A 50,272-nucleotide genomic window follows, 5' to 3' on the forward strand; every position below is an offset into this window, starting at 1 on the left:
TCATTTAGTTTGTGCATTGAATATGTATTTACACTAATCAAAAATATAACCTCGATAAATAAAATAATAAATTGAGTTATTAAAAATTTATAATTAATTTCTTCTTTTTTAAAATAAATAACACCTAATACACAAATAGTTGCTATCATAAATCCAGAAGTTATGATAGGTAAGTTTTTAATTGCAAACTGAGAATAGTTTTGAGATAGATCACTTTTATTGATTAGTTCTAGTCCGCTAAATGTTCAGTTTAACATTGAGTTTAAAGAGTTATTATGTATAGAAATTGTTATTACATAAATAAAATGAGGTATGAAAACAGCTAGGGCAGATAAAATTATTCAAAGTGAGATGTTTTTTTTACTATTTAAAGATAAACTGCTTAATATTGTTGAAAATTTTTCTTGACCAAAAACTTTTTTAATATGGCTAGTATTAAGTTTTTTCTTTTCTAATGAATTACTAAAGAAAGAAAAGTATATTATTGTTATCGTTACCTTAACTAAACAAAGTCACCATGTCATTGTATCAGTTGCTCAACCATATATAGTCTTTTCATTATAATTATTCTTTAATTTTTCTATAACATTTTCTAAAACAGGGTTTGCATTATCTATATTTGAATTTGAAACATAACTATACATTTGAAAAAATTTTGAGTAGTTGTATTCACTTACTGATGTTATTAAAAAACTCATTATAATTAATGAACCTAAACCAACTATAACTGTATGTTTCATTTTATTCAGCTTAGTTTTATTCAATAATTTATCTAAGAATAAAATAAAAATAATTGAAATAATATAAATTGAAGTACCAAATCAAGCACTTATCATGATTAAGTTATAAGTTGGTAAAGAGAGATTAATAAAGTAATTTTGAAGAGTTTCATAATTATTTTTATAAATATCAAATGAGTTATTTAAATACAAAATAATTATAAATAGTACTTGTGGAATTACTAATAAAGTAAAAACAAATGCCATTTTTAAAATGGAGCTTCTTTTTACTTTATTACTTGTATCGAATGTATTTATCATACTAAACCTTCTTTAAAATAAAATATCTTCATAAATTAGAATAGTCTTTCTTAAATTCTATTTTATATTTTACTCTCTTTAAATTAAAAATGCCCTCTAGCTTTTGTTTTTGTTCAAAACCAAATTCACATAATATTATTAAATCTTTATTTAAATTAAAGAGTTTTTCTAGGTTATTATAAAGAACTTTATAAAAAAATAAACCATTATCTTTTGCAAAAAGAGCCGTTTTAGGCTCGTTTTTTTTGACTAAAATATCTAAATTTTTATCTCTTTTATCGATATATGGTGGGTTGATTATTATAAAATCAGGTTTCAAATTTTTTTCAAATATAAAGTTTATAAAATTAGACTTGTAAACTTTGGCTTTAGCATTTAAAAGTTTTATATTTTTCTTTGTAACATTTAGAGCTTTTTTGCTAATATCAGACATAAATAAATTAATATTATTGTTTTCTAAATAAATACTTAGTCCTATGCAACCTGTTCCACAACATATGTCGAAAACATTTTTATTTTGAAGGTTATATTGTAATACTTCTTCAACTAAAAGTTCTGTCTCTGGTCTTGGTATTAAAGTATTTTTATTAACAATAAAATTGTTTTTATAAAAAAACTTTCTATTAGTAATATATTCTAATAATTGTCCTTTTTTTAATTTCTTAAATATTTTTCTTATTTCTTTTATCTCATTTTTTGTAACGATATCGTCATCAAAAAAAACATCTTTATACAAAACATGTTTAATAATATTTTTTATTTGTTTTTTATCAAAATCTTTTGAATAAAATTCAACAACTTCCTTAATTATCTTCATTGATTTGTTCAGCTATTAATTCTTTCTGATGATTTTTTATTAAACCGTCAATAATTTCTTCTAAATTACCTTCCATAACCTGATCTAACTTACTTAATGTTAAATTAATTCGATGGTCTGTTATTCTGTTCTGCGGATAATTATAAGTTCTTATTTTTTCACTTCTTGCTCCTGTACCTACTGCACTTTTTCTTTGACTTGCTTCTTGTTCTTGTTTTTTTTGAAGCTCATACTCATAAATTCTAGCCCTTAACATTGTCATAGCTTTGTCTTTATTATCGTGTTGACTTCTTCCATCTTGAGATGAGGCAACTATTCCGGTCGGAATATGTGTAACTCTTACAGCAGAATCAGTTGTATTAACATGTTGACCACCAGCTCCAGAAGACCTATAAGTATCAATTCTAAGATCTGATAGTTTAATATCTACTTCCAAATCTGAAACTTCTGGTAAGACAGCAACAGTAGCTGTAGAAGTTTGAATTCTTCCTTTGGACTCTGTTTTTGGAACTCTTTGTACTCTATGGCTTCCAGATTCAAACTTCATTTTTGAGTATACATTATCACCTTTCACCATAAATGAAATTTGGCTAAATCCTCCTGCTGTTGATTCGCTCTCTTCTAAAACTTCAACTTTTCAATTGTTTTTTTCGGCATATCTTGTATATAGTCTAAATAAATCTCCTGCAAAAATGTTAGCTTCATCACCACCTGCTGCACCTCTAATTTCAAATACAACATTTTTATCATCATTAGGGTCTTTTGGTAAAAGTAACAATTCTATGTTTTTTTCTAAGGTTTCAATTTTTTCTTCTAAGTCTTGTAACTCACTTTTAGCAAGTTGTTTAAGTTCAGCATCTTTTTCATTTTTTAACATATAGTTTGCTTCATCTAAGTCGCTTTTTATTTTTTTATATTCTAAATATTCATTATATATGCTTTCTAAACTAGATCTTTCTTTATTTAATTCTGTTAGTAACTTAATGTCTGATAAATTTGCTTCATCTTGTAACTTAGAATCAATCATATTTACTCTTTTTTCAATAACATTAAGTGCTTCTAATGTCTTTGCGTTCATATTATCTCCTACCTTGGTTCCTCAAAACAATGTCTACATCTTGATTCATATTTTTCGTTTGCTGCAATAAATATTAAGGGACTATCAAGAGAAGCTGGTTTACCATCAATTATTCTTTGAGTTCTTGTTCCATTACCACCACATTTATGACAAATAGATGTTAATTTATCAATATACTCAGCATTAACAAGTAGTTTGTCAACGTTTTTAAATGGTCTATTTCTAAAATCTTTATCTAAACCACTTGCAATAACTATAATTCCTTTATTTGCAAAATTATCTAATACATTAACGATGTTTTCATCAAGAAATTGTACTTCATCAATTCCAATTACATCAATATTTTTATTTTTATTTTTTTCATTAAAAACTTTTATTAGTTCTTCACTATTTTGAATTGGAATTGCGTCAATGTTCATTCTAGAATGTGAATAAATTTCTTTTTGACCATACCTATCATCTATTGCTGGTTTAAAAACAATAATATTTTGATTTGCATATTGATATCTTCTTAATCTTTTTATAAACTCTTCTGTTTTGCCTGCAAACATACAACCTGTAATTAATTCAATTCATCCTTTTTTGTTTTTTAAATTTAATATATTACTCATCTACTTTATCCTCTTTAAATAATTTATCCAACTCTTTGTTTAAAAGTTTTAACTCTTTTCAACTTTGCAATGTTAAACCTGAAGCAAGGATATGTCCACCCCCACCAAATTTTTCTGCTACTTTATTTACATTGTGTTTTCTACTTCTTAATGAGACCTTAATTTTTTTTGATGAGTTAGACTCGTAAGCTATGTATCAAACTTCTATTTCTTTAATATTAAGAAAAATAGATAAAGAAGATTTTACTTCAAACTCTGTTAAATTTTTATTTTTGAAGTCTTTCTTTTTTATTTTCAAATATGCAACTTTTTCATTTTTTAACTGTTTTATTTTGCTAAAACATTTACTATTTCATCTAGCTTGGTGTATACTTTTTAAATACAAACTTTCATAAACAGTTGTTATTTCTGTAAATACTTCTGATAAAATCATAGCCGCTTTAAAACTTTTTGAATTTGTATTTTTATACAAGAATCTTGCAGAGTCGGTTATTAAACCATAGAACAAATATCTTGCAGCTTTTTTATCTATTATTAAGCTATTATCATATGCTCATAATGTAATAACTTGAGTACAAGCTATTGCGTTATCTTCAACAAGCTTAAACTGAGTGAAATTATCAACTTCTATATGGTGATCTATTTTATATATTGTTTTTATATGTTCTAACCTATCAAAATCTATTCTATCATAATTAGCAACATCAACAGTAATAAATAAGCATTTTTCAAGAATTTCCTCATTCAATATTGCTTCGTCTTTTTCTCTACAATCGCTTTCCATATCTCATCCAACAATATAAACATTTTTCGATGGAAAATTGGTTTTGATGATTGATTTCAAACCATATGCTGAACCATGTGTATCTCAATCTGGACTTTTATGTTTTGCAATCACAATATGATCAAAATCTTTTATAAATTGTATTAGATCTTTCATTATACCTTTCTATATAACTTTAAATATTGCATCTTCAGTTACATAAACACTTATTTTTTGTTTAGCTTTATAATTTAAATCTGAATAAAAGTAAAGTTTGACTTGTTTATCGTCTGAAACAAAATATTTAACTTTTTCATCAGAGAATAATTTGTTATCTTTAATATATCCTTTTATTTCAAAAAGATTGTTTTTAGTTTCTTTTTTACTACTGCTTAATTTTAAGGGGTCTAGAATTATATATCCTTTAGCATTAAATGATAAGGAGTTACTTTTAATTTTATTATTTAATATGATAACTTTATCTTTTACTCTTTCATATTGTATTTTATTATTATTGTAGAAAATTTCAGAAGCATGGCTGTTTCAATTATTTTTTATAAAATCAGAAAAAGATAGTTTTAATATTTTAGATTTATTTATAAGATAGAATTCTTTATTTAAACACGCAACATTTTGAATTTGGGTATCTAAAAATATAAACTTATAATTATTATCTAATTTATATAAATTATTTAAAACATGAAATAATTCTCTGGTTTCATTTAAAGATAACTTTTCCAGTACTTTATAAAATATTAAGTTATATTTTTTTAGAAAGATTGATTTTAAAATTAAATATCAAATATTTATTACACCATTCCACTTAATAGAAAATAAATCTAGTTTTAAATCTAGTTTTTCACATAAATCGTTTATGTAATTTTTAGATTGTTCTGACATTGTATTAATTTTTGATTTCAAAGCTTTTAATTCTGTTTTAAATAAACTTGTTTTTTTATAACTTATATCTTTTTTTAAGATTTGTTTGTGGAACCCATGGATTACTTCCACAATTTTTCCTCTTAGTGTTGTAGATTCATCAGTTAAACCATCAAAAAACATTTTTTCTTGTTTAATAACAAACTCTGATCTTTGGTCATTGGAAGCCTGCCTTCAACCAAAATAAACGTCAAGATTTTTTAACTTTTTATTTATTTTATTCAACTTAATCATTTCAAAGTTGATTTGTTTTTTCAGACTTAATATTATATTTTTATTTTTTAAGATTTTATTCCTAATGTGACTAATCTTAACATCAATAATTTTTAATTGTTTTCTAACTACATAATTAACTTGATTAAAGTTTAAATGCTTTGCAAGTTTTTTAGTTGATTTATCTTTTGATTTTTTAGCTATATACTCACATTTACAAAGAGATGTTAACTCCATAAAATTATAAACTTTATCTCATAAACTTTGTAAAAAAGTCTCTAACAACTCGTAATTTAGTGTTTTATCGATTAAAAAATAATAATCTTTAACTATAATCTTAATGTGTTCTTCGAGAGTTTCATTTTTTTCTTCCAAGTTTTTATTATTAAAATTGATTTGCTGATTTAGGAAGTCTTGTAACCATTGTTCTTCAATCTCAATAGAACTATTAATAAATGTGAGAATCATTTTTTCAACTTTTTTTCTCATATTCAAATCTTCAGTTATATTGTATGATGTTGAATAAGATAAATAATCATATTTATCATTTAAATAATTAATTTTAGCATTGTTATAAAACTCTTTATTAAGTAATAAATATGTTGATAACCAAAATTTTTCTGGTCATTTTCTAAGGTTTTTGCTCATAGAAATTACATCTACATGCTGTTTAGTTCAATCTTTATTAACTTTATCATAACCATCTATTTTGAAATAACCTGATTTAACTAAATATTTTCCAGTTAATATAGTTTTAAAACTTTTCAAATCTTCTGAGTTATTTGAAATAACACTAGTAAATATGTCTTCTGTCTCAAAAGTAACTTCATTTGGAACTACTTTTTTATTAATGAACGTTGCTTTTTTAAGTTTTAAACTCATTTCTACCACCTAAACCTAATTATATTATGCTTTTTAAAATAGTACTATTTAAATAAAATAAAAAAGTACAACACTAATGTAATCATACTTTTTTAATTATATACTATTTTTTTTCTTTTGCTTTTTTAGCATTTTCAGCTTTTTGACTTTCAGAAGCTTTTTTCATTTCTGCTTGAACTGCGTCTTTTTTAGCAAACTTTTCTTTAAACTTCTCTACACGTCCTTCAGCATTTGCAAAATTTTGCTTTCCAGTATAGAAAGGGTGACAATTTGAACAAGTATCTACTCTTACTTCTGATCCTTTTGTTGAACCAGATAGAAATTCGTTACTACATGATGTACAAATAAATTTTGCTTCTTGATAATTTGGATGTATTCCTTGCTTTGGCATTCTTTCACCGTCCTTTAAAATATAGATACAAAATTAATAATATCATATATTTTAAATAAAGATATCATCAATTATTATTTTTTAATAATATTAATTACTTAGCTTTACCTTGACAACCGAACCACTTAGTTAACTCTAAGAAAGTCTCTTTAATTGCTTTTGAACCAGGAGCTAATAATTTTCTTGGGTCAAAACCTTTTCCATGATCATCTAAATCTTTTTTATCTTCTATATATTTTCTTGTTGCATCTCTGAATGATAATTGTAATTCAGTATTAACATTAATTTTTGAAATACCTAATTTTATTGCTTTTTCTACTTGATCTTGAGGTATCCCTGAACCACCATGTAAAACCATTGGTAGTTTACAAGCATTTTGTAATGCTTCTAAAGTTTCAAAAGATAAAGATTTTCATCATTCAGGATATTTACCATGTATATTACCTATACCAGCAGCTAACATTGAAATACCAAGTTTTGACATTTCTTCAGCTTGTAATGGATCCCCTAATTCACCTTCACCAACAACACCATCTTCTTCACCACCAATTGAACCGATTTCTGCTTCAACTGAAACTTCATGATCATTTGCAAAAATCATCAATTCTTTTACTTTGGCAATGTTTTCTTCATATGGTAAATGTGAACCATCAAACATTACTGAAGAGTAACCTGCTTCTATACATTTTTTAGCCATTTCAACAGATTGTCCATGATCTAAATGTAAAGCAACAGGAACTGTTATATTTAATTCTTCTAAAAGACCATTAACCATTCCAACAATAGTTTTTAGACCTCCCATATATTTAATTGCTCCTTCAGAAGTTGCAATTATTATAGGTGTTTTAGAATCTTGAGCTGCCTCCAATAAAGATTTAGTTCATTCTAAATTATTTATGTTAAAGTGACCAATAGCATATTTATTTTCATGTGCATCTTTAACCATTTTAGTAGCATTTACTAATCTACTATTATATAATTTTGCCATTATTATTTTTCCTCCACAAAAAGATTATACAACTTTAATTACATTACTTTACTTTATTGTACATTTTTAATAATTGATTTTATAAATCCTTTGAATAAAGGATTTGGTTTATTAGGTCTACTTGTAAATTCTGGATGGTATTGACAAGCTATAAAAAATTTATTTTTTGGAATTTCTATAATTTCGACTAAATTTTTTTCAACATAAATACCAGAAAATACCATACCATTTGATTCAAACTTTTCTTTATATTTATTATTGAACTCATATCTATGTCTGTGCCTTTCAATTACTTCATTAGAATTATATAATTCTTTAGCAAGTGTATTATCTAATAAGGTTGTTTTATAAGCTCCTAGTCTTAATGTGCCACCAATATCTTTAGTATTTTTACCTTCTAATATATCTATTATAGGGTTATTAGTATTTGGATTAATTTCAGTAGAACTTGCATCTTTCAAATTCAAGACATTTCTTGCAAATTCTACACAAGCAACTTGCATTCCTAAACAAATACCCAGATATGGTATATTGTTAACTCTTGCATACTTTGCGGCACAAATTTTACCCTCTATTCCTTCTTCACCAAAACCACCTGGCACTAATATACCTTTAGAATCTTTTAAAATTTCTTCATAATTGCTTTCACTTATTCTTCTTGAATTAACTCATTTTAATTTAATTTTATGTTTTAAATCATAACCTGCAATTTTTAAAGACTCTATAACTGATAAATAAGCATCACTTAACTCAACATATTTTCCTACTATAGTTATTTCAACTTCTTCTGTTGAAGCATTTATATTATCTACAAAAGAGTTCCATTGAGACATATCAGTATCTTTTAAACTTAAGTTTAGTTGTTTAGCAACAATTTTATGCATATTTGATTTTTGAACTATTAAAGGTACTTTATATATTGAATCACTATCGCTACATTCAATTACATTTTCCTTAGGTACGTTACAAAAAGAAGAAATTTTGTCTTTCAGCTTATCTTCAAAACTAAATTCACTTCTTGCTACAATGATGTCTGGTTGTAACCCTAAACTTAACATTTCTTTAACTGAATGTTGTATAGGTTTTGTTTTAAACTCATTAGATACTTTCAAATAAGGTAATAATGCAATATGTATAAATAAAACATTTTCCTTAGACTTTTCCATTCTTATTTGTCTGATTGCTTCAAGAAAGGGTTGTGACTCAATATCACCAACAGTTCCTCCGATTTCACTTATTATTACATCATAGTCATTATTTTTTTCAACTTCATAAATTTTACTTTTTATTAAATTAGTAATATGGGGGATTACTTGAACTGTTTTGCCTTTATAACCACCTTGTCTTTCAATATCCAAAGCATCGGCATATATTCTACCAGCTGAATATGAAGAGCTTTTTGTTAAATTTACATCTATAAATCTTTCATAATGTCCTAAATCAAGATCTGTTTCTCCTCCATCATTAGTTACAAAAACTTCACCATGTTCAATTGGATTCATTGTTCCAGGATCTATATTAAGGTATGGGTCAAACTTTTGCATAAATATCTTTAAACCGCTATTTTTTAATAAAACACCTAATGAGCTTCCTGTTATACCTTTACCTAAACCTGAAACTACACCCCCAGTTATAAAAATGTGCTTACTCATATAAAAAATCTCCTTATAAACTAAAATTTGTAAATCCAATCAAACAATAAAAAAGATAATTAATCGCCATCACCATAATCATCTTCTTCAAAATCTTCGTCAAAATCATCAAAATCTTCATCATCATTTAAATCTAATGAAATATCATCATCGGTATCAATTTCGCTATCTAATCTAAGCTTAGCTTTTTTAACGCTTTCTCCTGTATCGGTATCAAAATCATATAATTCAGAAGTTTGGAAAGGATCTAAATCATCAAACTCTTCAGTTGTCTCAAACTTATCAACGTATTCATATTGTTTCTTTACATCTTCAAACTTTAAATAATCTCTCAATCCTCATTTTCCATCAGCTGTTAAGGCAAATCTATTATCTAAAACTAAATCACTATATAATTCAGCAATAATTTCATTCTTTCTCTCGTTACTTGCCTCTATTTCTCTTGAAATCGAATTTCAAATATCCTCAAATGACATATTGTTTTTAACAGAGCTTAAGTAGCTGTATGCTAATTCAATAGGTGATGTTTTATGCATAATTACCCTCCATATTTTTTATTCTACCTTATTCTTAACGAAAATATAGAATTTTTTATTAATATCAACACTTACTAAGATTTTAGAAACTTCTGTTATTGGTTTTATTTCATCCTTAGAAAGGATAAATATATCCTTAGAATAGTCAGATTTGTCTCCTTCATAAATATTAAAACTTGATTCTTTCATAATACCAAAGTAATAATTAGTATCATAAGGGAAATTAGATTTGTAAGTGTTGTATTGTTCTTCATCGATACTAGACGAAACACTTACAAATGATCTATTTAAAATTCTTGATGCTAAATCTTTAAGGATAAAATCATTTTCCTCTTCGCTTTGTTTTATAAACTCAATAACTGTATAGTCATCAAGTCTTAAATAATCTTCTACAGATAATTTTTTATCTTCTAAGATATTTTTTAAAACTTCTATAAAGTATGTATTTTTAAAACTAAAACCTTTTTTAAACAAAAATTTCAATCTCTCAAATCATTTTTCTAATGTGAAATCGAATGCTTTAGAAATTTTATGGTGGTATACTTGTAAAAACATATGATACCTACCAAGTAAAAAATGTTCAATTGAATTAACAGTTTTTTCTGGGAAAACAATTTTATTATCGTGTACCATAGTATGCCTTATAATTCACTGTAAATCTAATTTTGAATAATTAACACCTGCTCCTATGGAGTCTCTTAATAAATAATCAATTCTATCTGCATCAATTTGACTTGAAACTAAATTGCTTAAGACTAAATTTTTATGTTTTCCTTCTATTATATCTGTAACTTCTTTTGGGTTAATTGAATATTTATTTAAGATGTTATTTATTTCATAATCCTCATGAATAATTCTTTTTGAAAACTCTTCATGTTTCTGATTTATAACTTTTTCAAAGCTATGAGAAAATGGCCCATGACCAATATCATGTAAAAGTCCTGCGCATTTTAAAGCTTTAATTTCATTACTATTCAAAGATTTAAAAACTGATTCATTTTCTAAAAACTTGCAAATCACATGATAAACTCCAATTGAGTGAGAGAATCTTGTGTGAGATGCACTTGGAAAAACAAACTGTCCTCCACCTAATTGGATAATTCGGCGTAGTCTTTGAAATGCTTTTGATTCAATTAATTCAATTATAAAATCTTCATTAATTGATATTTCACCATGTACATTATCTCTAATAAATTTTTTCATACAAAATACCTACTCATTCAATATTAAATCAATGTTTTTTAAAACCTTATTTTTACCTAAAAGAAAAATAACTTTTGCTAATTCAGGTCCATGCTCAGAATTAGTAGCAGCAATTCTTATTGGCATAAATAGATTCATACCTTTAATGTCAAGCTCCTTACCAATATTATTAATCATATGTTTTATAGAATCAACATTATAATCTTCTAATAAAGTTAAATTTTCTTTGAATTTTTTAATACTTTGTTGTCAATTATTTATACTTTTCAAAATTTCAAAATCTTTTTTGTTATTGTTATCTCAAAATAATCCAAGATGATCGTTTATTTGAATACCAAATTCAATTTCTTTTTTAAATAATAATAAAACCTCATCAAGTCAATTTACATCTATATCACTTATACTGAACTTATCTTTATTTATAAATTCCTTAACAAAACTTAGATAATCTGCATCATTTAATTTTTTCATATATTGGCTATTAATTCATTTCAATTTATTATAGTCAAACATGCTTGGTGATTTAGAAAATCTCTTCTCATCAAATATGCTGATTAATTCTTCTTTCGTAAATACCTCTTTTTCAATATTAGGACTTCAACCTAATAAGGATACAAAGTTAAATATAGCTTGTGGTAAAAAACCTTTTTTTCTATATTCAGAAATGAAAAACATTTCATTACCGCTTCTTTTAGAAAGTTTTTTTCTAGTTTCGTCTACTATTAAAGTTAAATGCCCAAATTTAGGGGTTGTTCACCCCATTGCTTCATAAATCATTAGTTGTTTAGGTGTATTGGAAATATGTTCTTCACCCCTTAATACGTGTGTTATTTCCATATCTACATCATCTACAACAACAGCAAAGTTATAAGTTGCAATTCCATTTGATTTTAATATTACAAAATCACCAATATCTTTTGAGTTAAATGAAACAATACCTCTTATAAGATCATCTATTTCAAACTCTTTGTTATCAGGTACTTTAAATCTAACATTAAATTCAGATGTTTTATTTTTTAATAAATCTCTATTATTTCAACAATTTCTATTATATTTAGGGGCTTGTATATTTCTATCTAATTGAGATTGACGTTCTTTTTCTAATTCTTCTTTTGAACAAAAACATTTATAAGCATATCCTTTTTCAATAAGTGTGTTAGAAATCTCAATGTACCTTTGAAGTTTTTTTGACTGCATGTACTCCCCAAAATTTTTATTTGGTTTTAAGAATGATTCGTCTGGGATTATCCCTAGCCATTCCATATTATCAAATTGAGATTCAATAGCACCTTCAACATTTCTTTCAATATCTGTATCTTCAATTCTAACAATGAAATCTCCATTATAATGTTTTGCAAATATGTAATTCATTAAAGCAGTTCTAGTATTTCCTATATGCAAGTATCCTGTTGGTGATGGTGCATATCTTAATCTAAATTTATTCATTTTCTTTCCCCTTTTTATAAATTAATATTGTTGAGTAACATTTAATAATAGATGTATTATTACCTTCTGATGTAGTTGCCTTTATAGAAATGTTTCTTTCATCTATACACAAAATTTTATGTAAGTTATTTTTGATTAAAGTTTTTATTGACTTCAAATTTGGACTATCTAACTCAATTAAAATATCGACATTTGATATAAAATAATTCTCATTTTTTAAAAAATTCATCGCACTATTTAAAATTATAACTGAATCAAAACCTTTAGTCATATTAGACTCATTATAATAAAATCCTAAATCTTCTAATCCTAAAGCACCATGTATCGATTCAGATAAGGCATGAAATAATACATCCCCATCACTATAAGATTCTACCTTAACATTGCAATCTATAAATATACCACCAATCTTAATTCCTTCTCCAGGAATTAAATTGTGAGTATCTTTTGAGAAACCGACTTTATACATAATTACCTCAATAACTTACTTTATTATAATTAAAAAATATTAAAATAGACATTAAATTTAGTTTAAATAAGCACTATTAAATAATTTTGTTTTTTAAAACCTTACCCAACTTCGCTAATTGATCTGCTCTTTCATTATATTTATCGTTTGAATGAGCTTTGACTTTATTAAAACTTATATTTATTTTATCTTTAACAGTTGCAATATACTTTTTGTAATCATTTGAGACACTTGTGTTTGCAGATCAAGTATCATTCGCTCAACTAATTAAACCAATATAATCTACATTAATAAGTACAGATTTAATATTATTATTCAAACAATAATTTAGAACTTCAATTACAGCTGAAACTTCACCTGCTATATTTATGGATTTTAATCAAGGTTGATAATTATAAGAATAAGACATTTCTGTAATTACAATATTATTTTTTATTAGAACAACTCCAGATTTAAAAATATTTTTATTGTTGATATCATAGCTTCCATCAGTGTAAGCTACTACTTCATAATTTTCATCTTTTATTAGATTAATATTCTTTTTATTATTTATAAATTTTTCTGCATCCTCATATGAAGAAAATGCTTTATAAATGCTATTAGGATATCCACTTACACTTTGTTTACATTTTTCTCAACTATCAAAAATTCCAATTTCTTTTCCGACTTTAACAGCATAATACTTTTTGACTTTATTGTACATAAAAACCCCTTATTTTAATATCATCTAATTATATCAATTTGATTATATTAAAAATTATATTAAATCAATATTATAAATCTTTAAATATATTAATGTTAAAATAAAAGTGTTTTATGAGGTAAACATGAAGAAATTATTAACATATGCATGTTCTTTAACGCTTGCATTATCAAATATATATGTATTAACTAGCTCAGTATCATGTAGTAAAGATACACTTGAAGGTCCTAACAAATATATGGGTGAGCTTACTTATAAAAGTAATAAGTCTGATAAAGATTTAATAAATTTGTTATTAGATAAAAATGAAGTTGAAATTGGGGAAGACAAAAAAACATTAGAGTTAATTGATAACAAACTTAATAAAGACTATTTAGAAACAATTAATTATAATACTGATTCTTATACAGTTCCCAATATCGAAGGTTCAGTAATTAATTTCTTAACTAACCCAAAGGAAAAATACAACTCTTTTAATCAAAAAGTTAACGAGATATTTGAACAAACTAGTGATTTATCAAATGTAATTTTAGAGAACTCAAAATCAAAAAATACATCTTTTAAAAAAATTGATTATGTTATGACAATAAACGGAAAAACAAATAATGATTATTTTTCCATTAATATTATAAAAATATATTTAGAATATGAAATTCTTTCAGAAGAAAATGTTGGTTTAACAATTAAGATATATGATAAAAAAATTAATTTATAACAATAATAATTTCTAGATTATGCATATCTTTTTAGATAAAATTCTAATATAATATATGCATAATAGGTTTGTTATATAAGACAAGATCCTATTTTTAAAAATTAGGAGGGTTATTATGAGAAGTTTAAACAAACATAGACAGACATTTGTATCAATTGATTTAGGAACATCAAATACTCTTGTATACATCTCAGACCAAGGAGTCGTTTATAATGAACCATCAATTATTGCTTATAGGATTAAAGAAAACTCAATTGTAGCTATTGGTAAAGAAGCTTATAAAATGATTGGTAAAGGAAATAAAAATATAAGAATTATAAAACCAATGGTAGATGGTGTAATAACTGACATTAGAGCTACAGAATCACAACTAAGATACATTTTCAAAAGATTAAAAGTGGAAAAATGACTTAATAATTGCATAATGTTATTAGCTTGCCCTTCAGTTGTTACTGAATTAGAAAAAACTGCTCTTTCTAAAATAGCTAAAAATCTTGGAGCTCAAGAAGTGTTTGTTGAAGAAGAAGTAAAAATGGCTGCTTTAGGAGGTGGAGTAAACATATATGCTCCTACTGGAAATCTAATCGTTGATACTGGTGGTGGTACAACCGATATTGCTGTAATAGCATCTGGCGATATAGTTTTGTCTAAATCTGTTAAAGTTGCTGGTAATTATTTAAATGACGAATGTCAAAAATTTTTACGATCACAATACGGTTTAGAAATAGGTTCAAAATCAGCAGAGGCTATTAAAATTAACATTGGATCATTAGCAAAATACCCTGACGAAAGAAGAATGAAAGTTTACGGACGTGATGTTGTTTCAGGTTTGCCAAGAGAAGTAGAAGTTACTCCTGAAGAAGTACGAGAAGTACTAAAAGTTCCGGTATCAAGAATTGTAGATTTGACTGTACAAGTACTAGAAGATACACCACCTGAATTAGCTGGGGACATCTTTAGAAATGGTATAACAATATGTGGTGGTGGAGCACTTATTAAAGGTATTGACAAGTACTTTGCAGATACATTACAATTACCAACTAAAATTGGAGAGCAACCATTACTTGCAGTTATAAATGGTACAAGAAAATTTGAGTCTGAAATTTGAGAAAAACTTAAAGAACTTCATGAAAAAAGAGGAGACTCATTATTACTAGGTTAAAAGTATAAAGTGGACATAAGTTCATTTTTTTATTAACCTTGATTATTAAGAGTCTAAATATTTTGTGTTAAACATAAAATTAGTTGTAAGGACCAATTAAACATCAATATCAAGGTTTAAGAAAAATAAGGGTTAATATTCTGAGGTTTTTATGATTCCAGCTTTAATTAAATAATAATTATTTAAATTCTTTAAATTAAATAATTTAACAAAAAATACATAAATAGAAAAATAAAGGTTAATTATTAAATTTGAAATAACAAACATCTCCATCTTGGACAATGTAGTTTTTTCCTTCTAATCTAATTTTACCTTTATTTTTTAATTCTTGTTCTGAGCCTAATTCTAAAATATCATTAATTTGATAGATATCAGCCTTAATAAATCCTTTTTCAAAATCAGTATGGATTATTCCTGCACATTGTGGCGCTGTAGAACCTTTTTTGAACTGTCAAGCCCTAGCTTCCTGTGGACCTGCTGTAAAATACGTTTGAAGACCTAAAGTCTTGTATGCTGCAATAGTTAACTTATCTAATCCAGAAGTACTTATACCATAATCATTTAAAAACTCTTCTTTGTCTGCACCTTCAAGTTCACTTAAATCTTCTTCAACTTTTGCACAAACAACAACAAACTCAAATTTGTTTTTTAGAGCTAATTCTCTAACTTTTTTGACATATTCATTTTCATTTTTTATATCATTTTCTGATACATTTGCTACATAAATAAATTTTTTTAATGTTAGCAAACCAAGTGTTTTTACATATAAAGATTCCTCTTCATCAAAATTTAATTTATTTAATAATATACCTTCACTTAAAGCATCTTGTAATTTCTTTAAAATATTGTATTCAAAAATAATGTTTGCATCCTTTGAAGTTTTGAATTTAGGTTCAATTTTTTGCATTCTTTTTTTAACCACAGATTCGTCTGCTAAAATTAGTTCTAGCTCAATAATTTCAATATCTCTGATTGGGTCAACAGACCCCTCTACATGAGTGATGTCCTTAGAATCAAAACATCTAATAACCTCACATATTGCATCAGTTTCTCTAATATTTGCTAAAAACGCATTTCCTAGACCTTCACCCTTTGATGCACCAGCTATTAAACCTGCAATATCAACAAATTCAATAGTTGTAAAAATAGTTTTTTTAGATTTAAAAATTTCAGCTAATTTTATTAGTCTATTATCTTTAACTTCAACTACTCCAACATTTGGTTCTATTGTTGCAAATGGATAATTAGCTGCTTCAACACTTGAATTAGTTATTGCATTAAACAAAGTTGACTTTCCAACATTTGGAAGTCCAACAATTCCTACTTTTAGACTCATATTATTTCCTTATTACTATTCTTCTATAAAACCAAGAAGTTCTAAAATTCTATTTAGATCATCTATATCAGTATACTTTATTGCAATTTTAGAAGAGTCAATTGCAACCTTTGTACCAAGCTTTCTCATTAACTTGTTTTCCATATTTTTTAAATTTGGATTTATATTTTTAACCTTATTTGTAGAAACTTCTTCTAAAGTTTTATTTTTGACTAATTTTTCTACTTCTCTAACAGTTATGTCCTCTTTTATAATTTTATTAAAGATATTTAATAAAAGTTTTTCATCACTAATTATTGTTAATAAAGGCTTAGCATGACCCATGGTTAATTTTTTTTCTAATAATGCTTCTTGAACATAATCAGGCAAGTTTAATAATCTCATTATATTTGCAATATGAGATCTAGATTTACCAACTCTTTTTGAAATTTCTTCTTGTTTAAGTTTCAAGCTATTTGATAATTGTTTGTATGCGATTGCTTCTTCAATTTCTAAAAGGTCAACTCTTTGAATATTTTCAATTATTGCAAATTCTTCCATTTGCACTTTTGATAAATTAATTATTATAACAGGCACTGTTTTTAAACCTGCTATTTTTGCTGCTCTCATTCTACGTTCGCCAGCTACAATTTCATTATCATTGTTAATGATTATTGGTTGTATAATCCCATGAGTTTTAATTGATTCTGATAGCTCAATGATTTCTTCATCATCAAAAACCTTTCTTGGTTGATATGGGTTAGGTTTAAGAATATTTATATCGATGTAACTCTTTGCTTCCTCATTTAACTTTTTGTCATTTTCAATTTTTCCAACAACATCTACTACTGACTCTCCGAAGATATCATCTAAACCTTTAAAGTTATATCTTTTTTTAGTTGCCATTTTCTTTAAGTACCTCTTTAACAAAATCTGAGTAAGCTATTGAACCTAAACCACTTTTATCATATTCAAAAATTGATTTTCCTTCTATTGAAGATTCTGATATTTTAATATTTCTTGGAATAACTGCCTTATAAACTTTTGGTCCAAATGTTTTCATAATTTCTTCAAGCACGTCATGAGCTAATTTAGTTCTTGAGTCAAACATAGTTACTAAAACTCCTTCTATTGTAAGTGAAGGGTTTAAAGTTTCTTTAACTTTTTTTATTGTTCTTAGCAATTGTGCAACACCATGCATTGCATAATGTTCTGCTTGAATAGGTATTAAAACAGTATCTGAAGATGCTAGCCCGTTTCTATTAATTAAACCTAGACTTGGTGGACAATCAATTATAATAAAATCATAATTATTTCTAACAGAATCTATTTGTTCTTTTAAAATATTTTGGTTACTATGTTTTTGCTCAAGTAAAATTAAGTCTACAGCGGCAACGTCAATTGAACTTGGCGCTAAGTCAATATTTTGTTTAATTTCTTTAATTATTACATCTTTAATAGTTTTTTCACCAACGAAAACATGATACATACTCATTGAGTTACTATCAATTTCATAACCTACACCTGTTGTTGCATTAAATTGCGGATCAGTATCTATTAATAAAACTTTTTTACCTTGTAATGCTAAACCGCATGCTAAATTAACTGAAGTAGTTGTTTTACCAACACCACCTTTTTGATTTGAAATTGATATTACTTTTGCCATTATATGTATCCTCCACTATCAATTATTATATATTTTTTTAATCTCCAATTGGCTTATTTTTTATCTTATTGTAACTTCTTGGATATAATGAAGAAGTTTTTTTAAATTTTTTATAAAATAAATTAGCTCTTAATCCAAGGTGATTGTCTTCAACAATTTGTTTTTTATCGAATAATAATCCTAATTCTTTTTCTTTTTTATTTAATTGTTTAATTTCTAAATCATAATTTTTACCCTTTAAAGCAATGAAATAACCATCTATTTTTAAAGCCTGTACTCCTAATTCTAAAAGTATATTTAATTGTGCTACAGCCCTTGATATTACAATATCAAAACATTCAATATTATTTTTAGTATACTCTTCAGCTCTTTCATTAATAACAATTATATTTTTTAAATCAAGTTCTTTTATAACCTCTTTTAAAAATAATACTTTTTTGTTATTTGACTCAAGCAAAACTAAATTTGTATTTGGAAAAAAAATCTTTATTACAATTCCAGGAAATCCTGCACCAGAACCAATATCTAATATACTTTGATTGATTAAATCTATATAACTAGAAAAAATGAGGGAGTCATAAAAATGCTTTTTTATAATTTCCTCATCATCAGTTATAGCTGTTAAATTAAACTTTGAGTTTCATGTTTTTAATAAATCTTTATATTTTTTTAATTTTTCAAATGCTATATCACATTCAAAGTTTTTATTAATTTGAGTTAAAATATTAAACATTATTTTTATTACCTTTTTTATTTAAATACTCTTTAACTTTTTGTTCTTTATTATATTTTATCCAATTTTTTGGATTCAATCTTAGTATAAAATCGTTTTTTTCTATATTTTTTTTAGATAACAAAATTTCATTTATAAATCATATTATAGCAATAATTATTCCAAAAACAATTAATAAAAGAGGGTCTGTATAATCTTTATTAATCATTTTGTTTACAAAGAAATCATAATAAGCATAACCAAGAACAATTGTTAACATAACGATACTAATAATTCCAGTTACTAAACCACCTTTGATATTTTCAACTTTTACTTTTTTAGTTTTCTTATTGACAAGTACACCAATCATAATTATTAAATAAGATGTAAATGAAAACATAACTGAGCTATTAGAAGAATAGTTTGATATATAAAAAGCACTTAATTCATTTATATTTTTTGATGTAATAATAATTGAAAGTGAAACAAAGATAATATATATTAAACCACATATTGCGAATCCTAAATATCCACCTTTTTTATAAAGATTACTTTTAAAGTTTAGAAATATTAGTTTTTCTTCAATAGCAGAATTAATTGTTTTAGGAAGCAAAGTAGAATAACCATTTAATATTGTTAGCATTGTTAAAGCTATAATAATTTTGAAAAAAACAACTAGATAAACATTACTGTTAAAAATGCTATTGAATAGTTCAAATATATTTCCATCTTCTCTTGAAACAAATATTGATACAGTTACAGTTATGTAAAATAATGTGACTGCTAAAATAGCTGAAAGCATTGCTGGTGGCACTACCTTTTTATTTTCACAATCTTTTCTTAAAGTTGCTGCATAAACAAACCCATCAAAAGCAAACATTATTGGAATTATTGTTGCAAATATTGTAGTTAATTTTCATGACTTTTCAAATGGTTCAGAAGGGTTAAAACTATTTTTTTGATCAACACCACCTATGAAAAATACACTAAAACTTCCAACAATAGCAACAATCAAAGGTAAAAACTTAACGAAAGTTAAAATTGTTTGGATATATCTTGAAGGTGAGAATGTATATATATTTAACAATTGAAAAAATATAAGAAGAATTGTTGAAAGAACTATTTTTATAATAGTAAATTTAACCATTCCTCATTTTGATGCAATGGAAAAAAAATCATTAAATGTATCAAACACAATTTCTATTGAGAATAACGCTGCTAAACTTATTAAAACAGGCATATACATACATATGTACAATATTGAAAATAAGCTTGCAGATCTTCTATTGATAAATTTTTTTGCCCAACTTTGAACAGTAGAATGATCGCCATCATTAGTTGCAGTTGATGTAGCTTCAATAAATGTTAACATCATCAAAGTACACATAACACCTATAAAAACTCAGACAAATATTGCTATATAAGGGTTCCCAGCCGCTTCACCAAGAACTCCTCCAGGTTCCTTACTGTTTTTTAAGTAAATACCATTACCTATAACAAGTCCAAAAACCATTGAAAAAACAGTTAAAAACTCAAAAATTTTATTTTTTGCTTTATTTTTTTATTTACTTTTATCATTGTAATTTCCTAACCTAACGATTATTATTTCATTTATTTATTTTTTTTAAATGAAACGCCAACATATGAATATCTGATGGGTTTACTCCAGTTATTCTTGAAGCCTGCCCAAGTGATGTTGGTTTGACTTTTGATAACTTTTGTTTTGCTTCTGTTGCAATGTTATCAACCATATTATAATCTAAATTAGTTGGAATTAATTTCTTTTCTAGTTTAATTAATTTCATAATTTCTTCTTCTTCTTTTTTAATATATCCTTCAAACCTAATAGAAATTAATATATTTTGAAGTTGCAATGTAGATAAAGATACCAATTCTGGTATGTAATCTTTTAATAAATTAATATCAACTTTTGGTTGTTTTAAAATTTCATATGCACTGAAACCTTGAGTTAAATTTGCTTGTCCTAATTCTTTAAGTTTAACAGCCAAATTTGTTTTTGGTGTAAATCTAATATTTTTTAATAACTCAATTGTATCTTCGATTTCATTTTTGAATTTTAAAAAACTTTCATACTCACTTTTTTTAATTAATCCAATTTTATATCCATACTCTTTTAACCTTAATTCTGCATTATCATTTCTTAAAATTAATCTATTCTCAGCTCTGCTTGTTAATAATCTATAAGGTTCAACAACACCTTTGTTTACTAAATCATCAATCATTACACCTATATAAGACTCACTTCTACTTAATAATAAAGGTTCAGTATTATTAACTTTGGCTACAGCATTTATTCCGGCAATAAGACCTTGACCTGCCGCTTCTTCATAACCACTTGTTCCATTAATTTGTCCAGCAAAAAATAAACCATCTATAGTTTTAATCTCTAATGATAATTTTAATTGTTGTGGATCAATACAATCGTATTCAATTGCGTATGCTCATTTGTCAACTACTACATTTTCAAATCCTGGTAGACTTTTCAACATTTTTTCTTGTACATCTATTGGCATTGATGTTGAAAATCCCTGCACATAAAATGTATCTAAATCCATTGATTCAGGTTCCAAAAATATTTGGTGTCTTTCTTTATCTGAAAATCTAACTATTTTATCTTCAAAGCTTGGACAATATCTTGGTCCAACTGATTGAATAGATCCTGAATACATTGCTGATTTATTCAAATTATCTTCAATTATTTTTTTTGTTTCATTTGTAGAATGTATTAAATAACAAACTTCTTGTTTATCATATTCTAACAACTTATTAGATGTAAATGAAAACTTTAAATCCATGTCTGTTCCAGGTTCAATTTTAGAATAAGAAAGATCTACTGAATCTTTTTTGACCCTTGGTGGTGTTCCTGTTTTAAATCTATATGTTTTAATATTAAACTTATTAAAAAAATTTGATAAGCCTTTTGATGTTTTTTCTTTATTAGGACCTGATTCGAAATTATCTGAACCTTGAAAAATTTTACTTGACAAGTATGTTCCTGTTGTTAAAATCAGTGTTTTGCAACTTATAATTTCTTCATTTTCCATAATGACACCTTTGACAACATTATTTTCAACAATAACATCGATAACTGTCCCAACTACAAAAATAAGATTTTCTTGATTTTTAATTACGTCATGCATATACTGTGAGTATTTTATTTTATCAGATTGTGCACGTAATGCTCAGATTCCAGGGCCTCTAGATGAGTTTAATAATTTCATTTGTAAGGCAGTTTTATCTGCGGCTTTACCCATTTCTCCACCAAGAGCATCAATTTCACGAACTACAATACCTTTTGCAGGCCCCCCAATTGAAGGATTACATGGCATAGTTGCAATTTTGTCCTCGTACAGGTTTATTAATATTGTTTTTTTATTCAATCTTGCAGCAGCAAGTGCAGCTTCAACTCCAGCATGTCCTGCACCAACAACAATTACATCAGCTTCCATATAATTCCTCCTAACTATATTCTTTTAAATAAAATTTCTCTATCCGTTAATTTATTTATTTTATAAGAACTATTTAATAAAGTTTCAAAGTTTATTTCATTTTCATCTACACCAACTTGTTTAAGCATTTTATTACAACTTTCAACTAATATTGGACTTAGCAAGTAAATTATAATAACAATGTTTCTGTGTAAGACGTTCAATACTTTTGCTAATTTATCCATTTGATTATTCTTATCTAAGTCTCAGGGTCTTATTTCTTCAATATATTTATTACATTCTTGTCCTAACTTTAAGACTGAATCTATTGATTCTGAAATATTATATTTATCCATTGAACACTTATAGCTTTTAATTGTTTGATCACCTATTAAATAAATTGGTTCATCTTTAATATCTACATTAGGTAGCATACCATCAAAATATTTTATTATCATATTTGAAGTTCTTGAAATTAGATTACCAACATTATTTGCTAAATTATTATTGTATGATTCAATAAATAACTCATCAGTAAAACTTCCATCTTTATATGTTGGTAAATTATATGAAATATAAAATCTTAAAGAATCACTTGAATATTTATTTATTACATCAACTGGGTCAATTACATTATTTAACGATTTACTCATTTTATCATTTTTACTCAAGATTCATCCATGCGAAAGTATTTTATCAGGTAATCGTAAATCAAGTGATTTTAAAATTACTGGTCAATAGATTGAATGGAACCTTGTTATTTCTTTACCAATAATTTGTAAAACCTCTGTTTCTTCGCTTCAAAAATCATTCATAACTTGTGGCTCATTATTCAAGTAACCTAATGCACTTATGTAATTACTTAAAGCATCAATTCATACATAAATTACATGTTTAGGGTCTTCTATAACAGGAATACCTCAACTAAAATTAACACGAGTAACAGATAAATCTTCTAATTCATTGTTAATAAAATTATTTAACATTTCTTTTTTTCTGTTTTCTGGTTCCAAAAAATTAGTGCTAAATAAATTAGTTAAAAACTCCTTAAATTTTGATACCCTTAGCATATAAGAATCTTGTTCAAATATTATAAATTCATTTTTACAAACAACATGGAATTTATTATCTAATATTTGTTCTTTTGTTAAAAACTCCTCACAACTTATACAATATTCTCCTTTATATTTAGATAAATATATTAAATCTTTTTTTAATAAAGTTGAAAAAATTTTTTGAACCGTTTCAATATGAAAATTATCAGTTGTTCTTATAAATTTATCGTAGTTGATATTAAGTTTATTCCATAAATGTTTAAAGTTTTTAACAATGTTGTCAACATAAGTTTTAGGATCTAAATTATTTTCTTTTGCTTTTAACTCTATTTTTTGTCCATGTTCATCTGAACCAGTTAAAAAAAAGGTTTTATAACCATCCATTTTTTTATATCGACAAATAACATCTGCTAATGTTGTTGTGTAAGCATGACCTATATGCAAATTACCACTAGGGTAATATATTGGCGTTGTAACATAAAAATTTTTTTTCATAATTATTCATTTATTTCCAAACTATAAATAGCTTTTAAACCTCTATAACTTTCGTTATAAGTTAGACCATAACCTACTATAAATAAGTTTTCAATCTTAAATAATGATTCAAATTCTAAGTCTATAATTCTATCTTTATTTTCTTTTTCAAGCAAATTTAAAATTCTAATACTTGAAGGTTCTTCTTCTTTAACATAATCGTATAATCTTGTTAAAGTTTTACCATTTAATAAAATATCATTTACGATTAATACATTTTTATCTTTTAAAGAAGAGGTTAACCCTAAATCTATTTTAGATTCATGTAGATTACAATTTTCAACATCATGAGTTGGTGTAGCTACAAATTGAATTGTTACATCAATTGGTAACTCTCTAATTAAATCAGCAATAAAGATGAATGAGTTTCTTAAGTCTGCAACTATAGTTAATTGTTGATTTTCATATAATTTTGCATATTTTTGAGCAGCATTTGTTATTGCTGATTTTATTTCTTCTTCAGTTATCATTGTTACAAGTTTTTGGTTTTCCATAAGTTATTTAACCACCCTTTCAAAAACACGATCAACATGTCTTAAGAAGTAATTTAAATTAAAAAGATTGTTAAATTCATCGATATTAGTAATGTATTTTGTTACACCATTATCAAGTAATACTGATTTAAAGTCTTTTTTAGAAAGTTGACACTCTAAAGTACATTTTTGTACAAAATCATAAACTTCTTCTCTAGAAAAATTATACTTTATTAAAATGTATGTTAAAACCCTTTGACTATAAAAAATATTATTTTGACTATTAATGTGCTCCAACATAATGTTTTTATTAATAACTAAGTTTTCAATAGTGTTTGCAGTTCTTTTTAAAATATAAACTAAAATATTATAGATATCAGGTAACATTAATCTCTCATTTGAACTATGAGATATGTCTCTTTCATGCCATAAAACATTATTTTCAAGTGCAGTAGAAACAAATCCCCTTATATATCGTGCTAATCCTGTAACATTTTCTGAACTTATTGGATTTTTTTTATGTGGCATGGAACTTGAGCCTTTTTGACCCTTTTCAAAACCTTCACAAATTTCTTGTACTTCGCTTCTTTGAAATAATCTAATTTCTGTTGTTATTTTTTCTAATGTTGTTGATATATTTGCAAATACTTGTATCAAATTAGCATGTCTATCTCTTTGAGTAACCTGTGTTGATAGGTTATCTAATCCTAGTTCAAATTCTTTTGCAACTATATGTTCGATTTCAGGTTCAATATTTGCATAATTGCCCATTGAACCAGAAATTTTTGCTACCTCAATTTGTTTTCTTGCAAGATCTAATCTTTCTAATTGCCTTTTCAATTCTTCAAATCATAATAAAAACTTTAAACCAAGAGATGTGGGCTCACCATACATTCCATGAGATCTTCCCATTATTAATGTATATTTGTTTTCTATTGCTTTATTTTTAATTTTTTCTAGCAGATTAATTATAGAAGAAAATACAAGATCATTAGATTTTTTAATCAAAATATTTTGTGCAGTATCAACTACATCAGTAGATGTTAGTCCTAAATGAATTCATTTTTTTTCTTCACCAAGATATTCTGAAATCATTCGAGTAAAAGCTACAACATCATGCTTGGTTTCTTTTTCAATTTCTAACATTCTATTAATATTTATCTGATTTAATTTATAAATTTTATCTAAATCACTTTTAGGAACAACTCCTAATTGTTGTCAAGCTTTTACAACCACTTTTTCTACTTCTAATCATGTTAATAATTTATTATTTTCACTTCATATTTCTTCAACTTCTTTAATACAATATCTTTGAATCATTTAAATTTCTCCTAAAAAAACTCTTCGTAAAGAATTGTTTGTTTTCTATCTGGACCAACTGAAAAGCCATCAACTTTAATTTCACAAATTTTTTCTATTAATTTAATGTAGTTTTTTGCTTCATCTGGTAACTCAACAAATGAATTAACTTTGGTAATATCTTGCTTTCAACCAGGAGTTGAGACATAAATTGGAGTACATTCTGCTAAATCTCTTGCATTAGCAGGCATATTACTGTTTTTAGTTCCATTATGTTCATAACCTACACAAATATTTATGTTGTCGATACCAGTTAATACATCTAATAATGTAATAAAAATAGAATCTAACCCAGAAGTTCTTATTGCATGTTTTAATGCCACTGCATCAAATCACCCTACTCTTCTTGGCCTTCCAGTATTTGATCCATATTCATTACCAACTCTTCTTATATTTTCTCCGATTTCATTATTAAGTTCACTAGGAAAAGGTCCCTCTCCAACTCTTGTGCAATAAGCCTTAACTATACCTAGTGTTTTTTGAATTAATTTATGACTTATACCAGTTCCAATTGATGCATTATTTGCAGAAGTATTTGAACTAGTTACATATGGATAAGTACCGTGGTCTATGTCTAATAAAGCACCTTGAGCACCTTCAAATAAAACATTCTTATTGTCTTTTATTGCATTTTCAACAAATATTTCACAATCAGTAATTCTATGCTTTAATATTAAATAACATTCTTGTAATTCATTATATATTTCTTCAAGTGAGATTTTAAAATTAATATCAAACATTCTTTTTAAAAATTTTACATTGTAATTATAAGCAACCTCTAACTCACTTTTAAAATCTGGTCTTGCTATATCACATAGTCTTATACCCATTCTTGATATTTTATCACTGTATGCAGGTCCTATACCTTTTTTTGTTGTTCCTATTTTAAGAGATTTTCTTTCTTCTTCAATAGCTTTATCAATTTCAATATGATATGGCATTAAAATGTGTGCCTTGTTAGATATTATTAAATTTCCATATTCTTTACTTTGTTTCTCAATAATTGAGATTTCATTTATTAAATTTCTAAGATTTATTACACAACCATTCCCAATTACATTTGTTGTTTTTTTATTAAAAATACCTGATGGAACTAGAGTAACTTTATGCTTCTCACCATTAAAATTTATAACATGACCGGCATTATCTCCACCAGAGAATCTTACAACAACATCTGCTTTTTGTGCAAAATAATCGGTCATTTTACCTTTTCCTTCATCACCTCATTGAGCTCCCACTATTACAAGTGAATTATATTTTTCCATATATCTCCTTAATTGTATTTATTCATAATTTTTGAAAAATCAATATCATTTAAAAAATCAATAACAAATTCGTCCTTAGATTTTAAAACTCCTATAATATCATTTAATTCATCGATGTTTAGCTTCATTAAGACTCAATCTATTATTTTAATATTATTAATAGGTTTACCAACACCAACTCTTAACCTTTTAAAGTCTTCAGTACCTAAATGATGAATTATGTTTTTTAAACCATTGTGGCCACCAGAACTACCACTTTGCTTAAACTTAAAAGCTTTAATATTTAAATCTTTATCATCATGGATTATAAGCAACTCTTTATATGTTAATTTAAAGTACTTTAAGATTCTTATAATAGCCTCTCCAGATAGATTCATATATGTTTGTGGCTTAACAAATATTATTTTTTTTCCATTTATACGACTAATAAATATCTCAGATTGAAACTTGTTTGTTTGTTTTTCATAACCATACTTATCTAATAAATAATCTATTACTATAAAACCAGCATTATGTCTCGTTCTTAAGTAATTAGTACCTGGATTTCCTAAACCGACTATTATTTTTTCCATTATTTAAAATTCTCTACATATTTTTTAACTTTTTCTGCAATTTTTGATTGTTCATCTTCATAAACCTTAGTTAATGGGTTTTTTTCATAGGAGCTTTTTATCATTGCTGACATTAATTTTGCAACTGATATTATTTTTAAACCCTCAAATTTTTTTTCCTCAGGAAGATTTATGGTATTTGTAACAACAACTTGCTTAATTACACCTTCATTAATGGCAGTTTTTAAGTTGTCAACTGCTTTACCATTAAATAGACCATGACAAGCTATTAAATAAATATCTTTTGCACCTTCTTCTTTTAAAGCTCTTGCTGCATTAATGATAGTCCCTCCTGTGTCGATCATATCATCAATTATAAAACAGGTTTTGTTTGCAACATCTCCTAATATGAACTCTACCTCAGCCTTGTTAGGTTCTGGTCTACGTTTAGCAATAACTGCTATACCATTAGTTATGTTTCCAGCATATTTTGCTACGCCATGGACTCTAGTTAACCCTCCATAATCTGGTGAAACTAATATACACTCCTTAGGATCTAGTTTGTTTTTAATAATGTCGTTAATAATTTCTGAAGCTACTGCTTGAGCAGTTGAAAAATTATCAATTGGAACATTAAAAAACCCCATAATTTGTGTAGAGTGCAAGTCAACAGCAATTACTCTATTTACTCCTGACTTCTCTATTAGGTTTGCAACTAATCTTGCTGTAATAGGTTGTCTTCCAGCTGCTTTTCTATCTTGTCTAGCATATCCAAAATATGGGATAACTACATTAATTTTTGCAGCACTTGCTCTTTTAAAGGCATCAACTGCAATTAATAACTCCATTAAATTTTCATTAACAGGTTGGTTTGTTGATTGGACTATGTATATATCTTGTCCTCTTACTGATTCCATAGATTGAACTAATATTTCGCCATCCATAAATCTTGATATTTTTGTTTGCGATTCTTTTACTCCTAATAAATCGCAAATTTCTTCTACTAATGGTTTATTTGATGATAAACCAAATATCTTAATATTATTTTTTTCCATTATTAATCTCCATATTAATAATAACAAATTTAGTAAAGGTTTTGATATATCTAAACATTATTTATATATGATTAAGCATGAAACTTAGATTTTAATATATGTAATTAAATTTTTTTGATTAATATACTAGTTATTTAGATTATTTTATTATAAAATCAATAATTAGTTTATAAATGTAAGGTGGTATTATGGGTTTAGTAAGCATAACAAATTTGACTCACGCTAATGGAGAAAAAAAGTTATATAAAGAAACAAGCTTAAAATTAAATAGAAAAGAACATATTGCTCTTGTCGGGCCTAATGGGGCTGGAAAAACAACACTGCTTAATATAATTTCAAAAAAAATTATTCCTGATATGGGGAAAGTAGAAATTCATGCTAGAACTAAGGTTGGTTATTTAGATCAGCACTTAAACATTGAAGAAGATATCTTTGTTGGTGATTATTTAAAAACCGCATTTAAAGAACTTTATGATATTGAAAGCAGAATGAATGAAATTTATGAGAAAATGGCTGAAAACTATGACGAAGATGAATTAGTTAAAGCTTTAAAATATCAAGATATCTTAAATCATAATGATTTCGACTCAATTGATAAAAAGGTTGGAAACCTTGTGAATGGATTGGGAATTGGAATTGATAAGTTAGAAAATAAAATGTCTGAACTTAGTGGTGGACAAAAAAATAAAGTAATGCTCGCTAAACTACTTCTTAGTGATAATGACTTTTTAGTTCTTGATGAACCTACAAACTTTTTAGATATTGAACAAGTTAATTGATTAGCAAATTTCTTGCAAGGTTATGAAAAAGCATTTATTATGGTCTCACATGACCAGGATTTTATTAATAAAACTTGTAATATTATTTATGCTCTTGACAATTTAAAATTAACTAGATATGTTGGTAATTACGATAAATATCTTGAAGAATTAGCAATACAACAAGAACAATATGATAAAGATTTTCTAAGTCAACAAAGAAAAATTAAGAAGTTAGAAACTTATATTGCAAAAAATAGTGCTAGACTATCAACTGCGAAATCAGCACAATCAAGAAAAAAGACTCTTGACAAAATTGATGTTATGGACAAAAGAAAGGAAAATCCTAAACCAAATTTTAACTTTTTATATAAAGCTGCAGGTTCTGATGTAATTTTAAAAGCAGAAGATTTAGTAATTGGTTATGATTCGCCCTTATTGCACAAATTAAACTTTGAAATTAGAAAAGGTGAGAAGTGTATCATTAAAGGTAAAAACGGTATTGGAAAAACAACTTTTTTAAAAACTCTATCAAAAGAAATAGAACCATTTTCTGGTGTTGTGTCTCTTGGTAATGGTGTTAGTTTTACATATTTTAAACAAATAGAAAAGGTTGGAGAAATTAATGCAATTAACTATTTAATGAATAAATATCCTCAACTAACAGATAGAGAGGCTCGTGCGAAAATCGGTCAGTTTGGTTTAAGAAATGACTTAATGATTAGACCTATGTCAACATTATCAGGAGGAGAACAAACAAAGGTACGATTATCATCTTTAAGTATGTTACCTTGTAGTCTTTTAATACTTGACGAGCCCACAAACCATATAGACAGCTTAGCAAAAGAATCACTTTTAGAAGCTATCATTGATTTTGAAGGTACTGTATTACTTACAACCCATGATATTAACTTTTCAACAAAATGAGCAGATAAAGTAATTAATTTTGAAGATTTGATATAAAAAAAGGCCTTGGCCTTTTTTTATATATATTTAGAAGCGTTATAAAAGGTTAGTTTATTATTTTCAGCATCAAAGTAATAATAATTAATTCTGTTAGTTAAGTTATTTTTTACTAAGGTTGAAATTAATGAGTTTTTATCAACTTCATTTAATAATAAAAATTTTGAATCATAATCACCATAAATATTATTTTGATCATAATATTTTTTTAAAATATTATTGTATCAATATATAGCGTTGTCTTTTAAAACAAAATAACCAATTTCTAAACCATTTTCAAAATTAAACTGTGTAAAACTTTCATTAAATATGCCATTAAACATATAAGGTTGAGTAACACCTAATATGTCATTTTGCTTGCAATCATAGTTTATAATGTACAAAAAATTGTTTAAATTTGCAACTATTTGTAATACGTTGTTAGTTAATTTTAAGTTTAAGAATTTTAAATTTTTACAAAGATTTTCTTTTATTAATGTTTCACTAAACAATTCCTTAGTTTCAAAATTATAAGTTTGAATTTTGCTATATTGTGAATTAAATCCAACAATAAAATCATCATTAATTACTATATAGTCCAAATTAAAGTTGCTTTTTATTGTTTCACTTTTTAAAGGATTATCAATATTTGTATATTTCAAGGTTACTGTACTAGTATCTGATCAATATAAATTAGAATTGTAGTATGTTCAAGATTTGCATTTATTTACATTATTGATATTCAATTTATTTACAATCTTAACAAAACTACTATTTATTATCTCAATAACAAAACATTTATTTGATGAGACTATGAAAACTTTATTATTCTCTAATACTAACAAATATGATATTTGATCTTTAATTGACTCAATTTCATAATTTTCATTATCTTCTCAAGTTAATTTATTAATTTTAGAATTTTTAACATATAAACTCGATTTAGAATTGTTTTTCCCAATAAAAATTGAATCATTGTCATTTAATAAACTTAAATTATTTATTTCTTGTAAGTCTGTTGTTATAAAGCTTTCTTGAGTAAATGTATTTTCAAAATAAGTCGTGCTTACATTAAATACATATTCTCCAATTACAAAACCTCTACTATTATATTTATCAAGATTATCACTGAATTTAATCTTAATTTGTTTTTTGTTAATTAAGTCATCAAGACTTGATTCTACACTTGCATTTAAAAAAGTTAAATCATAATAATATTTACTGAATATTTTAAATAACATATCTTTATCAATGGATTTGTTATCCTCTCCTTTAATCATATCGATATCAAGTACTCCGAAGGTTTTAGAACTAAAATATTTATTTAGATCAAAATAACCAAATAAATCAACTTTAATTCCAAAGTTAGACCGATTAGATTTAAATATTTCATTTATACCAGTGGTACTATTCTTTTTAATTGTAATTGTTGCTTGAGGAACCATATTATTGATGTCATCGATGTCAAATGATAAATATTTATCTAAATCAGTTGTGGAGATATTAGTGATTTGGAATATATGTTTTTTTAATATATTAATTCATTCTTCTTTTGACAATTTTTTATTTGATCTATCTGAAATATAAAAATCATCACTAAATACTGTTCTATAATTAACGTTCAAAGATTTATCATCATTATATTTTGGATTATATCTGTCAAATAAATCTTGTATATCAAATCTTTCAATATTGTTTTGATACTCAACAAAACCATTTATATTTTGAGCATCTATTTTTATAATTCCATTATTATTCAAAATATTTAGTGGTGTTTTTTCATAAACTTCATCAAGATAATTATTTTTATAATCATCATGATTTTTAAAATATTTAGTTATCTCTGAGTCTGTTAAATCTGATGGTAGTTTCTTCAGTATTTCTTTATTTAACATTTTTGATATAACATATTTATAATTTGCATCATACCTAACGAAACTATAGTAAGGTAAATAAAAATCATATAATTTAATATTATTGTCATGTTCTTTAAATCTAACTTTTAATGATTTAAGTTCATTGTAATCATTGCTATTTTCATAAGTGAATTCTAAATTATAATACTTAGGGTCCCCTTCTAATTTATTACTCTTTAGAAATAATTTTTCAAAATCACTAGTATATTTAACATTACTATCAAGGTCTTTAAAAATATCTTTATTAGAATCTTTCAAAGCATATTCTAAATCTTGTTTATATTTATAATTGAAAGTTTTTGATTCTCCAAGCTTTTCAAAAAATAGTGTAAAAGTTGATTTATCCTTACTTACATATGTAATGTTCTCATCATTACTTAAATAAAAATCTTTGATTACTTGTTCTACAAAGTATTTAGATTGAGTATTTAAATCTTGTTCTTTAAAAAAGTAAAAAGTTTCATCTTTTAACTCATCAAACTGTTCTCATATTCTTTTTAAAGAAAATGATGGTTCATCATCAGACATTGCATAACTGTGATTTGAATTTACACAAGAAATACTGGTTCCTAATGGTAATGTTATTGGTAAGAGCATTGATAATAACTTAATTATACGTCTCATATTTGACCTCACATATAATATGATTATATAGTAATATATTATATATTAAATAAGACACTAAAAGTTTTCATAATAATTGAATTTCTATTATAAAAACTCTTTTTTATAAATGTTGACCCAGAACCAGACATTATTCCTAGTGAAATAAAATTTTTCAAGTTAGGATAGAGCTTAATTGCTGTATCAGTTAGATCATTTAATTCATTAGGTTTTGTTTCCTTGTAATTTTTATAAACTTCTTTTGTACTACAATTAATAGAGTTTATTATAAGTGACTTTTTGCTTATTGAAATATCTAAATCAATTGGTTTAATTATTTCACCATAACCAGAAGCAATTGCGGTTTTAAATTTTGACATGAAAAAATAAGAATCAAATCCTACTGCATTGCATATTTCGAATTTTAATTTGCTATTATTATTTTTAAACTTATCTAAAAAATAGTTTGCAATTGTAATTGCATCACTTGTTCCCCCACCAAGTCCAGAACCAATTGGAATATTTTTTTTTAGTTTTATTGTGTAGTATTTATTAATTGTTTTAAAACTTCTCAAAATATCTAAAACACTATAAATAAAATTATTTTCTACCAGGCTTTTATTTTTACAAATAATAATGTCCTTAGATTTTTTGTTTGGTTTTAATTTAATAACATCATAAAGGTCATCAACTCTTGTTATTAAACTATTTATTTTATGATACTGTTCATTTTTTTCTGGTTTTCAAACTTTTAACCAAAAATTAACTTTCGCATAAGCTTTTAATTTCATTATTTGTTAACCTCTTTATATATTTTTATAAATTCATCTACAGAAATATTTTCTGGTCGTAAGTTAGATTCAATATTGCTTGATAATAAGATTGAAAAAGCTTTATCTTTATTTTTTAGAACATTTGTTAAATTATTAAGAATTGTTTTTCTTTTGTTATTAAATAATAATCTGATGAAGTTAATAAAGTCAGTTTTATCTTCTACTTGATTTGTTAAATTAATTTCAAAATCTAACTCTATTAATGCAGAGTCTACTAATGGTATTGGTTTAAAAAGTTTTCTATTAATTGAAAATAAATATTTTGGTTTACAAAAGAAATTTGAAGCGACTGACAAATTGTTGTAGTTCTTTGTATTTTTATTTGCACAAATTCTTTCGCCTACTTCTTTTTGGACCATTAAAATTGCTTTACTTAAATAGTTATGAATATCAAAACACTTAAAAAGAATTGGACTAACTATATAATATGGTGTATTAGAAATTATTGAAACCTTTTCGAAAGGATTATTTTCAATTAAATTATTGAAATCTAAATCTAGAACATCATTTATAATTAGTTCAAAGTTTTTAGCCTTAATGTTATCTTTTAAATAAATTTCTAAATCCTTATCAATTTCGATTGCAATGACTTTATCATATAATTCTGTCAACTTTCTTGTAAGAGCACCTTGTCCAGGACCAATTTCAATTATTAATTGATTTTTTTCTTTTGGTAAAAAGGATAATATTTTACTTATCAAATTTCCATCTGTTATAAAATTTTGTCCAAACTTTTTCTTTGGTATATGCATGGTTTATTCCTCTAATATTTTTTTTATGTCATGTGCCGATAAGTTAAGATAGTTTAATCACTTAAAAAGTCTCTTGTTATTAATCTTTTCACTTCAATTAAAATGCTCTGCTATTTTTTTTCTATTAGAAGCCTCAAAAAAATTATTAATTAAAAATTCATTTCACGACAATGATTCTTCATTTTTATTAAAGATTATTAATTCATTCAAAGCTCTTTTGATTTCTTCATCACTTGCTTCTGCAATTCCTATTTTTTTTGAATTTTTAATTGTTTTTTTATTGATAAATGCGTTAAAACATTTAAAATTAAGATAGGTATTAATAATATCACGGATTTTAATTCCAGGTCCATCAGGATCTGTGAAAATTATTAAACCTCGTGTTTTATTAAGATCTGCTAATAAATTTAATTTTTGATTTGTTATTGCAAGACCGTTAGTTTCAATGGTATCTATATTTTCTTTTCCGAAAATCTTTTTAAGTTTTATAGTATCAGAGAACCCTTCAACAACTACAACTTGCATAATTTTCATATATTATAACCTTTCTTGTGTATAAATGCTAGTATTCTAACTCAGTTTATAGTATAATTATACACGAAGGGTTTTTTCTTATAAAGGAGGAAATAAAAATGGCATCATGAGACCGTAAAAAAGAATTCGTAGCTCTTGACCTAGGTACAGCAAACGTTGTTGCATATCTTGGTGGGCAAGGGATCATTTATAATGAACCTTCAACAATGGCATACGATGTTCACACAAATACAGTTATCGCATCTGGAGAAATGGCTTATGAAATGGTTGGTAAAACTAATGATGATGTAAGAATGGTTGTACCACTAGTTGATGGAGTTATTGCTGATTTAGATGCAGCAAAAGATTTGATTAAAATCATATTCTCTCGTATTAAATTATCAGACATCTTAAAAAATGCTTTAGTAGTTCTTGCTTGCCCTTCAGGAGTTACTGAATTAGAAAGAGGAGCATTAAAACAAGTTGTTGTTGATATGGGAGCTAGAAAAGTTCTTGTTGAAGAAGAAGTAAAATTATCAGCAATCGGAGCTGGAATTAACATATCACTTGCAAGTGGACACTTAGTTGTTGATATCGGGGGAGGAACTACTGATATAGCAATTATCTCAGCTGGAGATATCATTATTTCTAGATCTATAAAAGTTGCTGGAAATCACTTTGACGAAGAAATAAGAAAATATATTCGTGCAGAATACAATGTTCTTGTAGGGATAAAAACTGCAGAAAAAATCAAAATAGAAATAGGTTCATTAACAAAAATTGATAATGGACGTACATTTAGAGCATTTGGTCGTGATGTAATTTCTGGATTACCAAGAGAAGTTATTATAGCACCAGATGAAGTTAAAAATGCATTGTTAGCACCATTCTCAAAAATAACTGATTTAATTGTTGAAGTTATGGAAAACACACCTGCTGAATTAGCTGGAGATATCATTAGAAATGGTATAACAATATGTGGTGGTGGAGCTTTAATTAGAGGAATCGATTCTTACTTTGAATCAATATTCCAATTAAAAGTAATAAAAGCCCAAGATCCATTATTAACTGTTATTGAAGGTGCTAAAGAATACGAAAAACAAGCTGAAAAATGACTTGAAATTGTAGACTTACGTGATTCTAGAGAATACGTGATTAAATAATAAAAAAGAGATTTAAAATAAAATCTCTTTTTTATTATTTAGAGAAAGTTTTTCTATATAATCTTATTATTGATATTTTTAAATTTGAAATAATTTATTTTTATACAATGATTTTTTTTAAAAAAAGTTTAAAATAAAAATATAGAAATGTAGGTGTGAAAATTGGCAAAGTCAAATATTAGAGCTGGAAAACACATTGCTATAGATATAGGTACATATAAGACAAGAGTTTATGTTGATGGTTTAGGTATAATTTTTAATCAAGCTTCACTTATGGCAGTTGATTATAAGATTAACAAAGTCATTGCTTATGGTGATAATGCAAAAAAATATATAGGAATTTTAAATGGTAACTTAAAAGTAATAAAGCTGGTTAAGCGTGGTGTAGTTACAAATCTAGATTTACTAAAAAACTATTTAAACTATACACTTTCGAAACACAAGGAAATTTTAAAAACAGCGTATGTTACATTAGCTTGTCCAGTAAATCTTACTGAACTAGAAAGAAACTCACTAATAGAGGCTATTAAATCATTAGGAGTTGCTCATGTAAAGGTTGAGGATGATATAAAATTAGCTTTAATGGGGGCTGGAATTGACATCTCAGGTCCTGAAGGTTACTTATGCCTTGATATAGGTTGTGGAAAAACAACAATTGCTTTAGTATCTACAAATACAACAATTGCTTCTAAAACCTCAAAATATGCAGGCGCAATTATTGATGAAGAAATAATAAAGTTTTTAAAAGCAAAAAAATCTGTTATTGTTGGAGAAAAAACTGCAGAAGCAGTTAAAATTGGAGTTGCTTGCCTTTTAAAACCTAAAGAAACATTAAAAGTTAAGGCATATGGTTATGATTTAACCAGTGCATTGCCTAAAGAATTAGAAATTAATGATAATGATATAATAAAAATTGTTCAGTTTGTATTTGGTAACTTAGCTGATACAGTAACAAGTTTAATTGAAGAATTGTCTAATGAATCTGCAATTGATGTTATAAAAAATGGTATTATTGTTACTGGTGGATTAGCATCAATTTATGGTATTAAAACATTTTTCGAAAAATACTTTGAAATACCAGTTAAAGTAGCAAGAAATGCGTCAAGTGCTGTTATTGATGGAGCAATTGCTCATAAAGAAACAACAATAAAAAGTCTTGAATACGAATTGGGATATGCAGAAGAAGTCATATATTAAACAAGAAAACAACTAGTTTTTTTGTTTTTTTTTACATATTAGCCTTATTTTATATAAAATTATTGTAGGATGGAGGTTAATTATGAGTATTATTTTAAATCAATTAAAAAAAGAAATTAATGAAACAATTATTAAACTAGATCTAAAAGGTGAATTAATAATAGAAAAAACAAAGTCTATTGAGCATGCAGATTATGCCACAAATTTTGCTCTTATAAATTCAAAATTAAATAACCTTAAACCTCTAGAATTAGCAGAAAAAATAAAAGAAAATCTATTAAAAAATAATAAAATAATAAAAAATGTAGAAGTTGCAAAACCAGGTTTTATAAATATTGAGATTAATGGCTTGCAACTTGTTAAAGTTTTAGATGAAGTACAAAAAAATAAAGAAAATTATGGTAGATCAGCAAATAAAAACTATACTTTTAATTTAGAGTTGATATCAGCAAACCCAACTGGTTTTTTACATATAGGTCACGCAAGAAATGGAATTGTTGGAGACAGTGTTAGAAGAATTTTAGAATTTGCAGGCTATAATGTTCAAACTGAATATTATACAAATGATGCAGGGAATCAAGTAAATGTTCTTGCAGTTACTGTATTCTACTACTATTTATTATTACTAAAAGTTGAAGTAGAAAAACCTGAAGAAATTTATGGTGGAGACATGTATGAAGAGTTAGCTCAAAATATAATAAATAAGTATGGGGACAAGTTCAAAAGTTTAAAAATTAATAATAATAAAATAAATGACCCTGAAACTCATGAACTTTTTAGAAACCTTTCTATAAATTATTTTATAAATATTATTAAAGAACAAATAGACATGTTGGACATAAAAATAGAACATTATTCAAGTGAACAAAAAATGTATGATGACAAATTAATTGATAAAATGCTTAATTTATACAAAAACATTGGTAAAACATATGAGAAAGATAACGCCCTTTGATTAAAAACAACTGAATTTGGCGACGATAAAGATAGAGTATTAAAAAAATCAGATGGTTCTTATACATACATAACACCAGATATTGCTTGTCATGATGAAAGAATTAGAAGAACCAATGCAGATAAGTATGTTAATTTCTGAGGTGGTGACCACCATGGTTATATTACCCGTGTAAGAGCAGGTTTAGCTTTACTTAATCATAGATTTGACATTTTAGATATAGATATAATACAAATGGTACGTCTAATTAAAGATGGTAAAGAATTCAAAATGTCAAAAAGAAAAGGTACTGCGGTTTGGTTGATAGACCTTATAGAGATGGTTGGAAAAGATGCAATAAGGTATATGCTAGCGTCAAAAAACCCCTCTTCTCATATGGATTTTGATATTGACCTTGTTGTTGAAAGAAACTCTACAAACCCAGTATATTACGCTCAATATGCAACTGCTAGATGTAAGAAACTACTAGATAAATTTAACTCTGAAATTATTACTGATGGAACTTTTGAATGAAACAGCAAAGAAAAAGAACTAATAATGCATATTGATGACTTTAACTCAACAATCGAGCATTCTGCATCAAAAAGATTGCCAAATGTATTGTGTGATTATATTCAAAAACTAGCCAAATTATTTCATTCATATTATGGTAATGATAAAATTATTGATTTAAATAATGTTAATGAAACAAATAAAAAACTACTTTTAGTATCATCAATATATCAAGTCCTTGTAAATTCTTTAACATTAATTGGTGTAGATTTTAAAGATTATATGTAAAAAGCTTTTAAAAGCTTTTTTTTATTGTTTTTTGTTTTTTATAGTTAAAATATTAAGTATTTGTAATAAAATAATATAAAATAAATTTTATTAATAAGTCCACTTATTTGGAAATATTTTGTATTTTCAAAACTTATGCAATATATTTTATCATAATACACACCTTTAAAGTTGAAAAAAGACAAATTTTATGCTAAACTTAATGTATGTTATGTATTCTACAATAAATAGAACTACATAATCATAAATTTAAAACATAGGAATTTTAAAGAAGGAGAAAAGTAAATGGCGATTAACAAGAAACCTACATTCGTTTCAATGGACTTAGGTACTGCAAATACACTTGTATTTATTTCAGGCCAAGGTGTTGTTTATAACGAACCATCAATAGTTGCTTATAGAATTAAAGAAAACAGAATTGTTGCAGTTGGAACTGAAGCATACAAAATGATTGGTAAAGGAAACAAAACAATTCGTGTTGTTAAACCAATGGTTGACGGTGTTATTACTGATATTAGAGCAACTGAAGCTCAATTAAGATATATTTTTCAAAAATTACGTATATCAAAACAATTAAAACATTCAATTATGTTATTGGCATGTCCATCAGTTATTACTGAATTAGAAAAAACTGCTTTGAAAAAAATTGCAGTTAATTTAGGGGCAGATCAAGTATTTGTTGAAGAAGAAGTAAAAATGGCCGCTTTAGGTGGAGGAGTAAACATTTATGCTCCTACTGGAAACCTTATAGTTGATATGGGTGGTGGAACTACTGATATAGCAGTTTTAGCATCAGGAGACATAGTTCTTTCTAAATCTGTAAAGGTTGCAGGTAACTACTTAAATGATGAATGTCAAAAATTTATTAGATCACAATATGGTCTTGAAATTGGTTCAAAAACAGCTGAGTCAATAAAAGTTAATGTTGGTTCATTAGCAAAATACCCAGATGAAAGAAGAATGAAAGTTTACGGACGTGATGTTGTTTCAGGTTTACCAAGAGAAATTGAAATAACACCAGAAGAAGTACGTGAAGTATTAAAAGTACCTGTATCAAGAATTATTGATTTAACTGTACAAGTACTTGAAGATACACCACCAGAATTAGCTGGAGATATCTTTAGAAATGGTATAACAATATGTGGTGGTGGGGCACTAATTAGAGGAATTGACAAGTATTTTGCTGATACACTACAATTACCAACTAAAATTGGTGAACAACCATTACTAGCAGTTATAAACGGAACTAAAAAATTCGAATCTGAAATTTGAGAAATTATTAAAGCTCAAAGACATCATGAAGACATTATGGGTAGATAATTTCCATAAAATTTAATAGAAATGAGGGGACTTATTATGTATCAAGAAACTAAAAGACCTTTTATTTCACTAGACCTTGGTACAAGTAACATACTAGCTTATGTTTCAGGCCAAGGTATTGTTTATAATCAACCAAGTTTGATGGCATATGATGTCAATACAAATAATCTAATTGCAATTGGAGAAGATGCTTACGATATGGTTGGTAAAACAAGTGATAATATTAGAATAATTACACCTCTAATTGATGGTGTAATAGCTGACTTAGATGCAGCAAAAGATTTATTAAAACATATATTTAATAGACTTAAAATGATGAACTTCTGAAAAAACTCAATTGTAGTTCTGGCATGCCCAAGCGGTGTGACAGAGTTGGAAAGAGATGCTCTTAAAATGGTCGCAAAAGACATGGGTGCAGATTTAGTAGTTATTGAAGAAGAAGTAAAAATGGCTGCAATTGGGGCTGGAATTAATATTGAATTACCAAATGGTCATCTTGTAGTTGATATTGGTGGAGGTACTACTGATATAGCTATTCTATCTGCTGGTGAAGTTGTAATATCTAAATCTGTAAAGGTTGCAGGTAACTACTTTAATCAAGAAATTTTAAAATATGTAAGATCAGAATACAACATGTCAATAGGAGCAATTACATCTGAAAATATTAAAAAAAATCTAGGATCATTGGTTCAATACCCTAATGAAAGATCTATGCAAATATATGGTAGAGATATAATATCAGGGTTGCCTAAAGAAGCAAAAGTATCTTCAGAAGAAATAAGAAATATCTTATTGAGTGCATTTAGTAAGATTACAGATCTAGTTATAGAAATTCTTGAAGAAATACCTCCTGAATTAGCTGGAGACATCATGAAAAATGGTATGGTTATTTGTGGTGGTGGAGCACTAATTAGAAATATTGATAAATATTTCTTTGATATTTTCCAACTACCTTGTAAAATTGCAGCAGAACCATTAGGATGTGTAATTGATGGTACTAAAGCATATGAAAAAATTATTGTCAAAAGAGTAAATGAAGGAGTATATGACGCAAGTCAAGATACATATTTAAAAAAATTATCTTAAAAGAAAATGTTTCAGAAAAATGAAACATTTTTTTTGCTTTAAAATTTTTTTTCAATAATTTTACACACTTATAAAATAGAAGTTATAATATAATAGTTAGTTAAATAGAATTAAATTATAGTTCTCTATAATTGTTTGGTATATTCTGTTTTTAATAGTATAATTATTAAAATTATTGATTTTTTAGGAGGTAAAGAATGAAATTAGATGAGCGTACATTTATTGCTTTAGATTTAGGTACTAGTAACATTATTGCATATGTAAGTAAGCAAGGAATTGTTTATAATGAGCCATCAATAATGGCTTATGATACAGTAACTAACTCACTATTAGCACTTGGTGAAGAAGCATATGCAATGTTAGGAAAAACACATGAAACAATTAGTATGATAGTTCCAATTAAGGATGGGGTTATAACAGACTTAGATGCAGCAAAAGATATGCTAAAACATGTTTTTGGAAAACTAAAAATGTTAAATGACTGAAGAAATTCAATCATATTACTTGCTTGCCCAAGTGAGGTAACTGAGTTGGAAAGAGAAGCCTTAAAGCAAGTTGCTTATGATATGGGAGCAGAAATTGTTGTTGTTGAAGAAGAAGTAAAAATGGCTGCAATTGGGGCTGGAATTAATATTGACATACCAAAAGGTAATATTGTAATTGATATCGGTGGTGGAACTTCTGATATAGCTATATTATCAGCAGGAGACATTATAATATCTAGATCAATAAAAGTGGCAGGAAATGCATTTAATGAAGAAATAAAAAAATACGTTCGTTCAGAATATAATGTTACAATTGGTGATAAAACAGCTGAAAACGTAAAAAAAGAACTAGGGTCACTTGCAAAATATAAGGGTGAAAAAACTATGTCTGTATTTGGTAGAGATATAGTTTCAGGTTTACCTAAAGAAGCAATAATTAGTTCTGAAGAAATAAGAAATGTACTTGTTAATGCATTTAGTAGAATTACTGATATGGTAATTGAAATTATGGAGAACACACCTCCTGAATTAGCTGGAGATATTATATCAAATGGATTTATGTTATGTGGTGGTGGAGCACTAATTAGAGGGATTAAAGAGTACTTCAATGGAATTTTCTCAATACCATGTAAAATTTCACCAAGTCCTATGACAGGTGTTGTAGAGGGTGCACAAATTTATCAAAAAGTTATCAATAGAAGAATTGAAAACGGATATTATGGTAAAAATGCTAAGGACCTAAGAAAAAGTGGTCAAAGTCAATATATTTAATTATAGATAATAAAAAAGTACATTAAAATGTACTTTTTTATTATCTATTAAAACAATTTTGTGAACCTGATGTAAGTAAACAAAAAAAATAACCTATATCAAAAACAAATTAAAAAAATAGAGTATAATAATTCTAGTATATTTTTCATATAATATATTAAATATGGAAAAAATACTAAATGGAGGAATCATGTATACGCTTGATTATATTAAAGAGATATTAAAAAATAAAAAAGAGAAAAAAAGAATTATATTTCCAGAAGGCGAAGAAGAAAAAATACAAAAAGTCGCCACATATTTGGTAGAAAATGATTTATGTGAACCGATTTTACTATTTAAGGATAATGTTAATTCTAATTTAAGCAAAAAAATAAAACAAATAAGCATAAATTCACTAGATTTAAATTTATATGCTAAGGACCTTTTTGATTTAAGAAAAGGTAAACTTAAAAGTATAGATGAAGCACTTATGTATGTTGGTAAAGCAAATTACTTGGCAAATATGATGTTATATAAGAATGAAGGAGATTGCATATTATGTGGTTTAAGTTATACTACGGCTGACACTCTTAGACCAGCCTTACAAATTATAAAAACAAAACCAGATGTTTCTGTTGCAAGTTCAATTATAATAATGAAGAAAGGTGAGAATTGTTATTTCTTTGGAGATTGTAGTTTAAATCTTAATCCGAGTTCTCAGGAATTAGCAGATATTACAAAAAGTTTTGTAAATTTTGCTATTAAAATGGGACTTAAAGATCCAACTGTTTCATTATTAAGTTATTCAACAAACGGTTCTGGCTTAGGTCCTGATGTAGATAAAGTAAAAAATGCGGTTGATTTATTGTTAAAAGAAAATGTAAACTTTAAATTAGATGGTGAAATTCAGTTTGATGCAGCATTTTGCAAAGAAGTAAGAGATAAGAAATATAAAAATTCTTTAAATAAAAATGAATCTGCAGATATTTTTGTATTTCCAACATTAGATGCTGGAAATATTGGTTATAAAATAGCACAAAGAATGGGAGGTTATGAAGCCATAGGACCTATTATATTAGGATTAAATAAACCTGTAAATGATTTATCAAGGGGAGCAACACTTATTGATATAATACAGGCAGCAGTCTTGACTGTTTATATGGCGATATAATATGATATTAGTAGTAAACTCAGGAAGTAGTTCAATAAAATTTTCATTATATAAAAATGAAGATAATAAAATAGTGAAAATTACGCAAGGTATTGCAGAACAAATAAAAGTTAAGGGGAAGGTTTCAATATCATACAATCAAAATAAATATGAATATGATATAGATTTGCCTAATCACAAAATAGCTATAGAAACTATTTTAACAAAGTTAGATGATTTAAATATAATAGAAAATATTGCAGATATAAAAGGTGTAGGTTACAGAACAGTTCATGGTGGTAGCATTTCAAAATCATCTTTAATTGATGATTCTGTTTTGAATAAACTTAATGAATCTTCGAAACTTGCCCCTCTTCACAACCCACCTGCACTTTTGGTTATAGAAAAGTTTAGGGAGTTTTTACCAAACGCAAAACATGTAGCTTGTTTTGATACAGCATTTCACCAAACAATGCCAAAAATAAATTATATTTATCCAGTTAATTATGATTGGTACAAAAACTATGGTGTAAGAAAATACGGATTTCATGGTATTTCTTTTAATTACATTAATAAAAAGTATGAAGAAATAGTTGGTAAAACTAAAACTAATACAATAGTGTGTCATCTTGGTAATGGCGCTAGTTTATGTTCTACAAAAAATGGTAAATCATTTGATACAACCATGGGTCTAACGCCATTAGCTGGTATCATGATGGGTACAAGATGTGGTGATATAGATCCTTCTATTATAAATTTTATGGCAAGCACTTTAAAAAAAGATGTCGCGCAAATAAATGATATGCTGAATAATGAGTCTGGGTTATTGGGTGTAAGCAAAGTTTCCTCAGATATCAGATATATAGAAGATGGTTACAGAAATGGTGATGAGTTATGCTTATTAGCAATTGAATTATATACACAAAAAATAGCCAACTTTATAATACAAATGGCAAATCAACAAGAAGGAAAAGTTGATGCAATTATTTTTACAGCAGGAATAGGAGAAAACTCTGCAACTATTAGAAAAAAAGTTATTGATAAATTATTCTTATTAAACGTAAAACTTGATGAATTAAAAAATGAAGCAAGTTATTCAGACTACTTAAAAATAAGTTCAGATAACTCTGGAGTGGAGATATACAAAATAAGAACCAATGAAGAAATCATGATTTGTCAAGATGTAATTTCATTTTTATAAATAGACTTTAAAAAAACCTAATAATAGATATAATTCTCTATGTATAAAGTTAGTAAAAATAAATCTAACCAAATATAGAGTTTTTTTTATGACAATATAAAAGTGTTAATATTATAACTTTAATTCATAAAGTTAAATTAACTTATATTACTAAATATTGATTCTTTTGTGTCAAATGAAATCAACCTAAAAAAAACATACTCTTTATTTTTAAGAATATGTTAAAAGTTATTATACTTTTCTTAATGGTTAATTTTAAAAACTTTATAAGCATTATTTGAAGTAGCTTCTATTACATCATTTTTATTTAATTGTTTTATGTTTGCAATTGCTTTAATAGTATAAACAATATATCTTGAAAAATTTATAGATCCTCTATTTGGTTCAGGAGTTAAATAAGGTGCATCAGTTTCTACTAATATATTGTTTAATGATACTTTTAATACAGTTTCTTGTAACTCTTTAGCATTTTTAAAAGTTACAACACCTGGAATAGATAAATAACATCCTAAGTCTATAAATTTTTTTGCTAACTCATATCCCCTTGTATAACAATGTACTATTGCGCGTTTTGGTTTTTTTTCTTTTAAAATTTCTAGAGCATCAAGATAAGCTTGATTAGAACCATCTTTATCTCTAATATGCATCATTACAGCAAGATTATTTTTTATAGCAATATCAATTTGTTTTTTAAAAAATGTTTTTTGTCTGTCTTTATCGTGTGGTGTGTAGTAATAATCTAAACCTATTTCACCAATTGCAACTACATTTTGTCCATAAGACAAAGTATCAATTTCTTCTAAATCACTCAATTCAAACTCATTGACATTATTTGGATGTATACCTACTGCTCCATATACACTTGGATATTTAAGTGCATATCTTACTGCTTGTCTTGATGACTCAACATCAAATCCTACACAACAAAAGTTTGATACACCATTATTGTTAGCTTCCTTTATAATTTCTGATATTTCAATATCATTGTTTTTATATATTTCATCATTAAAATGTGTGTGTGTGTCAAAAATCCCTGCCATTATACGTCCTTCTTCCTTATTTTCCTAAACAATACTTCCTAAAAATATTGTCTAATATTTCTTCATTAGAATCAATTATTCCAAGCAAATTATTAAATGTTATTAAAATATTTTTTAAGTCAATCAAAATAATATCTATATCAAAACCTAAATCAATATTTGTTTTTATACTTTTAATATCATCTAGCACTGTTTCAAACATTTTTATATGTGATGTGTTTGTTAATATAAGATAATCTTTATCCAATAATTCTTCTTTATCATACATATCTTCTAATTTAATTTTTAGCTCATTTATATTATTTTTTAAAGCAGAAACTAGTATTAAATTTTTGAATACATCTTTTAATGCTTTAATATCAGTTTCTGATAGAAGATCAACTTTATTAAGTATTACAATATGCTCTTTCTCCTTAATAATATTGTAAAGATTTAAATTAAATTTATCCTTATTAATTACAAATAAAATTAAATCTGCTTCATTAATAAGTTTATAAGTTTTATCAATACCCATCAATTCAACTTTGTCTTTTGTTTCTCTGATGCCTGCTGAATCGATTAAGTTAAGATTGAAGTTCTTAAAGTATATCGTTCCTTCCACAAGATCTCTTGTGGTTCCTTCGATATCAGTTACTATTGCTTTTTCTTCATTTAATAAAGCATTTAATAAAGAAGACTTCCCTACATTTGTTTCTCCTAAAATAAGAGTTTTTACCCCTTCATTAATATAATTTAAATTTTTGCTTATTTCTAATATTGACTTTAGATTAACTTCTATATTTGATAAACTTTTGTATGCTTCAATTGAAGATATATTTTCAACTTCTTCATATTCTGGATAATCAAGCGCTGTTTGTAGTTTTGAAATTATATCAAGTAAATCTGACTTTACTTGTTGAATTTTAGGGTTATTTTTTTCAACTAAAGTTTTAGCATTTAGTTTTATTGAAAGCTCGTTTTTTGAATTTATTAAGTTATTGATACTCTCAGCTTGTATTAAATCAATCTTTCCATTTAAAAAAGCTCTTTGACTGAATTCTCCAGGTTTTGCTAACCTTGCACCATTTTTTATTATCATTTTTATAATGGTATTTGTTAGTAAAACTCCGCCATGACAATTTATCTCAACAGTTTCATCACCAGTAAATGACTTATTTTTTTCAAAAACTAAAAAAAGACATTCATCCAATACGTTATTATCTTTTATAACTTTTCTTAAATAAAAATTGTTTTTTTTATTTAAAGGTTTATTTATAATTTTATTTATTAAATCAATGCAACCTTGCCCAGAAACTCTTATAATTGAAATTGCCTGTGTTGATATTTTTGTAGCACTAGCAACAATTATGTCTTCAAAAATGTTTTCCATATTTCACCTACTTTTATTATATAAAAAACCAGAACTATTTTTCTGGTTTATATATTATTTTTATTCTTCTTTCACCAAAAGGCCCAACACTTTTGATCTTAATACTCTTGTATTTCATTATAAACTCATTTATTTTTTTTCTATATTTTTTTGTATATGAAGAGAGATCTAACTCTCCCTTTGTAATTAATAAATTATTTACTTTCTTATGTAAATCTGTAATAAAAAGATATTTATCATTTATATGTGTTTTGTAAATATTTGATAATTCAAAGTTTATTTTTATATTTGCTAATAAGTAAAAATATTGTTTAATGAAAGATGCTATAATTTTTTTTTCTTCAGTTCCAATTATATCAGCAGATTTATAAAAACAAATATTTTTATTCTGACTATTTAAAAAGAAAATCGAGTTTATTTTAAAATCAATTAGTTCGTGTAATGAATTATTTATTTTGTCAATAATTGTCTTACGTTGAAAATTGCTTATAGAAAAGAAAGTTTCGTTCTCTATTTTGTATAATAGCTTTGAAAACTTATTTTCTGAATAAAAAAAATAACACTTTTTTATCGTTATTTTTCTAAACTTTATTTTTTTCACTTAGTGCCTTATTTTTCATTACAACTCTTTCTCTTTTTTTCTTAATTCTTGACGCCTTTGTTTCTCTTACATAATGGAAAATTAATGTTTGAGAAATTTGGAAACAAGATGAGAAAATCCAATAAATAGCTACACCTGATGCTGTTGTAAATATAATGAAAACGAAAACAAGAATAAACACACTGTTCATTATAATTTGTTTTTTTCTAGCTTTTTTTTGTTGCTCACTATCGTTTTTCTTTGTTCTTTTTACTGCTTGCAATATCATAGGTAAGAACATTGATATCACCTGCAATGGAATATAGACAACAACTAATGATAGATATACCCAATTACCACTTGTTATTTGTTCTCAAGGTGTATCTACAAAAGTTATTTTACCAACAACTGCGATTTTTAAAGCATGAGTTGCCCTAACAATTGAAAACATTGCAAATAGAAATGGCATTGAAAGAAAGGCTGAAACTAAAGAACCCATTGGAGAGATTCCTTCTTTTTTATACAAAGCAAGTGTTTCCATTTGTTGTTTTTGCTTTGCTACCGGGTCAGTTGAACCTTTATATTTTTGTTGAATTTCTGCTTGTTTAGCTTGAACTAATTGAAGTTTTTCTTGATTTGATTGAGTTTTTCAAGTAAACCCTAAAGTTATTGCCCTTATTATTATTGATGTGAATAAAACAGATGCTAAAACAATATAACCATAATTTTCTCCAGAAGAATTAATAACTCCTGCGCTATCAGCACCAGCCATTAATCTTACAAAACCAACAAGTATGAATGACATTGGAAAAACAAAGAACCCATAAAATGGTGATGCAGTTTCTGTAAATGCTTCACTTCAAGAAGATATAGCGTTTAATCCATACTCGTGAATGTTACCATTTTCATCACTTGCAAACCAGTGGTTTTTTGATCCATAATCACCTAAAGATCTAATTACAATTTCAAATGTTGTACCTGGTGAATATACTTTATTACCAGCCATATCAGAAACCTGTGCAACTGTATATTTGGATTGATACATTTGTACACAACCCCATAACATTGAAACAATTACAAAGAGAAATAAAAACAATCTTGTTCAGACTCATATCATTTTTAAGATATCTTTTTTTGTTTTTTTCTTGCCTTTATTATTGTTTAAATATTTTGAATAATCTTGTTTATACAAGGCATTCACCTCTCTTAAAGTGACAACAATATGTTGTCTAATTGTTTATAATTTTCATTGTAATCTAACCCTAAAAACTTGTTTTTTACAATTACAATTATATCTAATTTCTTTTGCTTATACTTTTCTAATAAGCTGAAAACTATTGTTCTAACAACTCTCTTGATATAGTTTCTTAGAACTGCATTTCCTATTTTTTTACCCACTGATATTCCATATTTTAAAAAACCATCATCTTTATTCCTATAATAAACTACAAAAGATTTTGAGTTTTTGTATGTCTTCATTGAAATTATTTTTTGAAATTCGTGATTTTTTTTAATTATGTTAACATTCTTCATAAATATTAAGCAGTAAGCCTAACTCTACCTTTTGCTCTTCTAGCTTTAATAACTTTTCTGCCGTTTTTTGTTGACATTCTAGCTCTAAAACCATGAGTTCTTGCATGTTTAATCTTACTTGGTTGTCAAGTTCTTTTCATAAATACCTCCTTAAAAAATAAAACTTCATTTAAGATTATATAACAAATTGAAACTATATTTTAAAATTGTTAATTTTTTTTAAAACTTGTGTGAAAAATGTTAATATTATTTTTATGTGGAAAAGTTAAAATAAACCTTTTAAAAAAGGATTTATACCAAAAAG

General features: G+C 26.1%; 47 protein-coding genes and 1 pseudogene (1 of these 48 running past the window's edge). 12 read left to right on the forward strand and 36 right to left on the reverse strand.

The window, feature by feature from the left end; translation table 4 throughout:
* The 14 genes from STURON_RS05380 to STURON_RS05445 all read right to left on the reverse strand — a co-directional run.
* Positions 1-1,040 carry the 5' portion of a hypothetical protein gene (locus tag STURON_RS05380; protein WP_075048846.1) on the reverse strand. It extends 253 nt beyond the left edge of the window, so only the first 1,040 of its 1,293 coding nucleotides appear in the window; it begins with the start codon at positions 1,038-1,040; its stop codon lies beyond the left edge, outside the window.
* Between the two features lies 1 nt (position 1,041).
* Positions 1,042-1,857, reverse strand: a complete 816-nt coding sequence (gene prmC / locus STURON_RS05385; RefSeq protein ID WP_082236214.1) for a peptide chain release factor N(5)-glutamine methyltransferase — start codon at positions 1,855-1,857, stop codon at positions 1,042-1,044.
* The gene (gene prfA, locus STURON_RS05390) at positions 1,844-2,935 is read right to left on the reverse strand and encodes a peptide chain release factor 1 (RefSeq protein WP_075048848.1); all 1,092 of its coding nucleotides are present in this window, start codon (positions 2,933-2,935) and stop codon (positions 1,844-1,846) included. The genes prmC and prfA overlap by 14 nt, the downstream gene beginning before the upstream one ends.
* An 8-nt stretch (positions 2,936-2,943) precedes the next feature.
* Positions 2,944-3,546, reverse strand: a complete 603-nt coding sequence (locus STURON_RS05395; RefSeq protein WP_075048849.1) for a thymidine kinase — start codon at positions 3,544-3,546, stop codon at positions 2,944-2,946.
* Positions 3,539-4,486, reverse strand: a complete 948-nt coding sequence (locus STURON_RS05400) for a DHH family phosphoesterase (RefSeq protein WP_075048850.1) — start codon at positions 4,484-4,486, stop codon at positions 3,539-3,541. The genes STURON_RS05395 and STURON_RS05400 overlap by 8 nt, the downstream gene beginning before the upstream one ends.
* A gap of 9 nt (positions 4,487-4,495) precedes the next feature.
* Positions 4,496-6,343 carry a hypothetical protein gene (locus STURON_RS05405; protein ID WP_075048851.1) on the reverse strand — a complete coding sequence of 616 codons (1,848 nt, stop codon included), beginning with the start codon at positions 6,341-6,343 and terminating at the stop codon, positions 4,496-4,498.
* Positions 6,344-6,446: 103 nt separating this feature from the next.
* On the reverse strand, positions 6,447-6,734 hold the full coding sequence (rpmE, locus tag STURON_RS05410) for a 50S ribosomal protein L31 (protein ID WP_075048852.1): 288 nt from the start codon (positions 6,732-6,734) through the stop codon (positions 6,447-6,449).
* Between the two features lie 94 nt (positions 6,735-6,828).
* Positions 6,829-7,722 carry a class II fructose-1,6-bisphosphate aldolase gene (fba, locus tag STURON_RS05415; RefSeq protein WP_075048853.1) on the reverse strand — a complete coding sequence of 298 codons (894 nt, stop codon included), beginning with the start codon at positions 7,720-7,722 and terminating at the stop codon, positions 6,829-6,831.
* A gap of 53 nt (positions 7,723-7,775) precedes the next feature.
* Entirely contained in the window at positions 7,776-9,374 is a 1,599-nt protein-coding gene (locus STURON_RS05420; protein ID WP_075048854.1) for a CTP synthase, read from the reverse strand.
* A gap of 59 nt (positions 9,375-9,433) precedes the next feature.
* On the reverse strand, positions 9,434-9,709 hold the full coding sequence (locus STURON_RS05720; protein ID WP_144416206.1) for a hypothetical protein: 276 nt from the start codon (positions 9,707-9,709) through the stop codon (positions 9,434-9,436).
* Between the two features lie 219 nt (positions 9,710-9,928).
* On the reverse strand, positions 9,929-11,113 hold the full coding sequence (locus STURON_RS05430; protein WP_075048856.1) for an HD domain-containing protein: 1,185 nt from the start codon (positions 11,111-11,113) through the stop codon (positions 9,929-9,931).
* A gap of 9 nt (positions 11,114-11,122) precedes the next feature.
* Positions 11,123-12,559 (reverse strand): glutamate--tRNA ligase, encoded by a 1,437-nt coding sequence (gltX, locus tag STURON_RS05435; protein WP_075048857.1) that lies wholly within the window; start codon positions 12,557-12,559, stop codon positions 11,123-11,125.
* Positions 12,552-13,028, reverse strand: a complete 477-nt coding sequence (locus STURON_RS05440; RefSeq protein ID WP_075048858.1) for a 2-C-methyl-D-erythritol 2,4-cyclodiphosphate synthase — start codon at positions 13,026-13,028, stop codon at positions 12,552-12,554. Before STURON_RS05440 ends, gltX begins: the two co-directional genes overlap by 8 nt.
* A 76-nt stretch (positions 13,029-13,104) precedes the next feature.
* Entirely contained in the window at positions 13,105-13,731 is a 627-nt protein-coding gene (locus STURON_RS05445; protein WP_075048859.1) for a ribonuclease H1 domain-containing protein, read from the reverse strand.
* Positions 13,732-13,855: 124 nt separating this feature from the next.
* Between STURON_RS05445 and STURON_RS05450 the strand changes: the two genes are divergently transcribed.
* The gene (locus STURON_RS05450; protein WP_075048860.1) at positions 13,856-14,446 is read left to right on the forward strand and encodes a hypothetical protein; all 591 of its coding nucleotides are present in this window, start codon (positions 13,856-13,858) and stop codon (positions 14,444-14,446) included.
* Positions 14,447-14,561: 115 nt separating this feature from the next.
* Positions 14,562-15,608: a rod shape-determining protein gene (mreB, locus tag STURON_RS05455; RefSeq protein ID WP_075048861.1), complete on the forward strand. Its 1,047-nt coding sequence runs from the start codon at positions 14,562-14,564 to the stop codon at positions 15,606-15,608.
* Positions 15,609-15,846: 238 nt separating this feature from the next.
* Here the strand turns inward: mreB (STURON_RS05455) and ychF are convergent, their stop codons facing one another.
* Genes ychF through STURON_RS05515 form a run of 12 tightly spaced genes read right to left on the reverse strand, consistent with a single transcriptional unit; the run spans position 15,847 to position 29,042 of the window.
* Positions 15,847-16,944, reverse strand: coding sequence for a redox-regulated ATPase YchF (ychF, locus tag STURON_RS05460; RefSeq protein ID WP_075048862.1), 1,098 nt, complete (start codon positions 16,942-16,944; stop codon positions 15,847-15,849).
* Between the two features lie 15 nt (positions 16,945-16,959).
* Positions 16,960-17,829 carry a ParB/RepB/Spo0J family partition protein gene (locus STURON_RS05465; protein WP_075048863.1) on the reverse strand — a complete coding sequence of 290 codons (870 nt, stop codon included), beginning with the start codon at positions 17,827-17,829 and terminating at the stop codon, positions 16,960-16,962.
* Positions 17,819-18,589: a ParA family protein gene (locus STURON_RS05470; protein ID WP_075048864.1), complete on the reverse strand. Its 771-nt coding sequence runs from the start codon at positions 18,587-18,589 to the stop codon at positions 17,819-17,821. Before STURON_RS05470 ends, STURON_RS05465 begins: the two co-directional genes overlap by 11 nt.
* A gap of 37 nt (positions 18,590-18,626) precedes the next feature.
* Positions 18,627-19,322, reverse strand: a complete 696-nt coding sequence (rsmG, locus tag STURON_RS05475; RefSeq protein ID WP_075048865.1) for a 16S rRNA (guanine(527)-N(7))-methyltransferase RsmG — start codon at positions 19,320-19,322, stop codon at positions 18,627-18,629.
* A complete protein-coding gene (locus STURON_RS05480; RefSeq protein WP_338061964.1) occupies positions 19,315-20,841 on the reverse strand; it encodes an APC family permease in 1,527 nt (508 codons plus the stop codon). Before STURON_RS05480 ends, rsmG begins: the two co-directional genes overlap by 8 nt.
* 52 nt (positions 20,842-20,893) lie before the next feature.
* The gene (mnmG, locus tag STURON_RS05485) at positions 20,894-22,771 is read right to left on the reverse strand and encodes a tRNA uridine-5-carboxymethylaminomethyl(34) synthesis enzyme MnmG (protein ID WP_075048867.1); all 1,878 of its coding nucleotides are present in this window, start codon (positions 22,769-22,771) and stop codon (positions 20,894-20,896) included.
* 14 nt (positions 22,772-22,785) lie between these two features.
* A complete protein-coding gene (metG, locus tag STURON_RS05490) occupies positions 22,786-24,300 on the reverse strand; it encodes a methionine--tRNA ligase (RefSeq protein WP_075048868.1) in 1,515 nt (504 codons plus the stop codon).
* A gap of 2 nt (positions 24,301-24,302) precedes the next feature.
* Positions 24,303-24,833 (reverse strand): phosphoribosyltransferase, encoded by a 531-nt coding sequence (locus STURON_RS05495; RefSeq protein ID WP_075048869.1) that lies wholly within the window; start codon positions 24,831-24,833, stop codon positions 24,303-24,305.
* A gap of 3 nt (positions 24,834-24,836) precedes the next feature.
* The gene (purB, locus tag STURON_RS05500; protein WP_075048870.1) at positions 24,837-26,132 is read right to left on the reverse strand and encodes an adenylosuccinate lyase; all 1,296 of its coding nucleotides are present in this window, start codon (positions 26,130-26,132) and stop codon (positions 24,837-24,839) included.
* An 11-nt stretch (positions 26,133-26,143) separates the two neighbouring features.
* Entirely contained in the window at positions 26,144-27,436 is a 1,293-nt protein-coding gene (locus STURON_RS05505) for an adenylosuccinate synthase (protein WP_075048871.1), read from the reverse strand.
* 8 nt (positions 27,437-27,444) lie between these two features.
* Positions 27,445-28,008 carry an aminoacyl-tRNA hydrolase gene (gene pth, locus STURON_RS05510; RefSeq protein WP_075048872.1) on the reverse strand — a complete coding sequence of 188 codons (564 nt, stop codon included), beginning with the start codon at positions 28,006-28,008 and terminating at the stop codon, positions 27,445-27,447.
* Positions 28,008-29,042, reverse strand: a complete 1,035-nt coding sequence (locus tag STURON_RS05515; protein ID WP_075048873.1) for a ribose-phosphate diphosphokinase — start codon at positions 29,040-29,042, stop codon at positions 28,008-28,010. The genes pth and STURON_RS05515 overlap by 1 nt, the downstream gene beginning before the upstream one ends.
* Before the next feature lie 188 nt (positions 29,043-29,230).
* Between STURON_RS05515 and STURON_RS06040 the strand changes: the two are divergent.
* Positions 29,231-29,816: pseudogene (locus STURON_RS06040) on the forward strand (ATP-binding cassette domain-containing protein); the annotation flags it as partial.
* Between the two features lie 44 nt (positions 29,817-29,860).
* Positions 29,861-30,763 (forward strand): ATP-binding cassette domain-containing protein, encoded by a 903-nt coding sequence (locus STURON_RS06045; protein ID WP_470406635.1) that lies wholly within the window; start codon positions 29,861-29,863, stop codon positions 30,761-30,763.
* Between the two features lie 20 nt (positions 30,764-30,783).
* On the opposite strand, the gene STURON_RS05525 is transcribed toward STURON_RS06045, so the two are convergent.
* Genes STURON_RS05525 through rnmV form a run of 4 tightly spaced genes read right to left on the reverse strand, consistent with a single transcriptional unit; the run spans position 30,784 to position 35,380 of the window.
* Positions 30,784-33,282: a hypothetical protein gene (locus STURON_RS05525; RefSeq protein WP_075048875.1), complete on the reverse strand. Its 2,499-nt coding sequence runs from the start codon at positions 33,280-33,282 to the stop codon at positions 30,784-30,786.
* Between the two features lie 38 nt (positions 33,283-33,320).
* Positions 33,321-34,052, reverse strand: a complete 732-nt coding sequence (locus tag STURON_RS05530; protein ID WP_075048876.1) for a GHMP family kinase ATP-binding protein — start codon at positions 34,050-34,052, stop codon at positions 33,321-33,323.
* Positions 34,052-34,846, reverse strand: coding sequence for a 16S rRNA (adenine(1518)-N(6)/adenine(1519)-N(6))-dimethyltransferase RsmA (gene rsmA / locus STURON_RS05535; RefSeq protein ID WP_075048877.1), 795 nt, complete (start codon positions 34,844-34,846; stop codon positions 34,052-34,054). The genes STURON_RS05530 and rsmA overlap by 1 nt, the downstream gene beginning before the upstream one ends.
* A 3-nt stretch (positions 34,847-34,849) precedes the next feature.
* Complete coding sequence (rnmV, locus tag STURON_RS05540) at positions 34,850-35,380, reverse strand: ribonuclease M5 (protein WP_075048878.1); 531 nt, start codon at positions 35,378-35,380, stop codon at positions 34,850-34,852.
* A 98-nt stretch (positions 35,381-35,478) separates the two neighbouring features.
* Between rnmV and mreB (STURON_RS05545) the strand changes: the two genes are divergently transcribed.
* The 8 genes from mreB (STURON_RS05545) (at position 35,479) to STURON_RS05580 (ending at position 45,446) form a co-directional block, all read left to right on the forward strand.
* Complete coding sequence (gene mreB / locus STURON_RS05545; RefSeq protein ID WP_075048879.1) at positions 35,479-36,522, forward strand: rod shape-determining protein; 1,044 nt, start codon at positions 35,479-35,481, stop codon at positions 36,520-36,522.
* 162 nt (positions 36,523-36,684) lie between these two features.
* The gene (locus STURON_RS05550; protein ID WP_075048880.1) at positions 36,685-37,719 is read left to right on the forward strand and encodes a rod shape-determining protein; all 1,035 of its coding nucleotides are present in this window, start codon (positions 36,685-36,687) and stop codon (positions 37,717-37,719) included.
* Between the two features lie 82 nt (positions 37,720-37,801).
* Complete coding sequence (argS, locus tag STURON_RS05555; protein WP_075048881.1) at positions 37,802-39,454, forward strand: arginine--tRNA ligase; 1,653 nt, start codon at positions 37,802-37,804, stop codon at positions 39,452-39,454.
* A gap of 285 nt (positions 39,455-39,739) precedes the next feature.
* Positions 39,740-40,774 carry a rod shape-determining protein gene (gene mreB / locus STURON_RS05560; protein ID WP_075048882.1) on the forward strand — a complete coding sequence of 345 codons (1,035 nt, stop codon included), beginning with the start codon at positions 39,740-39,742 and terminating at the stop codon, positions 40,772-40,774.
* A gap of 36 nt (positions 40,775-40,810) precedes the next feature.
* Positions 40,811-41,860 carry a rod shape-determining protein gene (mreB, locus tag STURON_RS05565; protein WP_082236216.1) on the forward strand — a complete coding sequence of 350 codons (1,050 nt, stop codon included), beginning with the start codon at positions 40,811-40,813 and terminating at the stop codon, positions 41,858-41,860.
* 197 nt (positions 41,861-42,057) lie between these two features.
* Entirely contained in the window at positions 42,058-43,116 is a 1,059-nt protein-coding gene (mreB, locus tag STURON_RS05570) for a rod shape-determining protein (protein WP_075048884.1), read from the forward strand.
* Between the two features lie 190 nt (positions 43,117-43,306).
* Complete coding sequence (pta, locus tag STURON_RS05575; protein WP_075048885.1) at positions 43,307-44,266, forward strand: phosphate acetyltransferase; 960 nt, start codon at positions 43,307-43,309, stop codon at positions 44,264-44,266.
* A gap of 1 nt (position 44,267) precedes the next feature.
* A complete protein-coding gene (locus STURON_RS05580; RefSeq protein ID WP_075048886.1) occupies positions 44,268-45,446 on the forward strand; it encodes an acetate kinase in 1,179 nt (392 codons plus the stop codon).
* Positions 45,447-45,688: 242 nt separating this feature from the next.
* Here STURON_RS05580 and STURON_RS05585 read toward each other — a convergent pair whose 3' ends face one another.
* The 6 genes from STURON_RS05585 to rpmH are packed head-to-tail and all read right to left on the reverse strand — an operon-like array spanning position 45,689 to position 50,108.
* Positions 45,689-46,486: a TatD family hydrolase gene (locus tag STURON_RS05585; RefSeq protein ID WP_075048887.1), complete on the reverse strand. Its 798-nt coding sequence runs from the start codon at positions 46,484-46,486 to the stop codon at positions 45,689-45,691.
* A 16-nt stretch (positions 46,487-46,502) separates the two neighbouring features.
* Positions 46,503-47,855: a tRNA uridine-5-carboxymethylaminomethyl(34) synthesis GTPase MnmE gene (gene mnmE, locus STURON_RS05590; protein ID WP_075048888.1), complete on the reverse strand. Its 1,353-nt coding sequence runs from the start codon at positions 47,853-47,855 to the stop codon at positions 46,503-46,505.
* A gap of 34 nt (positions 47,856-47,889) precedes the next feature.
* Positions 47,890-48,456, reverse strand: a complete 567-nt coding sequence (locus tag STURON_RS05595; protein WP_075048889.1) for a hypothetical protein — start codon at positions 48,454-48,456, stop codon at positions 47,890-47,892.
* Positions 48,437-49,627 (reverse strand): membrane protein insertase YidC, encoded by a 1,191-nt coding sequence (gene yidC / locus STURON_RS05600; protein ID WP_075048890.1) that lies wholly within the window; start codon positions 49,625-49,627, stop codon positions 48,437-48,439. The genes STURON_RS05595 and yidC overlap by 20 nt, the downstream gene beginning before the upstream one ends.
* A gap of 14 nt (positions 49,628-49,641) precedes the next feature.
* On the reverse strand, positions 49,642-49,968 hold the full coding sequence (rnpA, locus tag STURON_RS05605; protein WP_075048891.1) for a ribonuclease P protein component: 327 nt from the start codon (positions 49,966-49,968) through the stop codon (positions 49,642-49,644).
* Between the two features lie 5 nt (positions 49,969-49,973).
* Positions 49,974-50,108, reverse strand: coding sequence for a 50S ribosomal protein L34 (rpmH, locus tag STURON_RS05610; RefSeq protein WP_075048892.1), 135 nt, complete (start codon positions 50,106-50,108; stop codon positions 49,974-49,976).
* Positions 50,109-50,272: the final 164 nt, after the last annotated feature.

Origin of the sequence: Spiroplasma turonicum, assembly GCF_001262715.1 — a bacterium.
Taxonomy (GTDB): Bacteria; Bacillota_I; Bacilli_A; order Mycoplasmatales; family Mycoplasmataceae; genus Spiroplasma_A; species Spiroplasma_A turonicum.